This window comes from Serratia sp. LSHTC3 (genome assembly GCF_057197125.1).
Genome location: NZ_JBXUNP010000010.1, coordinates 1 through 57,671, shown reverse-complemented (window position 1 = coordinate 57,671; position 57,671 = coordinate 1). Strand labels below are relative to the sequence as shown.

Sequence of the window (57,671 nt, the reverse complement as noted above, 5' to 3'; positions counted from 1 at the left end):
AACCGACTGGAACAGCGCGGTCGGCACCGTCCAGCCGAACCAGCGCCGGTCGACGAAGTGATCGATAAACAGGCTGATGGAGCTGCCGCCCTGCTGGGCAAAAGCCCAGAACAGCGTGCCCAGCAGCATCAGTACGATGATCTGCCACAGCCCCCGCCGCTGGCCGGCGTCCGCACGCAGCATAATGCGCGCCACCAGCGCCACCGCCGCCACGCACACCAACCCGAGCAAATAGCCGGCCCAGTCGCGTTCAAACAGCAGCGTGAAGAACAACGGCGACGCCAGCAACGCCGCCAGCAGCCATCCCCAGTGCGGCAGGCCCAGGCTTCTGGCGCGCATCAGCGGGGCATTCACGCCGCGGGTGTGGCGGAAATGGCGTCCGCCCAGCAGAAAAATCACCAGGCCGGCGAACATGCCGATCCCGGCCAACGCAAAGCCGACGTGCCAGCCATAGCGCTCGGCCGCCAACCCACAGGCGATCGGTGCCAAAATGGAACCGACGTTGCCGGCGGCGTACAGCAGCGAGAAGCCCCCTTCGCGGCGCGAGTCCTGCGCCGGGTAAAGCTCGCCCAGCAGGCAGCTGATATTGGATTTGAACAGGCCGTAACCGCAGATGATGATCGCCAGCGCCAGATAGAGCGACTGGGCGGAGACCGCGCTCAGGCCGAGCACGATATGCCCCAGGGTCATCAGCGCCGCGCCGGCGATCACCGCGACGCGGTTGCCCAGCAGGCGGTCGGCGAGCCAGCCGCCCAAAATAGGAGTGACGTAAACTAACGAAGCGTAAGCGCTGTAGAGATCGATGGCGTGGCTGTCGGTATAGCCGAGTTGGTGGGTCAGATAGAGGATCAGTAACGCACGCATGCCGTAAAAGCTGAAATATTCCCAAATTTGTATCGCTACGACATAGTAGATTGCGCGCGGCTGTGAGGGTGTTTTCATGGTGGTCTCCCATCAGTCGGTGAACGACAAAGGGGAAGCGCGAGCGCCTCCCCTGTTTTTGGCTGCGGTTATTTCGCCTTCAGCACTTTCACCCGATAACGTCCGTCCGCCTGACGGTAGGCGCCGTGAATGTCGGTTTCAAAGCCCGGATAATGCGCGCCGATTTCGCACAGCATCTGCAGGAACTCCAGCACCGGCCGGCTCTCTTCGGTCAGCATCTCGCCCGGCATCACCAGCGGCACGCCCGGCGGGTATGGGAGGATCATGTTGGCGTTGACCTTACCGACCATCTCTTCCAGATAGACCTCTTCCACTTCGCCGTGCAGCTCTTTCTGGAACGCCTGATACGGGTTCATCACCATGGTTGGTAGCACTTCGAATGCGCGGTACATCAGGTCCGGCAGGTTGTGTTGCTCCACCAGGCGGTGAATGTTCTGCGCCAGATCCTGAATGCGCATGTTTTCATAGAAATCAGGCGCTTCCTGATACAGCGAAGGCAGCATGTTTTTCACCCGCAGGTTCAGGTCGAACGAACGTTTGAAGTCGGTCATCGCGCGCAGCAGGCTGAGCGCCTTGGTTTTATCGATGCCGATGCTGAACAGGAACAGCAGGTTGTACGGTCCGGTTTTCTCGACGATGATGCCGCGCTCGTCGAGGTATTTCGCCACGATGCTGGCCGGGATGCCGAACGGCTGCATCTCGCCTTCCTTGCTCATCCCCGGCGTCAGAATGGTGACCTTGATTGGATCCAGATACATGTGTTCATTGTCGATGTTCTTGAAACCGTGCCAGGCGCTGTCGGAGCGCAGCGGCCAGCATTCCGGCTCATCGATATGCTCCGGCTGCCAGACGTCGAAGAACCAGCCGTCGGACTCGACTTTCAGGCGTTTGATCTCTTTACGGAACTTGATCGCGCGTTCGATAGAACCGTGGATCAGGCGCTTGCCGGCGTTGCCTTTCATCATCGCCGCAGCGGTTTCGGTCGAGGCCACAATGCCGTAGTGCGGCGAAGTGGTGGTGTGCATCATGTAGGCTTCGTTGAAGGTCTCTTCGTTGATGTCGCCCTTCACGTGGATCATCGACGCCTGCGAGAAGGCCGCCAGCAGTTTGTGGGTGGACTGGGTTTCATAGATCACCTTGCCCTCCACGCGGCCGCCGCTCATGCCACACTTGCCTTTATAGATCGGGTGGAAATTGGTGTAAGGCACCCAGGCGGAATCGAAGTGGATAGACTTCACGTCCAGGGTGTTCTTGATAAAGTCGGTGTTGTACAGCAGGCCATCATAGGTGGAGTTGGTGATCACCGCGTGCACCGGCCAGGTGGCGTTCGGGGTATCCTTCACGCGTTTGGCGATGGTGGCGCGCTGGAACTCGCTCTGCGGAATACCGCCGAGGATGCCGTAAGCGTTGCGGGTCGGGCGGAAATAGATCGGCGTGATGTCGCTCATCATCATCAGGTGAGTCAGCGACTTGTGGCAGTTACGGTCAATCAGCACCGTGCTGCCCGCCGGCGCCGAATACATGCCGACGATCTTGTTGGCAGTGGAAGTGCCGTTGGTGACCATGTAGCTGCGTTCGGCGTTGAACACGCGAGAAATATACTCTTCCGCCTCTTTGTGCGGGCCGGAGTGATCCAGCAGCGATCCCAGTTCAGACACCGAAATCGAGATATCCGACTTCATGGTGTTCGGGCCGAAGAAATCGTAGAACAGGCTGCCGACCGGGCTTTTCTGGAACGCGGTGCCGCCCATGTGGCCCGGCGTACAGAAGGTGTATTTGCCTTCGCGCACGTATTTGAACAGCGCCTTGGTCAGCGGTGGCAGGATGGTGTCGATATATTCGTCGGTATTCTGTTTGATCTTGGCGGCGATGTCGGTTGCCGCGCCGAGCGCATACTCGAAGAAGCGCACCTGCATGCGCAGATCGTTCAGGCTGACGTCCAGCGTCGAATAGGTGTTGGCGAAGGCGTACAGCGGCATGTACTCGTTCAGCTGGCTGATCTCTTCGCACAGCTCCAGGTTGTATTTGTCCCAGTCGAAGATCACCCCGCACAAGCGGGCGTTGTTCTCGATCAGTTTCAGCAGGTCTTCGCGATCGTTAGGGTAAACGATGCGGAAATCCAGACTTTCCAGCGCCTGATGCAGTTCACGGATAGGCTCTTCTTTAAAGTAGACACCCATGTGATTCATGATGGCGATAACGTTCATATGCATTTCTCCTGGCAAAGCAAGCCCCTTCCCGTCGCGGCTGACAGGTCGGAAAGAAAGGGGCTGGGTAAATTCAGTCGGTCAGCGGACGCGAATCAGTGCGCTTTGGCCGTGGTGTTTTCATCGACCGCCGCTGCGCTGGCAGCCTGGCGGGTATTCATTTTCCGGGCGTAGAACATCAGGATAATCAGGCTGATGATAAAGGTGCCGGACAGTTCGAAAGAGTTGGCGCCCATCAGCGCGATGAAGCAGAAGCCGCAGCCGCACACGGAAGCGATCAGGCTCAGCAGGTTGCGCACGTTGACCCCTTCAAAGCGGATCAGGTCTACGCAGGAGTAGAAGTAAGGCAGCATGGTCAGCAGCACCGCGATACCGGTCAGCTCGCCGAACAGGTCGGACGCTTTGCCGCCGGCGGAGCTCATCAGGGTGATCAGCACCATCAGCGCGGTCATTTTGCAACCGGCCAGCAGCAGGCCTTTCTTCGGAATGCCGTTTTTATCCAGCTCGCCGTACACTTTCGGGAAGTTGCCGTCGTTGGCGGCGCGCACCCCGGCCTGGCCGACCAGCATCATCCACGAACCGAGCGAGGTCAGGCAGGCGAAGGCGGTGAAGGCGGAAACCATCGGTGCGGCCCAGTTGCCCATAATCGCCGAGGCGCTGATGGCGAACGGCGCGCCGCTGGCGGCCATTTCAGACGCCGGGAACATGCCGCTGATCACCTGGGTGGCGGCGATGTAGATGATGCCCGCCAGACCGGTGCCGAGCATGGTCGCCAGCGGTACGGTGCGTTTCGGGTTTTTCACCATGCCGGTGCTGACCGCCGCGGATTCCACGCCGATGAACGCCCACAGGCACAGCAGGATACTTTTGATGACCGCATGGCTGTCGGTGGTGCCGGAGGTATTCCAGTTAGCCTGGTAGGTGGCGGCGTCAAACCAGTGCCAGCCGAGGGTGGCGGTCACGATCACCGGGATCAGCACCAGCACCAGGCCCAGGGTGGTCAAACGGCTGACCCAGGTTCCGCCCAGCATGTTAACGAAGGTGAAGACCCACACGATGGCGATACAGGCGATGCCGGCGGGCACCGGGTTGTTCAGCGCCGGGAAGAAGGTGGAGAGATAAGAAACGGCGGTAATGCCGATGGCCAGGTTACCGATCCAGTTGGCATGGTAATAAAGCACGCCGGTCTGGAAACCGAAAGCCGGGGAAATTTCACCGGCGTAGGCGATAGGGCCGCCCTGCTGTGGGTTTTTGGTGGCGAGGCGGGCATACACATAAGCCAGCGACATCGCCCCGATAATCGAGATCACCCATCCCCAAATGGCGATGGATCCGAGACTCGCCAGGTTGGCGGGCAATAAGGCAATCCCGCTCCCCATCATATTACCGGCGACCACGCCGGTGCAGGCAATAAGCCCTATTTTCTTGGGTGAAGCCATGGTCAGTTTCTCCTGATTTACGTTTCTTATAAGCCACGCCCATAAATAAAAGATTTTAATGAGCCGGCTTGATAGTCAGGATGCTAACCATCGGGGGGAATAAAGTCCTAAAGATAAAGTGAGATTACGCTCATGATCATACAAATGATAACCTGAGGTTTTTTATTAACACATCAAGATAAAAAGACAGGCTAAAGAAAAGATAAACATCATTTAAAAACAAAAAGATGACAAGGTTAATAACGCATAACAAATGGCAAAAAAGAGATAATATCGCGCAGCAAAATAATACATTCATGCAACATGACTTCACCAATAAATAACGCCGCCATGATCCCCGAAGAATAAGAGCGGCGTGATATTGGGTTAATTATTGGCGCTGATAGTTATTTAAATAAGGCACGACGTTGGTCAATGACGTCTGGAATACGCCATTGGTGATCCAATGCAAGGTATCCTCACCGGGGCGAAGATTGAAGGCGGTAATATAAGAGTCGGCCGCCAAATGATTCTGCCCCTGCATTTCATACACCTTGCCCAGCAGCACATAATTCAGCCACGACATTTGCAATTCAATCCCCAGATCGATCGCCCGGTGCGCCTCGTCAATGCGCCCCTGCGTCAAGGCATCTACCGCCAGAACCTGCTGCATAATCGGCGTGTTCTTCAATTCGGGGATCGTCGCCAGATGGCTGATATCGGCGCGCAGTTGCCCCAAGGCCGGGCTGTCGAACGGTTGATAAGAATTGCGCAGCAGATCCACCAACGCTTTTTCAGCCAGCAGATAGCGGAAGTTCGGCGCGCTGTTAATCAGCTCGCTCAGCTGGGCGCTGGCGCGGGTCAACGAATCGGCGTCACCGCGGATCAGCAACTGATGCGCCTGGTAGAAACGCTGCAGCAACGGCCCGTTGTCCGGCAGCAACTGCGCCAGACGCTGCTCCAGCTGTGGCGGCCAAGGCTGCTTCAGCGCCGCGGACAGGCTGGCGAGGAAGTCGGTCTGGATCTTCAGCTGGTTATCGGCGGTGATGAAGTAACGCTTGTCCAACATGATCGAACTGTCGGCGTTATCCACCAGCCGCACGGAGAGGAAACACTGCTGGGCGCGGTAGTGGCGCTGATTGACGAACTCGATATACAGCGACTTGCCCGAGTTGCTGGGGCCGGAATAGTTGTAGTTGGTCTGGTCGTGCACCAGGAAGGTCGAGTAAGTGTTCAACGAATCGGTAATCAGCTCGCTGACGCCCACCACATAAGAGAGCTGCGGCATCCAGTTGCTGCAGCTCTCGCCGCCCTGAATGCGGATATCGATATCGCGCGGGTTGAGCAGCACCGGCATGGTCGATACCGGCACGCGCTGCGACAACGTGGCGATGCCGACAAACGCCACGCAGACGCTTAGCGCACTCAGAAACGCCAGCCACACCCAGAACGTCGAGCGGCGATAAAAATGTGGCTTCTTCTCGCCGGGCGCGGCAGCCGGCACGCTTGCCCGGCGCGGCGGCACATAGGGCGTATCCTCTTCATCATCGCTGCCGTCTTCCGGCTCATGCATGATCACCGCGATCTGCGGCGCCGGTGCAATCGCGGGTTGTGTCTCCCCCTCTTCACACCAGATCACCGACGTCGCCAGCTTATACCCGCGCTTGGGCACGGTGATAATGTATTCCGGGCTATCGCTGTCGCCGTCTTTCAGGTACTTGCGCAGCTCTGAAATACATTGGGTCACCACGTGGTTGGTGACAATATTGCGCTTCCAGACGTTGTCGATCAGCTCGTCGCGGCTCAGCACCACGTCGGGGTGCCGGGCGAAATAGCACAGCATGTCGATCAGGCGCGGTTCCAGCGTTTTCTGGCGACCATCGCGGCTGATGGTGTTGTCGGCAGGAGTAACCAGCCACTCCCCGACGCGAAAAGCAGGCTCTTGCATGGCGGAAATAACTCTGTAGGCATGTAGGGCAAGGGCGCGATCATAGCATAACCGCCCCCGGCTGTGGCCGCCGGGAGGCGATTAAGCCGTTAACTCTCGTATAATTCTAACGGTAAACCATCGGGATCGCTGAAAAAGGTAAAGCGGGATTGGGTGTAGGGATCGACACGCACCGGTTCGCAGGCAACGCCGGCCGCCTGCAGATGAGCGATAGCCTGATCGATGTCGTCGACGCTGAACGCCAGATGGCGCAGGCCGCAGGCCTCCGGGCGGCTGACGCGAGCCGGCGGCGAGGGGAAAGAAAACAGCTCGATGGTGTATTGCCCGTTGAGCGCCAGATCCGCTTTCCAGGAGCCGCGCTCCTCACGGTAGACTTCGCTCAGCAGGGTAAACCCGAGAATGTCGCAGTAAAAACGCTTGCTGGCGGCGTAGTCCGCGCCAATGATCGCGATGTGGTGCACCTGACGTAATGCCAGCATAGAAACCCTCTCCTGTTCATTCTGATGGGGCACGGTATCCGGCGGCGGCGATGCCGTCAATGAAAAAGCCCGGCTTATCTTGCCAAACCGCCGGGCGCGTTATGGCCTTATGGCTGCGGGGCTTTCAGCACCTTCACCAGATAGCACCCGTCTTCCGTCAGTTTGGCGCCGTGGATATCGGTTTCAAAACCGGGATAGCGCTCACCGATCGAGCATAGCATCAGCAGGAAATCGAGCACCGCCCGGCTCTCTTCGGTGATCATTTCCCCCGGCATCACCAACGGCACGCCCGGCGGATAAGGCAGGATCATATTGGCCGCCACCTTGCCCACCAGCTGATCCAGCTCGCAGGTTTCGACATTGCCGCGCACCTGCTCCTGGAACATCTGGTGCGGCGTCAGCTTCATTTCCGGCAGCACGTCGAACGCCCGCTGCATCAGGCCTGGCAGATCGTGTTGGCGGATCAGGCGATGAATGCCGGCGGCCAGATCCTGGATGCGCATATGGCGATAGAAATCCGGATCTTCGGCGTACAGATCCGGCAGCATGTTCTTCACCCGCAGGTTGAGATCGTAGGCGCGCTTGAAGTCGGTCAGGCCGCGCAGCAGGCTCATCGCCTTGGTTTTATCGATGCCGATGCTGAACAGGAACAGCAGGTTGTACGGCCCGGTCTTCTCCACCACGATGCCGCGTTCGTCGAGATACTTCGCCACCAGCGCCGCCGGGATCCCCTCTTCCTCCAGCGCGCTCAGCTCATTCATGCCCGGCGTCAGGATCGTCACCTTGATCGGATCGAGGTACATATGATCGCGATCGGTCTGGCCGAAACCGTGCCAGTTATCGTCCGGATCCAGCGGCCAGCACTGCGCCTCATCGATCTCTTCCGGCTGCCAGATATCGAAGAACCAGCTGTCGCTTTCCTCGCGCAGCCGCTGCACTTCACGGCGAAAATGCAGCGCGCGTTCCACCGAACGGTTGATCAAACGGCGCCCCGGGTTGCCGCGCAGCATGGCGGCGGCGGTCTCCATCGACGCCACGATGCCGTAGTGCGGCGAAGTGGTGGTGTGCATCATGTAGGCTTCGTTGAAGGTGCTCTCATCGTAGTCACCCTTGATATGAATCATCGAGGCCTGCGAGAAGGCGGCCAGCAGCTTGTGGGTGGATTGGGTTTCGTAGAAAACCTTGCCGGGCACCCGCTCGCCGCTCATGCCGCTCTTGCCGTCGTAAATCGGATGGAAGTTGGTGTAAGGCACCCAGGCGGAGTCGAAGTGGATCGACGGCACCTCCAGCGTCTGCTTAATGTAGTCGGTGTTGTACAACAGGCCGTCATAGGTGGAGTTGGTGATCACCGCATGCACCGGCCAGGTGGCGTTCGGCGTCGCCTGCACCCGGGCGGCGATGCTCTCACGCGTGAATTCGCGCTGCGGGATCCCGCCGAGGATGCCGTAGGCGTTGCGCAGCGGGCGCAGATAGATCGGCACGATATCGCTCATCATCAGCAGGTGGCACAGCGATTTGTGGCAGTTGCGGTCGATCAGTACCGTGCTGCCCGCCGGCGCCGAATACATGCCGACGATCTTGTTGGCGGTGGAGGTGCCGTTGGTGACCAGATAGCTCTGCTCGGCGTTGAAGGTGCGCGCGATATACTCTTCGGCCTCCAGGTGCGGCCCGGTATGATCCAGCAGCGAACCGAGCTCGGTAACCGAAATCGAGATGTCGGCCTTCAGGGTATTGGCGCCGAAGAAGTCATAGAACAGGCAGCCCACCGGGCTTTTTTGAAACGCAGTGCCGGCCATGTGGCCCGGCGTGCAGAAAGTGTACTTGCCTTCGCGCACATAGTTGAACAGCGCCTTGGTCAGCGGCGGCGTGATGGTGTCGATATATTCCGCGGTGTACTGCTGGATGCGCTGCGCGATGTCGTCCGCCGCGTTCAGGCCGTACTCGAAGAAATAGAGCACCATGCGCATTTCATGCAGGCTGACGTCGAAGGTGGAGTGGGTATTGATAAAGGCGTACAGCGGCAGGTATTCGTTCAGCTCGTTGATCTCGCTGCACAGCTCCAGGCTGTAGTCGTCCCAGTCGAAGATCACCCCGCAGATGCGGGCGTTGGCTTCGATCAGCTTCAGCAGATCACCGCTGTTTTTGGGGTACACCAGCTGGAATCCCATGGCGGCCAGCGCAGCGTGGAGCTCGCGAATCGGCTCATCTTTGTAGTAGACGCCCGTCGGGCCCATGATGGCGATGATATTCATCGGCAGCTCCTGTCAGTTAACGGCCAAGTCTCTATAACACCACGAAAATCCGGCGGTGTGTAGCCAAAAAAAAACCGCCCGGAGGCGGTTTCTTGCAGCGAAGCACAGAACTCAGCAGTAGCCGTAGTTCATCAGACGCTGGTAACGGCGGTTGAGCAACTCTTCGTCGTTCAGACCATCCAGATCTTTCAGATCGGCCAGCAGCTGCGCTTTTAGCGCGGCGGCCATCGCCGGCACGTCGCGGTGCGCGGAACCCAGCGGCTCCGGGATCACCGAGTCGATCAGCTTCAGCTCTTTCAGACGCGGTGCGGTGATGCCCATCGCTTCTGCGGCCAGCGGGGCCTTATCGGCGCTCTTCCACAGGATGGAAGCACAGCCTTCCGGCGAAATCACCGAGTAGGTGCTGTACTGCAGCATGTTCACCTTGTCGCCCACGCCGATCGCCAGCGCGCCGCCGGAGCCGCCTTCGCCGATGACGGTGCAGATGACCGGCACGTTCAGACGCGACATCTCACGCAGGTTGCGCGCGATAGCTTCCGACTGGCCGCGTTCTTCCGCGCCCACGCCCGGATAAGCGCCCGGGGTATCAATAAAGGTGATGATCGGCATCTTGAAGCGTGCGGCCATTTCCATCAGGCGCAGCGCCTTGCGGTAGCCTTCCGGCGCCGGCATGCCGAAGTTGCGGCGGATCTTCTCTTTGGTTTCACGGCCTTTCTGATGCCCGATGATCATCACCGGGCGGCCATCCAGGCGCGCAATGCCACCGACGATCGCTTTGTCGTCAGCGTAAGCGCGATCGCCCGCCAACTCTTCGAAGTCGGTAAAGATGTGTTTGATATAATCCAGGGTATAAGGACGGCGCGGGTGGCGTGCCAATTGGGCAATCTGCCAGGCCCCAAGATCGGCAAAAATCTTGCGCGTCAGCTCAACGCTCTTTTCACGCAGGCGCTGAACCTCTTCGTCCAGATTAATATCTAATTTTTCGTCTTGACGGCTGACTGCAGTCAGCGAGTCAATTTTCGCTTCCAGCTCTGCAATCGGCTGTTCAAAATCAAGAAAATTCAGACTCATAGCATTCCTATTTTAGTCAAATTCCAAGTCCACCTGCTCATTGCCTACCAACGTCCGCAAGTCGATCAACAAGCGGTCGGTGGGCGTCACGCGCCAGGTTGCGCCAAAACGCAGCTTGGCTCGCGCATCTTCCCGTTGATAGTAGAGATGCACTGGAATCGTCCCCGATCGATGGGGTTCCAACGACTGACGGAGACGGTTCAAAAGCTGGTCATCAATTTGCCTGTCAGTCAGCGAGATAGCAAGCCCGCGAGCGTATTTTTCCCGGGCTTCACTGATGTCCATTACCTCGCGGGCCATCATTTTAAGCCCGCCGCTAAAGTCATCAAAGCTGACCTGTCCACTGGCGATAAGGATACGGTCTTTTTCCAACAAATGCTGGTATTTTTCTAACGCTTCGGTGAATAACATCACTTCCAGACGGCCCGAACGGTCATCCAGCGTGCAGATGCCGATGCGGTTGCCGCGCTTGGTCACCATCACCCGCGCGGCGACCACCAACCCGACGGCGGTAGTCATTTTGCCCCGATCCGTCGGGTGCATGTCTTTCAAACGCTGGCCACCGGCGTAACGTTCGATCTCCTTCAGGTACTGGGTGATCGGGTGGCCGGTCAGGTACAGCCCCAGCGTCTCCCGTTCACCGTCCAGCACCACCTGCTCCGGCCAGGGCGCGATATTGGCGTAGGATTGCTCTACCTGCTCCGGCGCTTCCGCCAGCACGCCAAACATATCCACCTGGCCGATAGCTTCGGCTTTCGCATGCTGATCCGCCGCTTTCAACGCGTCGCCGAGCGAATTCATCAGCGCGGCGCGGTGCGGCCCAAGGCGATCGAACGCCCCGGACATGATCAGTTTTTCCAGAATGCGGCGGTTCAGTTTCTTGATGTCGGAGCGCGCGCAGAGATCGAACAGGTCTTTGAAGTAACCTTGTTCGCCGCTGTTGCGCGCCTCGATAATCGCCTCGATTGGCCCTTCCCCTACGCCCTTGATGGCGCCGATGCCGTACACGATCTCGCCGTCGTCGTTGACGTGGAAGTGATACAGGCCGCTGTTGATGTCCGGCGGCAGGATCTTCAGCCCCATGCGCCAGCATTCGTCCACCAGCCCCACCACTTTGTCGGTGTTGTCCATATCGGCGGTCATCACCGCCGCCATAAACTCGGCCGGGTAGTGGGCCTTCAGCCACAGCGTCTGGTACGACACCAGCGCATAGGCGGCGGAGTGCGATTTGTTGAAGCCATAACCGGCGAATTTCTCCACCAGGTCGAAGATTTTCACCGACAGTTCGCCGTCGATGCCGCGCGCTTTGGCGCCGTCTTCAAAGCCGCCGCGCTGCTTGGCCATTTCGACCGGGTTCTTTTTACCCATCGCACGGCGCAGCATGTCCGCGCCGCCCAGCGTGTAGCCGGCCAGCACCTGGGCAATCTGCATCACCTGTTCCTGATACAGGATGATGCCGTAGGTCGGCTCCAGCACCGGCTTGAGCGACTCGTGCTGCCACTGAATGTCCGGGTAGGAGATCTCTTCACGGCCGTGTTTGCGGTCGATGAAGTTATCCACCATGCCCGACTGCAGCGGCCCCGGACGGAACAGCGCCACCAGTGCGATCATGTCTTCGAAGCAGTCGGGCTTCAGACGTTTGATCAAATCTTTCATGCCGCGCGATTCAAGCTGGAACACCGCCGTGGTTTCCGAGCGCTGCAGCATGTCGAAACTTTTCTTGTCGTCGAGCGGGATGGCGGCGATGTCGATCGGTTCCAGCCCGGTCTTGGCGCGCCGGGCGTTGATCATCTCCAGCGCCCAGTCGATGATGGTCAGGGTGCGCAGACCGAGGAAGTCGAACTTCACCAGCCCGGCGTATTCCACGTCGTTCTTGTCGAACTGTGTCACCGGGTGGTTCCCTTCGGCATCGCAGTACAGCGGCGCGAAGTCGGTGATCTTGGTCGGCGCGATCACCACGCCCCCGGCGTGTTTACCGGCGTTGCGCGTTACCCCTTCCAGCTTGCGCGCCATGTCGATCAGCGCCTTGACCTCTTCGTCGGCCTCGTAAATTTCCGGCAGCTGCGGTTCGGCGGCGAAGGCTTTCTCCAGCGTCATGCCCGGATCCGGCGGCACCAGCTTGGAGATGCGATCGACGAAGCCGTACGGGTGCCCCAGCACGCGGCCCACGTCGCGGATAACCGCTTTCGCCGCCATGGTGCCGAAGGTGATGATCTGCGATACCGCTTCGCGGCCGTACATCTCCGCCACGTGCTCGATCACCTGGTCACGCTTCTCCATGCAGAAGTCGACGTCAAAGTCGGGCATTGAGACACGTTCCGGGTTCAGGAAGCGTTCGAACAGCAGATCGAACTCCAGCGGATCGAGGTCGGTGATTTTCAACGCATAGGCCACCAGCGAACCGGCGCCGGAGCCGCGCCCCGGGCCCACCGGCACGTTGTTGTCCTTCGACCACTGGATAAACTCCATCACGATCAGGAAGTAGCCGGGGAAGCCCATCTGGTTGATCACCTTCAGCTCTACGTCCAGACGCTCGTCATATTCCGGGCGGCGCTGCGCGCGCACTTCAGGATCGGGGAACAGGAACTCCAGACGCTCTTCCAGCCCCTCTTTCGATTTGAGCACCAGGAAGTCCTCGGTGCTCATATCGCCGGTCGGGAACTGCGGCAGGAAGTATTCGCCGAGGCGAATGGTGACGTTGCAGCGCTTGGCGATTTCGACGCTGTTCAGCAGCGCTTCCGGGATGTCGGCGAACAGTTCGCACATCTCGTCTTCGCTGCGCATGTACTGTTGCGGGCTGTAGTTGCGCGGCCGCTTAGGGTCGTCCAGCGTAAAGCCGTCGTGAATGGCGACGCGAATCTCATGAGCGTCGAAGTCATCTTCCACCAGGAAGCGCACGTCGTTGGTGGCCACCACCGGCAAGCCGCGCTCAGTGGCCAGCGCCACCGCCGCATGCAGGTAGTTCTCTTCGTCCTGACGGCCGGTGCGGATCAGTTCCAGATAGTAACAGTCCGGGAAATGCTGCTGGTAGAAATCCAGACACTGATCCACCTGCGCCTGGTTGCCGCGCAGCAGAAACTTGCCGACGTCGCCCTGACGCGCACCGGAGAGCAGGATCAGCCCTTCGCGATGTTCAATCAGCCAGTCGCGATCGATAGTCGGGCCGGCGGCGCCGTAGCCGCGCTGATAGGCGCGAGAAATCAGCAGCGTCAGGTTCTGGTAGCCTTCGTTGTTGCTGGCCAGCACCGTCAACTGAGCCAGTTCATCGCCCAGCTCTTCGCTTTGCACATGGAAATCCGCGCCGATGATCGGTTTGATCCCGGCGCCGTGCGCGCTGCCGTAGAATTTCACCAGCCCGCACAGGTTGGTGAAATCGGTGATTGCCAGTGCAGGCATGGCTAACGCGGCGGCTCTTTTCACCAGCGGCGCCGTCTTGGCCAATCCATCAATCATGGAGTAGTCACTGTGGACGCGCAGGTGAATAAAACGAGGTTCGGCCATCTCCAGATACCTGATTGAAGGGGCTCAGCAGGCTGAGCCCGGGTTAATGCTATCGTCGAGCCGGTCAGGCTCGCAGACTACAGCGCCAGCGCTCTTTTCACCGGCGCGAAACTGCGGCGATGATGCTCGGTGGCGCCCAGCGCGGCCAGCCGCTCCAGGTGGAAGGCGGTCGGGTAGCCTTTATGCTGCGCGAAACCGTAGTCCGGGTACTCGCTGTCCAGCTCGGCCATTTCGCGATCGCGCGTGACCTTCGCCAGAATGGACGCCGCGCTGATCTCCGCCACGCGGCTGTCGCCCTTCACCACCGCCTGCGAACGCATCGGCAAGCTCGGGCAACGGTTACCGTCGATTAAAACCATGTCCGGCGCGATATGCAACCCGGCCACCGCGCGCTGCATCGCCAACATGGTGGCGTGCAAAATGTTCAGTTGGTCGATTTCCGCCGGTTCGGCGCGCCCCAGGCTCCAGGAGAGCGCCTTGGCGACGATTTCGTCATACAGCGCCAGGCGGCGTTTTTCACTGAGTTTCTTGGAGTCCGCCAGACCGACGATCGGCTGCGCCGGATCGAGGATCACGGCGGCGGTGACCACCGCGCCGACCAACGGGCCGCGGCCCACTTCGTCCACACCGGCAATCAGCGTGGCAGCGGGATAGATAAAGGGTTCAATCATGCTTTCGCCAGCTCCAACACAGCCTGAGCGGCCTGTTCGTCCGCACCGCAACGGATGCTTTGGTGCAAGGTAAGGAAAGTCTGTTTCAGCGCGTCGGTTTCCGGGCTCTCTTCCAGCAGCGGCATCACGGCGGCGGCCAGTTTGTCCGGCACGCAGTCATGCTGCAACAGCTCGGTGACGATCTCGCGCCCCGCCAGCAGATTCGGCAGCGAAACGTAAGGCGTTTTTACCAGCTTCTGCGCCAACCAGAAAGTGAACGGCTTCATGCGATAGCCCACCACCATCGGGCACTTGGCCAGCATGCACTCCAGCGCCGCCGTACCGGATGCCAGCAGCGCCGCGTCGCTGGCGATCATCGCTTCGCGCCCCTGCCCGTTCAGCAGGTGTACGGTCAAATCCGGTGCAACCTCGGCCTTGATGCGCTCAAACTGCTCGCGCCGTTTGGCGTTGACCAGCGGCACCACCACTTCCAGCTCGGGATAACGGGTGCGCAGCAGCTGCGCGGTTTTGAGGAAATCGGCGCTCAGCATCTCGACTTCGGCGCCGCGGCTGCCCGGCAGCAAGGCCAGACAGCGCGCCTGCGGAGCGATGCCAAGCTGAGCGCGCGCCGCCAGCCGGTCGGGCTGCAACGGCATGGCGTCCGCCATAGTGTGGCCAATAAACCGGCAGGGGACGTTGAAACGATCGTAAAACGCTTTTTCGAAAGGGAGAAAGGCCAGCACCAAATCGGTGGCTTTGCCTATTTTGAAAACGCGCTTTTGTCGCCAGGCCCACACGGAAGGGCTGACGTAGTGGATGGTGCGAATGCCGCGCTGCTTGAGGCGGCCTTCCAGCGTGATGTTGAAGTCCGGCGCGTCGATGCCGACAAACACGTCCGGCCGCAGCTCACCGAAGCGGCGGGTAAGATCCTTGCGGATCTTCAACAGGCGTGGCAAACGCTCGAGCACTTCCACCACGCCCATGACCGCCAGCTCTTCCATTTCGTACCAGGCTTCGCAGCCTTCGGCCTGCATCAGCGGGCCGGCGACGCCTACGAAACGCGCGCCGGGGATCTGCGCCTTGAGCGCACGGATCAAGCCGGCGCCGAGAATGTCACCGGAGGTTTCTCCGGCGACCAGTCCGATAGTCAATGGACGATTCGACATAACTCAGCGAATGATGCCACGGGTGGAACGGGTGAAGAAATCGAGGTATTGCTGCACCACCGGCTGTTCTTTGGCCAGGGCTTCGATTTCCGCTTTCGCTTCATCCAGCGTTTTCTCGCTGCGATACAGGATTTTGTAGGCGTTGCGGATTGCCTGCATTTCATCCTTGTCAAAACCGCGGCGCTTCAGGCCGACCGCGTTGACGCCGAACGGCGTAGCGTGGTTGCCCTGAGCGATGACGAAAGGAGGCACGTCCTGAGCGACACCGGAACAACCGCCTACCATCACATGCGCGCCGATAATGCAGAACTGGTGGATCGCCGTCATGCCGCCGATGATGGCGTGATCGTCGATTTCCACATGCCCCGCCAGCGTGGCGTTGTTGGCCAGCACGCAAGCATTGCCGACCACGCAATCGTGGGCGACGTGCACGTTGACCATCAGCAGGTTGTCGTTGCCCACTTTAGTCAGGCCGGTACCCTGCGCGGTGCCGCGATGAATGGTCACGCTTTCGCGGATGCGGTTGCGATCGCCCACTTCAACGCGCGTCGGTTCGCCCGCGTATTTCAGATCCTGATTCACTTCGCCGATAGAGGCGAACTGATAAATCTGATTATCGCAGCCAATCTTGGTAATGCCGTTCACCACCACGTGGGATTTCAGCACCGTGCCGGCGCCGATTTCCACCTGGGAGCCGACGTAGCAGAAAGGGCCGATATGCACGTTGGCGCCGATCACGGCGCCTTCTTCGACTATCGCGCTAGGATGGATAAAGGCGGTTTGGTCAATCACGGATTAAGCCTCCCGGCTGCGGGCACACATCATGGTTGCTTCGCAGACAATTTTACCGTCAACGGTCGCCACGCCTTTGAAGCGAGTCAGACCGCGGCGAGTTTTCTCGAAGGTGACTTCCATGACCATCTGATCGCCTGGCACCACAGGGCGCTTGAAACGTGCTTCGTCGATACCGGCGAAGTAATACAGCTCGCCCGGCTCCAGTTTGCCGACGCTTTTAAACGCCAGAATACCGGTGGCCTGCGCCATGGCTTCCAGGATCAATACGCCTGGGAAAATCGGTTTGCCAGGGAAATGGCCCTGGAAAAACGGTTCATTCACCGATACGTTCTTCACCGCACGCAGATATTTGTGCTCTTCAAACTCGAGGACGCGGTCGACCAGCAAGAACGGGTAACGGTGAGGAAGCAGATCCAAAATTTCTGCAATATCCAGAGTATGAGTGTCAGTAGTCAAAATACTCTTCCTGTCTCTAAAAACTGATGGCATCAACAACACGGCCTGCGCTGACCCCAAAAGGAGATCATCATGCAGGCCGCAAATTAACATCTCTTTGCGCTTTTGGTCTCACGACCAACGCGTTTCGTTTTGTACCCGCCAGGGCGGGCGGCAATGATTAGTCTTTTCCGACTTTACGTTCGACAGCTTTCAAGCGTTTGCTGATCTCATCGATATTCATCACCAACGCAGCGGTTTTACGCCAAACCTTGTTAGGCTGCAACGGAATGCCCGAAGAGTATACCCCAGGTTCGGTGATTGGTCGCATAACCATTCCCATTCCGGTAACAACAACCTTGTCGGCAATCTCCATGTGACCGTTGATCACGCTGGCACCGCCGATCTGGCAGTAGCGGCCGATTTTCAGGCTGCCGGCCATGATCACACCGCCGGCGACGGCGGTATTGTCGCCAATCACGACGTTATGTGCAATCTGACATTGGTTGTCGATGATAACACCATTCCCGATTTGGGTGTTATCCAAAGCGCCGCGGTCAATGGTGGTGCAAGCGCCGATTTCGACGCGATCGCCGATAATCACCGTGCCCAACTGAGGGATTTTGATCCACTCGCCGCGCTCGTTCGCATAGCCGAAACCGTCCGCGCCAATCACGGTGCCGGACTGGATCAGGCAGCGCTGGCCGATTTCAACCGCATGATAAATTGTGACATTCGCCCACAGACGCGTTCCCGCGCCGATGCGTGCGTGTTTGCCGATGAAGCAGCCCGGACCGATAACCACGTTATCGCCAAGCACCGCACCCGACTCAATCACCGCGTTTGCCCCAATGGCGACGTTCTGCCCCAGCTGCGCTTCAGGCGAGATCACCGCGCTTGGCGCGATATCCTGCGCCGGTGCCGGCGTAGTGTCCATCAGTTGCGCCATGCGCGCGTAGGTCAGATAAGGGTTTTTAACCACCAGCGCCGCAGCACGGCAGTGTGGTAAATCCGCTTCGGTAAGCACCACGGCGCTTGCCTGGCAGGAAGACAGCTGCTCTTGATAGCGGCTGTTTGACAAAAACGTGATTTGGCCAGGCTGTGCCGAATGCATAGAAGCAATGCCGGTGATGACGAGATCGCCATCACCGTGCAATTGTGCATCCAACTGCTGCGCTAAATCAGCCAGTCGAATTGAAAGCATGTGTTATTTAACCTGTTTCAGCACGTCAGCAGTGATATCTTTGGAAGAGTCTGCATAGGCAACGGCGTTGGCGTCGATCACCACGTCATAACCGCCTTTGCTGGCGACAGATTTCACCGCGTCCTGAATACGGCTCAGGATCTTGTTACGTTCTTCCATCTGGCGACGGCGGTTGTCCTGCTCGAAAGCCTGGGCTTTCTGAGAGAACTGCTCGCGTTGCGCCATCACGTCTTTTTCCAACTTGCTGCGGTCGCTGGCTTTCATGGTAGCGCCGTCACGCTGCAGACGTTGCATTTTGGTCTGCAGGCTACGTTCCATGTTCTGGAGTTCGCTTGCACGGCCTTTAAACTCGTTTTCCAGCTGTTTAGCGACCGCTTCGCGGGCCGGCAGCTGTTGGAAAATGCTGGAGACGTTAACGACAGCGATCTTATCTGCTGCCTGAACGCCAGCTGAAGCAGCCATTGCTAAACCGAGGCCTGCGGCACACAACCACTTTTTCACTATAAACTCCTTACCATCACCCATTTGTGTCATATGACACTGAAGTACACAATTTGCCAGACTTGTCCCACCAAACAATGAGAATCATCTCCCTCTGCCGGCGGGCGCCTGGCCATTGCGATTCTTAATAACTGTTATGCCCAGAGGCGAGACCCGTTACCAGGTCTTACCGATGTTAAACTGGAACTGTTCGGACTTGTCGCCTTCGTATTTCTTGATCGGGTTGGCGTAAGAGAACACCAATGGCCCCAATGGCGACATCCACTGCAGCGCGATACCGGCGGAAGAACGAATATTGCTGGCCTTGCTGTAGTCCGGCACGCCGTACATCAGCGTTTCGTCGGTATTCTTCCACTTGGTATCCCACACGGTACCGGCATCGATGAACAGCGAGGTCCGCACCGAGTTGGCGTATTTCTCGCTGATGAACGGCGTCGGGGTGATCAGCTCCAGGCTGGCGACCGCCATGGCGTTACCGCCCACCGCGTCATCCGAGCTACAGATGCTCTGACGCGAGGTCGTGCTGCCGGCGTTGAACTGACACTGGTACGAGTTGGAGTTGTAGTACACCGCCTTCGGACCAATGGTGTTGGACTGGAAGCCGCGCACGGTGCTCGAACCACCGGCGTAGAAGTTCTCGTAGAACGGCATTTCCTTGCCGCCCAACCCATCCGCGTAACCCAGACGGCCACGGCCCAACAGCACCCAGGTGCGATCGTCGTTGATCGGCACGTACTGTACGCTGTCCAGCGTCACCTTGTAGTATTCGTTGTCCGAGCCCGGAATGGTGACCTTACCGTTCAACGTGGTGCGGTTACCCGAGGTCGGGAAGTAGCCGCGGTCCAGGTTGTTGTAGGTCCAGCCCAGGTTCAGCGTAAAGTCGTCGGTCGAGTAGCTGGCGCGGTCGGTTTTGTTCGCATCCACGCCCATCGAGTCGAGGTAACGCCACATGGCGATCTGCGGCTGCATGTTCGACAGGCCGTTGTGGACGTAGCCCAGGCCGGTACGCAACGAGTTGTTTTCGTTGATCGGGAAGCCCAGCGTGCCGTCGATACCGTAACTCTTGTTGGTATAGTCCGACAGATCCGCGTCATCCGCCTTAAAGTCGTTGTAGAAGATGCGGCCGCCCAGGCTCACACCGTCAACGGTGAAGTACGGGTTGGTGACCGACAGTTCGGTATAGGTCTGATAGTCGTTCTTGGTGCCGCTGATGCCGACCGAGTACCCGGTACCCAACCAGTTATCCTGCTGCACGCCCGCCTGGAAGCTGACGCCGCTCTCGGTGCCGTAACCGACGCCGAAGTTGAAGGTACCGGTGTTGCGTTCTTTCACCTTGTAGGTCACATCGACCTGATCGGCGGTGCCCGGCACGCGCTGGGTTTCCACGTCAACCGTTTCGAAGTAGCCCAGACGGTTCAGACGCTCTTTGCCCTGCTCGACCTGCTCGTTGCCGAGCCAGGCGCCTTCCATCTGGCGCATTTCGCGACGCAGTACGGAATCCTTGCTGGTGTCGTTGCCTTCGAACTTGATGCGACGCACGTAGAAGCGGTTGCCCGCGTCAACGTTGACGTGCAGTTTGACGGTTTTATCCGCGTCGTTGATCTCAGGCTGAGTGCCGACGCGCGGGTAGGCGTAACCATAACGGCCCAACATCGTTTTGATGTTGTCTTCCATTTTGGTCACCTTGCTGCCGTTGTACAGCTCGCCTGGCTCGATTTTGGTGATCTGAGCGACTTCCGCCGAGTGGCCGGCCAGATTGCCGTTCACGACAACATCGGAAAGCTTGTACTGCTCGCCTTCGGTGATGTTGATGGTGATGTAGATGCCTTTTTTATCCGGCGTCAGGCTCACCTGGGTAGAATCGATGTTGAAGCGGGCATAGCCGCGATCCAGATAGAAGCTGCGCAGGGTTTCGAGATCGCCCGCCAGTTTTTGCTTCTGGTATTTGCGATCGCCGACCAGGTTCCACCATGGCACTTCGTCACGCAGTTGGAAGCGTGAGATCAGTTCGTCGTTGGTGAAGGCATGGTTGCCGACGATGTTGATTTGTTGAATCTTGGCGGAGACCCCTTCCGTGAACACCAGCTTCAGGTCGACACGGTTGCGCGGCAACGGCGTGACTACGGCTTTCACCGAGGCGCTGTATTTACCGACGCTGTAGTAGAAGTCTTCCAGCCCTTTTTCAATGCTGGAGATCGTGGTGCGGTCGAGCGCCTCGCCCACCCGGACGCCGGAGGCTTCCAGGTTCTGCTTGAGCATGTCATCCTTCACCGACTTGTTGCCGGAGAAAGTGATGCTGGCGATGGTAGGACGTTCCTTCACCTGCACGATCAAGGTATTACCATCGCGCAGCACGCGCACGTCCTCGAAGTTGCCGGTGGCAAACAAGGCACGGATGGTATTACTGATGTCATCGTCAGTGACGGTATCGCCGACGCGAACCGGCATGTTGAGTAACGCCGCACCGACGGCGACTCGCTGCAGGCCTTCGAAATGAATGTCTTTCACTACGAACCCGTCTGCACCGTATACGGTGGCGCTGCCAAACAGCAGCGACGCTATGAGCAACTTTTTCATCGCCATCGTTGTTATGCGTTCTTCCTAACCTATCCCCGCCCCTAGAGGCGGGAAAAATCATTGAAAAGTGCAAGACCCATCAACAACACCAGCACGATCGAACCTATGCGGTAGCTGTAGTCCTGTACTCGCTCGGAAACCGGCCCCCCCTTCAGCTTTTCTATCGCCAGGAAGAGGAGATGCCCACCATCTAACACCGGTAATGGGAACAGGTTGATGATACCCAGGTTGACGCTAATCAACGCCAGGAACATCAGATAATACACGAACCCGACTCCGGCTGACGCCCCAGCTCCCTGTGCAATCGAGATCGGGCCACTCAGGTTGTTCAGCTTTACATCACCGGTTATTAATTTGCCCAGCATGTTGACCGTCAGCCGCATCAGCTGCCAGGTCTTGTCGCCGGCCTGATACAGCGCCGGGAACGGTCCATACTGGCGAATCGTTTTATACTCGTCCGGCAGCGGCAGCACTTTTGGAATGATGCCTGCAAACCCCACCGATTTGTCTTTTCCCACCGGCTTTGTATCCGGTATCAGCGTCAAAGACAAGGGGGCGCCGTTTCTTTCAATCTCCAAAGCCAGCGGTTGCCCCGGGCCATCGTGGATACGCTTCACCAGCGTCTGCCAACGACCCAACGGCTGACCATCGACTTTAACGATCCTGTCCCCCGCTTGTAAACCCGCCTTTTGCGCCGCCGAGTTAGGCTGCACTTCCGCCAACACGGATTCGATCTGCGGGCCGCGCGGCATAATGCCCAGCGCGACAACGGGATCCTGCTTGTCCGGTTCAAAGTTCCACTGGCGCAAGTCCAGGGTTTTGGTCACCACCTGCGAAGAGCCGAACGGCGCTACGCCGACTTCGGTTTGCGCATCGCCAATCTTCGCCACCAGCGCCAGACGAACTGACTCCCAATCAGGCGTTTCGATGCCGTCAACCGACTTTAGTTCCATGCCAGACGAAATTTCGGCCTTGGCGGCGATGGATTGCGGCGCGATTTCGCCGATCACCGGGCGGAAACTCGGCACGCCGATGATGAACACCAACCAATAGGCAAGGATAGCAAACAGGAAGTTGGCGATGGGGCCGGCGCTGATGATGGCCGCGCGCTGCCAGACGGTTTTGTTGTTGAAGGCCTGATGGCGCATTTCCGGCGCCACCGACTCCACGCGCTCGTCCAGCATCTTCACGTAGCCACCGAGCGGAATCAAAGCGATGACGTACTCGGTGCCCTGGCGATCGGTGCGGCGCCACAGCGCCCGGCCGAAGCCGATGGAGAAGCGTTCAACGCGCACGCCGCAACGACGGGCAACCCAAAAGTGTCCGAACTCGTGCACGGTAATCAAAATACCGAGCGCAATCAGAAACGCCACCAGGTTCCAAAGCACGCTGACCATCATCCCTCACTTTCCGTCATTGACGGATTAAAACACCAACAGCATCAGGCAGGCAAACACCGGCACCGCCGCGGTCAGGCTGTCGATACGGTCCAGTATGCCGCCGTGGCCGGGAATCAAATGACCGCTGTCCTTGATGCCCGCTTCGCGTTTGAACATGCTTTCGGTCAAATCGCCCAGCACCGAAGCCAGCGCGGCGATCACCGAACAGGCCAACAGCGTGGTCGGCACCACGTTCAGCGGCGCGTAGCGGCCGAACAGCCAGGAAATGACCGCCGATGTCAGCAGCCCGCCGATCAACCCTTCCCAGGTTTTACCCGGCGAGACCTTCGGCGCCAGCTTATGCTTGCCGAACAGCTTGCCGAACATATAGGCGCCGGAATCCGCGCCCCACACCAGCAGCATCACGTACAGCAGCCACCAGGCGCCGGTAAACGGGTTTTGCTCATAGCCGAACTGGCGCAGCGCCAGCATGCCCCAAAAAAACGGCACGATGGTCAGCAGGCCGAACAGCAGGCGCAGCGGGCGCGAATTGCGCCAGATGGCGGCCGAGCCGGGGTAAAACAGCACCAGCAGCAGCGCCGCCAGCCACCAGGCCAGCGACAGCCACAGCGAGCCGCTTACCTGCGGCACGGATTGATGGTAGGCGGGAACGCTGAGCATCATCAGCGCCAGCAGAAAACCGCACAGTATCGCCAGCCAGATGCGCTGCGAACGGGAGGTAAAACCGGCCAGTTGGCCCCACTCCCAGGCTGCTAACATGCACACGACGAGCGTTACCAGAGCAAAGGCCAGCGGCGGCAACAGGAACAGCGCCGCGATAACGATCGGGATTAAAATCAGAGCAGTTATGAGGCGATACTTCAGCAAAAGTTCTCCCTAGGACGCATCGGCGCCGATAGGTGTTGTTCCCCCGAAGCGGCGCTCACGTTGTGCAAATGCATTCAGCGCACCTTCAAAGACAAGTTCATCGAAATCAGGCCAGAGCACATCAGTAAAGTAAAGTTCAGCATAGGCGATTTGCCACAGCAGGAAGTTACTGATGCGATGCTCGCCACCGGTGCGGATAACCAGATCCACCGGCGCCAGGTCGCTCATGCAAACCCGTTCGCTCAATAATTCCTCGCTGATCTGATCCGGGTGCAACCCCCCGCCCCGAACCTGCTCGGCCAGTTCCCTTACTCCCTGAATGATATCCCAACGGCCGCCGTAGTTGGCAGCGATATTGAGCGTCAGGCCATCGTTATTTTCCGTCAGTGCTTCAGAGCGGCGGATCCGCTCCTGCAAACGCGCGCTGAACCGGCTAATATCGCCGATCACCCGCAGCCTGACGTTATGTTTATGCAGGCTTTTTACTTCACTATCCAAAGCGCGGACAAAAAGCTCCATCAGGGCAGAAACTTCCTGCACCGGACGGTTCCAGTTTTCGCTGCTGAAGGCATAAAGCGTGAGTGCATCTAAATGGTGGCTGGCGGCAAAACTGACCGCGCGGCGAACCGATTTCACCCCTGCTTTATGACCGAAGACACGTAACTTGCCCTGACGTTTGGCCCAGCGTCCGTTACCGTCCATGATAATGGCGACATGGCGCGGCCCCGGGGAAGATGGATTAGCCTCTTGTTGGTTTGCGGACGACATAACTCGTACTTATTTCCTCAATAGAAATATAACTGCCTTTCCGGAACATCAGACCCTTACGCGCAAAAAAAGCCGTGTGCCCGACACGGCTTTCAGCCTGCCCACGCGATACCCGACGCAGCCGGGTCGCCATTGGCGCACAAGGCGCCAATCGAGCCATAATTCAACGGTATAACCGCTGACAGGTGGCGCAGACTATACCACCTCAGCGGGGCATGAACAAACGGCCCCGCGGCGGCACGCGCGAATTACGAGCAAAATCGGATAATCACCGTGATCGGCCGCACAACGTGCGAACGCGTTCCTCGGCGGCGGCGCGCGCCTGGCGGTCAATGTCTAAGACCGCTTCGATGCTGGTCGGTTCCTGCAGCGCGAGACGCTCCACCACCTGGCGATTGACCGCCGCAATGTCGGTAAAGCGAATCTGCTGCTGCAAAAATGCCGCCACGGCGATTTCATTGGCCGCGTTCAGCGCGGTGGTCGCCGCCTGGCCGGCCTCGAACGCTTCGATCGCCAAATACAGGCAAGGATAACGTTCGCGTTCCGGTTCAGCGAAGGTCAGCGAACCGATGCGGCAGAAGTCCAGCGCTTCCACGCCGGAGTTCACGCGCTGCGGATACGCCATCGCATGGGCGATCGGCGTGCGCATATCCGGCGTCCCCAACTGCGCCAGCACGCTGCCGTCGGCATAGCGCACCATCGAGTGAATCACCGACTGCGGGTGCAGGATCACTTCCATTTGCTCGGCCGAGGCGTTAAACAGCCAGCGGGCCTCAATGTATTCCAGACCTTTGTTCATCATGGTGGCGGAGTCCACCGAGATCTTGCGGCCCATCGACCAGTTCGGGTGGGCGCAGGCTTGATCCGGCGTCATCGCGGCGAACTGTTCCAGCGGCGTGGTGCGGAACGGGCCGCCGGAGCCGGTAAGTACGATGCGCGAAACACCATGACTGTCCAGTGAAGAGTATCCCAACTGGCGCTGAATACTCTCAGGCAAACTCTGAAAAATCGCGTTGTGCTCGCTGTCGAGCGGCAGCAGTTGCGCCTGGCTTTGCCGCACCGCGTCCATAAACAGGCGGCCGCAGGTGACCAGCGACTCTTTGTTGGCCAGCAGCACCTGCTTACCTGCGCGGATCGCCGCCAGCGTCGGCAACAGCCCCGCAGCGCCAACGATGGCCGCCGTCACTTGATCGACGTCGTCCAAAGCCGCCAGTTCGCAGGCCGCTTGCTCCCCGGCCAATACCTCGGTAGCGACGCCGTTTTCCGCCAGAATGGCGCGCAGCTCGCGGGCGGCGCTTTCATCCGCCATCGCGGCGAAGGCGGGCCGGAATTCGATGCATTGCTGCGCCATAACCGCGACGTTGCGGCCGGCCACCAACGCTTTGATCGCAAAACGCTCGGGATTCGCCCTGACCACGGCCAGGGTGCTGGTCCCTACCGAGCCGGTCGAGCCAAGAATGGTCAGTTGCTTCATGAGTTCACTCTGAATAACTGTCTGATGAGATCGGAGGTGCTCCAGTGTGGAACCTTGGACAGCGCTTGTCCATGATCTTTCAGTACGATGAAACGGGATCTGCGCCACAAAAAACAAAGCGCCGCCCAGGCGACGCTTTTTTTCTGCGCGATGCTGATTAGAAATCCATCAGCTCTTTTTCTTTCTCCGCCAACGCGGCGTCGACCAGCTTGATGTAAGCGTCGGTCATTTTCTGAATCTCGTCTTGTGAACGACGTTCTTCGTCTTCGCTGATCTCTTTGTCTTTCAGCAGCGCCTTGACCTTGTCGTTGGCGTCGCGACGCACGTTACGCACCGCTACGCGGCCCTGCTCGGCTTCACCGCGTACGATCTTGATCAGATCCTTACGGCGTTCTTCGGTCAGCGGAGGCAGCGGAACGCGAATGTCAGAACCGGCGGAAGACGGGTTAAGGCCCAAATCGGAGCTCATGATCGCTTTCTCAACGGCCTGGCTCAGGCTGCGGTCGAACACGTTGATTTTCAGCGTGCGGGAGTCTTCCACGGTCACGTTGGCCAGCTGACGCAGCGGGGTAGCGGCGCCGTAGTATTCCACCATGATGCCGTCCAGAATGCTTGGCGAAGCGCGGCCGGTGCGGATCTTGCTGATTTGGTTTTTGAATGCTTCTACGCTTTTTTCCATGCGTGAATCAGCATCTTTTCTGATTTCATTAGTCACGTTGCAAACCCTTGGAAGCTGGTTACTTGGCAGGCGATACTCAAGTATAGCCCGTAATCGTACTCGGAGAGCGCGCGGCGCCTGGCGTCACGCGCTCCGAAAAGGGGTGTGAACAGCCTTATTTGCTGATCAGCGTACCTTCGTTCTCACCCATCACCACGCGGCGCAGCGCGCCAGGCTTGTTCATGTTGAACACGCGGATCGGCAGACCGTGATCGCGAGCCAGCGTAAACGCCGCCAGATCCATCACTTTCAGCTCGCGCTCCAGCACGTCCTGATAGGTTAATTGTTCATACAGCGTCGCATCCGGGTTTTTCACCGGATCGGCGGAGTAGACGCCATCCACTTTGGTGGCTTTCAGCACCACGTCCGCTTCGATCTCAATGCCGCGCAGGCAAGCAGCGGAATCGGTGGTGAAGAACGGGTTGCCGGTACCGGCGGAGAAGATCACCACGCGGTTGTTGCGCAGCAGGCTGATCGCCTCTGCCCAGCTGTAATTGTCACACACGCCGTTCAGCGGGATCGCCGACATCAGGCGGGCGTTCACATAGGCACGGTGCAGTGCATCACGCATAGCCAGGCCGTTCATCACGGTAGCCAGCATTCCCATGTGGTCGCCCACTACGCGGTTCATGCCGGCTTGCGCCAGGCCCGCGCCGCGGAACAGGTTCCCGCCGCCAATAACTACACCGACCTGAATTCCCAGTTCGACCAGCTCTTTCACTTCCTGAGCCATGCGATCCAAAACGCTGGCGTCGATACCAAAACCTTCTGCACCTTGCAGGGCTTCGCCACTCAGTTTAAGCAGAATACGCTGATATACGGGTTTTGCATTGGTTGCCATGGTGTTCTGTCCTAAGAAGCAGTATTAGTATTGGGGATTTCAGCCGATGAAACGCGCCTGAGGTGAGTATCACGCTGCAGGGCTTGCCACCGGTGTAATTCTGGCTGGATAGTATGGAACCGCCAGACGGCGGTTCCATCGACAGTCATTAAGACTGTTTGCTCATCGCGGCAACTTCAGCAGCGAAGTCGGTTTCGACTTTCTCGATGCCTTCGCCCACTTCGAAGCGAATGAAGTTGGTCACGTCAGCGTTGTGCTCTTTCAGCACCTGAGCAACGGATTTGCTCGGATCCATAACGAAAGGCTGACCGGTCAGAGAAACTTCGCCGGTGAATTTCTTCATGCGGCCTTCAACCATTTTCTCTGCGATTTCTTTCGGCTTGCCGGACTGCATGGCGATGTCCAGCTGAACCTGGTACTCTTTTTCTACCACTTCAGCAGACACGTCTTCTGGCTTCACGAATTCTGGCTTGCTCGCCGCAACGTGCATTGCGATTTGCTTAACCAGCTCTTCGTCAGCGCCTTTAGCCGCAACCAGAACGCCGATACGCGCGCCGTGCAGGTAGCTGCCCAGCACTTCGCCTTCCAGGGAAGCAACGCGACGAATGTTGATGTTTTCGCCGATTTTTGCCACCAGCGCTACGCGCTCTTCTTCGAACTGTGCTTTCAGCACGTCAACGTCAGTGATTTTGCCAGCCATAGCGGCATCCAGCACTTTGTCGGCGAACGCCTGGAAACCGGCGTCTTTTGCTACGAAGTCAGTCTGGCAGTTAACTTCCAGAATGATGCCGTAGTTGCCTTCGATCTTGGTTTTGATCACGCCGTCAGCAGCCACGTTGCCTGCTTTTTTAGCGGCTTTGATCGCACCGGACTTACGCATGTTTTCGATTGCCAGTTCGATGTCGCCGTTGGATTCAACCAGCGCCTTCTTGCAATCCATCATGCCAGCGCCGGTACGCTCGCGCAGTTCTTTTACCAGGGCAGCGGTAATATCAGCCATTTCTTTTTCCTCGGTTATCTCGCGTGGAGACAGTTCTCATTCAGATAAGCAAAGGGGGCCTTAACAGGCCCCCCTAACCAACATATGTCAATACCTGGTTAATAAGGGCTCAGTGACGAGCTTGCCTTATTATTCAGCTTCTACGAAGCCTTCTTCCGCCTGAACGGCCAGATCTTGAGAACGACCTTCACGCACAGCGGCAGCAACAGCAGTCAGGTACAGGTTTACTGCACGGATTGCGTCGTCGTTACCAGGGATGATGAAGTCAACGCCGTCTGGGTTGGAGTTGGTATCAACGATAGAGAATACCGGGATACCCAGGTTGTTGGCTTCTTTGATCGCGATGTGCTCGTGATCGGCATCGATAACGAACAGTGCGTCTGGCAGACCGCCCATATCTTTGATACCGCCCAGGGAGTTTTCCAGCTTGGCCAGTTCACGAGTGCGCATCAGCGCTTCTTTCTTGGTCAGCTTGTCCAGGGTGCCGTCTTGAGACTGGATTTCCAGATCTTTCAAACGCTTGATGGACTGACGAACGGTTTTCCAGTTAGTCAGCATACCGCCCAACCAGCGGTGGTTCACGAAGAACTGGTCACAGCTGTTCGCAGCGTCTTTTACCGCTTCGCTTGCTGCGCGCTTGGTACCAACGAACAGGATCTTGCCTTTACGGGAAGAGATCTTGGTCAGTTCAGCCAGAGCGGCGTTGAACATTGGTACGGTCTGCTCCAGGTTGATGATGTGAACCTTGTTACGAGCGCCGAAGATGAAAGGCTTCATTTTCGGATTCCAGTAACGGGTCTGGTGACCAAAGTGAACACCAGCCTTGAGCATGTCGCGCATGGAAACAGTTGCCATGATTAAACCTCTATAGATTAATTGGGGTTATGCCTCCACGTATCCCATAACGCCGACCCTGGCGGCGACAAGTCACCTCAGGGCACCCCGGCGGATGTGCCGATACGTGTGTGTTATTTACACAAAATGAGTGCAGTTAAAGTATTTTCGGCCGATTCCCGCCAGGTCACAAGAACCAAGTCGCGGATCGCCGGCGCGCTTTATACCATAAACCCGCCGCTGACACCAACTTTTGTTGCGTTTCGCCGGGCGTCAGGAAATGAAATTTGGCAGCCCCCGGCCGTGCTGATACCATAAGTCACTGCTTCTTATTGTCGACGATAACGACACCTGCGGACGAATTTCATGGCAATCTCAATTAAAACACCTGATGACATCCAAAAAATGCGCGTGGCCGGCCGCCTGGCCGCCGAAGTGCTGGAGATCATCGAGCCGCACGTCAAACCTGGCGTGACCACCGGCGAACTGGACCGTATCTGTCACGAGTACATCACCAACGAGCAGCAGGCCATCTCCGCCTGCCTCGGCTACCACGGCTTCCCGAAATCCGTGTGCATCTCGGTGAACGAAGTGGTGTGCCACGGCATCCCGAGCGACGACAAAACGCTGAAAGACGGCGACATCGTCAACATCGACGTGACCGTGATTAAAGACGGTTTCCACGGCGACACCTCGAAGATGTTCATCGTCGGCAAACCGACCATTCTGGGCGAGCGCCTGTGCCGCGTCACTCAGGAAAGCCTGTATCTGGCGCTGAAGATGGTCAAACCGGGCATCCGTCTGCGCACCCTGGGCAAGGCCATCCAGCAATTCGTCGAGGCCGAGAAATTCTCCGTGGTGCGCGAGTACTGCGGCCACGGCATCGGCGAAGTGTTCCATGAAGAGCCGCAGGTGCTGCACTATGACGCGGACGACGGCGGCGTGGTGCTGCAGGCGGGCATGGCCTTCACCATCGAACCGATGGTCAACGCCGGCGACTACCGCATCCGCACCATGAAAGACGGCTGGACGGTAAAAACCAAAGATCGCAGCTTGTCGGCGCAGTATGAGCATACTATTGTGGTCACTGATAACGGCTGCGAGATAATGACGTTGCGCAAGGATGACACCATCCCCAACATCATTACGCACGAGATGTAAGCACTGCGGCGCACGCCGCGTGCAGAATGTCACCAGGCCGGCTTATGCCGGCCTTTTTTATGGGCTGCGCACTATGTCTGACAATCTCCTTCAACCGGCCGTGCCGATGCCGCCCGCCTCTCCCAGCGTCTACGGCGACGACGAGCTCACCTGCTCGCTGCTGAAACAGCGGCTGGAGCAGTTCCAGCTGTGGCTGGCGGCGGCGTTCAACGCCGGATCCAGCGCCGAAAGCCTGGTGGCGGCGCGCAGCGACTTCATCGATCGCCTGCTGCGCCGGCTGTGGACGTTCTACGGCTTTGAAGATATCCCGGAAACCGCGCTGGTGGCGGTCGGCGGCTACGGCCGCGGCGAGCTGCATCCGCTGTCGGATATCGACGTGCTGGTGCTCAGCCAGCGCCGGCTGACGGAGCAACAGTCGCAGCGGGTCGGCGAATTCATCACCCTGCTGTGGGATCTCAAACTGGAAGTGGGCCACAGCGTGCGCACCCTGGAAGAGTGTCTGCTGGAAGGGCTGGCGGATCTGACCGTGGCCACCAACCTGATCGAATCGCGCATGATCTGCGGCGACGTTGCGCTGTTCCTGCAGATGCAAAAACATATCTTCAGCGACGGCTTTTGGCCTTCGCCGCAGTTCTTCCACGCCAAGATCAGCGAGCAACAGGAGCGTCATCAGCGCTACCACGGCACCAGCTATAACCTGGAACCGGATATCAAAAGCAGCCCCGGTGGCCTGCGTGACATCCACACGCTGCTGTGGGTGGCGCGTCGCCACTTCGGCGCCACCTCGCTGGACGAAATGGTCGGCTTCGGTTTCCTCACCCAGGCCGAGCGCAACGAGCTGAACGAATGCCAGAGCTTCCTGTGGCGCATCCGTTTCGCGCTGCATCTGGTGCTGCCGCGTTACGACAACCGTCTGTTGTTCGATCGTCAGCTCAGCGTCGCGCAGCTGCTGCGCTATGAAGGCGAAGGCAACGAGCCGGTCGAGCGCATGATGAAAGACTTCTACCGCATGACGCGGCGCGTCAGCGAGCTGAACCACATGCTGCTGCAGCTGTTCGACGAAGCCATCCTGGCGCTGGACGCCACCGAAAAGCCGCGCCCGCTGAACGACGATTTCCAGCTGCGCGGCGATCTGATCGATCTGCGCGATGAAACGCTGTTCATCCGCGAGCCGCAAGCCATCATGCGCATGTTCTACCTGATGGTGCGCAACCGCGAGATCAAAGGCATTTACTCCACCACCGTGCGCCAGCTGCGCCACGCGCGCCGCCACCTGAAACAGCCGCTGTGCACCATCCCGGAAGCGCGCGATCTGTTTATGGCCATCCTGCGCCACCCCGGCGCGGTGTCGCGCGCGCTGGTGCCGATGCACCGTCACAGCGTGCTGTGGGCCTATATGCCGCAGTGGGGCAAGATCGTCGGGCAGATGCAGTTCGATCTGTTCCACGCCTATACCGTCGACGAACACACTATCCGCGTGCTGCAGAAGCTGGAGAGCTTCGCCGAGCCTGAAACCCGGCCGCGCCATCCGCTGTGCGTGGAGCTGTACCCGCGCCTGCCACACCCGGAACTGCTGCTGCTGGCGGCCTTGTTCCACGATATCGCCAAAGGGCGCGGCGGCGATCACTCGATCCTCGGCGCGGAAGACGTGGTGGAGTTCGCCGAACTGCACGGCCTCAACTCGCGAGAAACCCAGCTGGTGGCCTGGCTGGTGCGCTGCCACCTGCTGATGTCGGTCACCGCGCAGCGCCGCGATATCCAGGACCCGACGGTGATCCAGCAGTTCAGCAGCGAAGTGCAGAGCGAAACCCGCCTGCGCTATCTGGTGTGCCTGACGGTGGCGGATATCTGCGCCACCAACGAAACCCTGTGGAACAGCTGGAAACAGAGCCTGTTGCGCGAGCTGTATTTCGCCACCGAAAAACAGCTGCGCCGCGGCATGCAAAACAGCCCTGACCTGCGCGAACGGGTGCGCCACCATCGCCTGCAGGCGCTGGCGCTGCTGCGCATGGACAACATCGACGAAGAGGCGCTGCACCGCATCTGGAGCCGCTGCCGCGCCGATTACTTCCTGCGCCACTCGCCGAATCAGCTGGCCTGGCACGCCCGCCACCTGCTGGCCCACGACTCCACCCAGCCGCTGGTGCTGGTCAGCCGCCAGGCGACGCGCGGCGGCACCGAGATCTTCATCTGGAGCCCGGATCGCCCTTACCTGTTCGCCGCCGTCGCCGGAGAGATGGATCGCCGCAACCTGAGCGTGCACGACGCGCAGATCTTCACCAACCGCGACGGTATGGCGATGGACACCTTTATCGTGCTGGAGCCGGACGGCAGCCCGCTGGCGCAGGATCGCCACGCGGCGATCCGCCAGGCGCTGCTGCAGGCCATCACCCAGCGGGAGTACCAGCCGCCGCGCGTACGCCGGCCGTCATCCAAGCTGCGCCACTTCAGCGTGCCGACCGAGGTCACCTTCCTGCCGACCCACACCGATCGCCGCAGCTACCTGGAGCTGACCGCGCTCGATCAACCCGGCCTGCTGGCGCGGGTGGGCGAAGTGTTCGCCGATCTGGGGCTGTCGCTGCACGGCGCGCGCATTTCCACCATTGGCGAGCGGGTCGAGGATTTGTTCATCCTGGCCGACGGCGAGCGGCGCGCGCTCGACCAAGAAACGCGCAGAAAGTTGGAGCAACGGTTGACAGAGGCCCTCACCCCAAACGATAAAATGTGATACAAGTAACTTTTTACCGACAACATCAGGAAAGAGAACAGCATGCAGCAATTACAGAACGTTATTGAAAGCGCCTTCGAACGCCGTGCGGACATCACCCCGGCGAACGTAGACACCGTAACGCGCGAAGCGGTAAACCAGGTGATCGGCCTGCTGGACAGCGGCGCCCTGCGCGTCGCCGAGAAGATCGACGGTCAATGGGTCACCCATCAGTGGCTGAAGAAAGCCGTGCTGCTCTCTTTCCGCATCAACGACAATAAGGTGATGGACGGCGCGGAAACCCGCTACTACGACAAAGTGCCGATGAAATTCGCCGACTACGACGAAGCGCGCTTCCAGAAGGAAGGCTTCCGCGTCGTGCCGCCGGCCACCGTGCGCCAGGGCGCGTTCATCGCTCGCAACACCGTGCTGATGCCGTCTTACGTTAACATCGGCGCCTACGTCGACGAAGGCACCATGGTCGACACCTGGGCCACCGTCGGCTCTTGCGCGCAGATCGGCAAAAACGTTCACCTGTCCGGCGGCGTCGGCATCGGCGGCGTGCTGGAGCCGCTGCAGGCCAACCCGACCATCATCGAAGACAACTGCTTCATCGGCGCGCGTTCCGAAGTGGTGGAAGGCGTGATCGTGGAAGAAGGCTCGGTGATTTCGATGGGCGTATACCTCGGCCAGAGCACCCGCATCTATGATCGCGAAACCGGCGAAATCCATTACGGCCGCGTGCCGGCGGGTTCGGTGGTGGTTTCCGGCAACCTGCCGTCGAAAGACGGTTCTTACAGCCTGTACTGCGCGGTGATCGTCAAGAAGGTCGACGCCAAAACGCGCGGTAAAGTCGGCATTAATGAGTTATTACGCACTATCGACTAAATTGAAATAGCGGGTGATTCACCCGCTATTTTTTTGTCTGCGTTTCGCTGGCAGTCACAGTCGCAGATCTCGCTTTCCGCCATAATCGCAGTCGTGGAATATAACGATCACATCTAAAGAGGGCGCAGTATGTACGATAACTTGAAGAGTTTGGGCATCAATCAACCGGAAGACGTCGATCGCTATAGCCTGCGTCAAGAGGCCAACAACGACATCCTCAAGATCTATTTCCGCAAGGACAAGGGCGAGTTCTTCGCCAAGAGCGTGAAATTCAAGTACCCGCGCCAGCGTAAAACCGTGGTGGCGGACAACGCCGGCCAGGGCTACAAGGAAATTCACGAGATCAACCCGAACCTGCGTTATGTAATCGACGAGCTGGATCAGCTGTGCCAGCGCGATCAGGTGGAAGTGGATCTGAAGCGTAAAATCCTCGACGACCTGCGCCATCTCGAAGGCGTGGTGTCGCACAAGATTGCCGAGATCGAAGCCGATCTGGAAAAACTCACCCGCGGCAAATAATGCGGATCGGTTGACCCGCATCATCGCCAAGGCGCCCTTTTGCGGCGCCTTTTTACTTTACGATTGCAGCAGCGTGCCCCACTGCTCGACCCACGGGCAGGCGGCCACTTCCGGCTCCGGCTGTTCCATCGCATCGATCTCCAGCACTTCGCCAACGCGGGTGGCGCCCTGCTCCTGCAGCAGCGCGTCGAACGCGCGCCCGGCGCCGCAGAAGTGGTCATAGCTGCTGTCGCCCAGGGCGATCAGCCCATAGCGCAGCTCCGGCTGATAGCCAACCTGATCGCGGATAGCGTGGAACAGCGGCGCGATGCTGTCCGGCAGATCGCCCTGCCCGGTGGTGGAGGTGATCACCAGCGCGTAGTGCTGACGATAATACTGCCAGGCCTCCAGCGTGCCCTCTTCGAACAGTTTGACCTCATGGCCCTGCTCGCTGAGGATGTTTTGCGCCTCTTCCGCCACCAGCAGCGAATTGCCGTAGACCGTTCCCACGAAGATACCAACCTGAGCCATGGCTCCTACTCCCTTCATTACCTTTAAAAATTGTCAGCTATCCTGACCGTTAGCCGCGCTAAACTCAACCCCGGCAAGTTCAGGGAATAGCCCCGCCCAGCCGAACTGCGCCATCACCCCTTGCCAGGCGTCGTCCCAGCGCGCCGTCACCTGCAGCGGTTCGCCGGTCACCGGGTGCGTCAGCTGCAGATGGCTGGCGTGCAGCATCAGGCGCGGGCAGCCGAAATGCTGCGCCATCCCGCGGTTCTGCCGCAGATCGCCATGCTTGCTGTCGCCGATGATCGGATGGCGAAGATGCGCCATATGGCGCCGCAGCTGATGTTTGCGGCCGGTTTCCGGCTGCAGTTCCACCAGGCTGTAACGCGCGCTGTCGTAGCGGCCGACGGCAACCGGCATCTCCACCTGCGCCAACGGCCGGTAGTGCGTCACCGCCGGCTGCGGCCCCTTGTCGGCATCGGCATGTTTATCGGCGATTTTGTCCAGTTCCGCCGTCAGCGGGTAGTCGAGGGTCGCCCCCTCCTGCACGTAACCCCGCACCACCGCATGGTAGGTTTTCTGCACCTGATGTTGTTCGAACTGCTGCGACAGCAGGCGCGCCACCTCGCTGGAGAGCGCCATCAGCAGCACGCCGGAGGTCGGACGATCGAGACGGTGTACGGTAAAAACGTGCTTCCCGAGCTGATCGCGCACCGTCTGCATCATAAAACGGGTTTCATGACGGTCCAGCCAACTGCGGTGCACCAACCAGCCAGACGGTTTGTTCACCGCCACCAGGTGTTCATCCTGATACAAAATCTCAATCACATCGCGTTCCCAGGTCAATAGCCGTTTCGGGCGCGAGTATAACAGGCATGACACGCAACGCTAGTTCACCCATTCGATGGTCACCAGCCGCGTATCGGCACGGCCACGATCGTCCACCGCCCGAATGCGGTAGCGCCCGTTGTTGATCGGCCGCCAGTCGATCGGCTTTTTGCTGGCGCTGCTGCCGAGATAGATATCGTCGACGAACCAGTACACCGTCTTGCTGTCGGCGTCCGTCACCGCGCTGAAGGCGATTTTATCCCGCCCCTGCTGCGACTGACGCAGGGTATAGGTGGTGTTTTTCAGCGGTGAAGTGATGCGCGGCGCGCTGCCGCCGACGGCGATGCCGTTGTCCTTACAGCGATTGATCGGCGGCGCCCGCTTCGGCAACCCGGCCTGAGCGAACACATTGGCCAGATCGGAAGGCCAGAACTCAAAGATTTCGGTGCGGGTCTGCGCCGCATCATACGGCGGGCAAACGACCTCACCGCTGTGAATATCCAGCACCACCGGCCGGTAAACGCTGTCGACCTTGATCGGCGACTTGCCGGGAATGAACCAGGTCTTGCCCTTTTGCTGGCACCACGGCGTCGGCAGATCGCCGCTGGCGAGACAAATGTCCACCCGCCGCAGCCGTTGGGGGAACGGGTGTTTCGGTTCCCGCAGGCCGGGATAGCTGGCGTTGACGCTGTCGATGATGTTGAAGAACAGCGGCGCGGCGGCTTCGGCGCCGACCAACGCATTGTTGCCTCGCCCATCGAAGTTGCCTTCCCACACCACCAGCACATAAGGGCCGAAAATCCCGACGCTCCAGGCGTCGCGAAACCCCCAGGAGGTGCCGGTCTTCCAGTACACCGGCAGCGACGAAGAACGCTGCGCCAGCGTATCGCCCGGCCGCCGGTGCTGGCGCAGCATATCCAGCGTGATGAAACTGGCCTCCTCGCTCAGCAGCCGTACCGGCGTCGATTCGGCCTGGTTCAGCTGCATGCGCAGCGGCCGCAGCTCGCCGCGATTCGCCAGCAGCGCATACAGCTTCGCCAATTCCTGCGCCGTTACCTCGCCGCCGCCCAGCACCAGCGACAGCCCGTAGTGGCTCTCGTTGGCCATATTGGCGACGCCGGTCAGGCGCAAGAACTGATAAAAGGTTGGCTGACGCAGCTGCGAGGCGACATAGACCGCCGGGATGTTACGGCTGAAATTCAGCGCGTCGGTGGCGGTCACCGGGCCGAGAAAGCGCCGGTCGAAATTTTCCGGCGCATAGGCCCCAAACGACGAAGGCACGTCTTTCAGAATGGTCATCGGATGCAGCACGCCCTGCTCCATGCCCAGCGCGTAGATGAACGGCTTCAGCGTCGATCCCGGCGAGCGTTTGGCGTTGGTGCCGTTCACCTGCCCCTGAATAGGGCGATTGTAATAGTCCGCCGATCCCACCAGCGCGCGCACCCCCATATCGCGGCTGTCCACCAGCAGCACCGCGGCGTTCTGAATGCCGCGGCTGCGGTTGCGGGCGATAAAGGCGTTGACCTGCCGTTCGACCAGCCGCTGCAACCCGGCGTCCAGCGTCGTGTCGACGCGGGTATCGCGCTGCACCAATTGCTGCGTCTGCAGGCGCAGCTGTTCGATAAAGTGCGGCGCAATATAGGGCACTTGTTCAGTCTGCCGCAGCGCCAACGGCAGGCGGAACAGCGTTTGCTGGCTGGCGTCGGTGGGGTAAACCTGTTGCCAGCGCAGGAACAGACGGTTGCGCGCCTGCGTCAATGCGGCGCCGAGCACGCCGGTTTTCGGCTCCAGACGGTAGCTGGGTGACTGCGGCAACACCGCCAGCGTCAGCGCCTCCGGCAGAGTCAACTCCCGCGGCGACTTAGCGAAATAGATCAGGCTGGCGGCGCCGATGCTTTCAATGTTGCGGCCGTAGGGCGCGTAATTCAGATAGGCTTCCAGGATATCGCGCTTGGAGTAGCTCAGTTCCAGCTGCACCGCACGCAGCACCTGCAGCAGCTTGCCGCCCGGCGTACGGGTATTGAGATGCCAGCGCATGCGCGCCAGCTGCATGCTGATGGTCGAACCGCCCTGCATTTTGCCGCCGGCGACATAGCTGCGCCAGAAACCGCGCATCAGGCTGACGGGGTTAAAGCCGGGGTTATAGTAGAACCAGCGATCTTCGTGCAGCAGCAATCCGCGCACCGCCAGCGGCGACACTTGCTCCAGCGGGGTCCACAGCCGGTAGCGATCGTCGTTGGCCAGCGTAATGCGCAGCAGCGCGCCGTGCCTGTCGTAATAAACGGAAGACTGCGGCAGCCCCTGCCACAGGGGCGGATGCGGCCACAGCCGAATTGCGGTCAACAGCAGCGCCAGTAAAAACACCGCCATCAAGCCGTTTTGCAGCACGCGCCCGGTCAGGATCTTCATACGTTCTCAGCATTCCGGCGCCAGACGCTGGCCTGGCGCCGGATACGGCCTAGTCGTTGCCCGCCGGCACCACCACCAGCTTGCCGCCGCCGGCCGACATGGCCTGCACTTCACGGTCGTACATGGCTTCGCCGTAGGCCGGTGGAACAATAAAGCTGCCGGTATTGGTGGCTTTGATTTGATAAACGAACTCCTGCACCTCAGTGCCGGCGCTGCCGTAGATGATCACCCGATCTTCGCGGATATCGCTGTAGTCCGGCGCCCAGGTGGAGCCAGATGCGGCCAGCGGCGACTGCCAGCCGCCATGCTCGTCGCTCTCCTCGCCTGCGTCGGCCGGCTCCGGCGGCGTCTGCTGCACCACTTCGAACCCGCCCGGCAGCAGATCGACGATCGCCAGGTTGCTCTGCCCCTCTTTCGAGTTGGCGCGCACCTTCAGATGGACGTTGATCTTCTGCCCCAGCGTCACCTGCGTCACCGGCTTGCCCTGTTCGTCGGTGTAATCGCGGACGATCTCAATCCCGCGCGACAGCGCTTTTTGCGGCGCATTCAGATCGTAACCGGCCTGCGTCACCACATACCAGGCCGGCGCGCTGCCGCCGTTGGTGAAGCGCACGGCGGTAGCGTCGGCGTTAAATTGCCCCTGAACGAACAGCCCCTGCAGCTCGCTGATGCGCTGCGGGTCGCCGCCGCTTTTGCCCACCTGCACGATGCCTAACGCGTCCGCATTGGCGGATTGCGCCGCCACCTGGGCCGAATAGCTTTCCAGCGCCAGGATGCTCATTGCAGAGGAGTAGGTGGTGTAACGCTCTTCTTTCAGTGCCTTGACCATATTCTCCAGCACCTGCGGCGGGATCGACGCCACCTTCTCAGGGAAGTGACGGGTAATCAGATACAGCCGCGTCGCATCCTGCACCAGCGGATCGAAATAGTTCTGCGTCCACCAGGCGCTGTCATAGGCTTTGCTCAGTTGCTGCCAGCTCGGTTGCAACAGCGCGGCGGCTTCGTCGTCCATCTTCAACAGGCGATAGGAAGAGGCCAGATAGAGTGCGCTCAGATCGGTTTTCCAGCCTTCGCCATAGCGTTTTTGCAGCGTATCCTGCACCGCCGCCAGCGAGTTGGTGGTCACTTCGCCCTGCAGCGTCAGCAGGTAAACCGCCCAGCTGCGCAGGCGCAGCAGATACAGATCGTCGAATCCGCTGGCCGCCAGCTCGCGCAACGCGCCGTTGGCTTCATCCAGCATGCCTTCCGGCAGGGCGTAGCCCGCCGCTTTGGCTTCGAGCAGATACTGCACCACATAAGGCGTGACGAAAGGATCGGCATCCGGCGACGAACGCCAGGCGCCGATCGCCCCGCTGTCATTCTGACGGGCGCGCAGCACGCCCAGCAGATTGCGCAGCTGCTTGCTGACTTCCGCCTGGCTCAGGCTGCTTTTCATCTCCGGATGACGGCTCTGCAGCATCAGCGGAATGGAGCGGCTGACGATCTGCTCGGAACAGTAATACGGGTAATCCGCCAGGTATTGCGCCAGCCCGCTGGTCAGCACCAGCGGCGAATTCGACACCGCCGCCCGGCGCTGCGCGAAGGCGTCAAACATCTGGCGCAGGCCGTCGACGTTCTGGCTGCCGCCGCTCATGCGCCCCATCACCGACTGGGTGCGGTACGGCGCCGCCGGCCGTACCGAGGTGCTGACGGTGCGGCGGCTGGCCTGGTCGCCGTAACGGGCGTCGAACACCAGCGGCGCATCACCCAGCACGGCTTTGGCGCGCAGGCGGAAGGTGATAACGCCTTCACGTTTTTCCGCCAGCGTCAGGCTTTGCGTCGCGTTGCCCACCACCTCCAACTGCGGCGGCGGCGTCAGCAGGACGTTGATGGCCACCGACTGGCCGTTCAGCCCTTCGAGGTTGTTGCTGACACCCACGCTGACGTCGAACTCGTCGCCCGGCGCCACCATCGCCGGCACATTCGGCGTCATGATGAAGCTGTCGCGCACCGTGGCGGCGGTTTGCGCCTTGCCGATTTTCTCCGGCGTCACCGAAATCGCCATGACGCGGATCTTGCCGTTGAAGTAATCCGGCACCGGATAGACGAACTGTTTCTCGCCGCTGACCTCGGTAATGCCGGACCAATAGGCCACCGGCTTATCGCGCTTGCGCTTGAACGGGTTGAGGTTGAGATCCAGCCCTTCGCCCGCATCGCCGCCCGGCGCCGCGGTCAGCGCCATCAGCTTGCTGAATTCCGGCAGGATCAGATCGAGGATCTGCGAGCTGCTCACGTTGAGTTCGCGCTTGCTGAAGAAGAACTCCAGCGGATCCTTCAGACGGTAACGCGCCACCTGCAGAATGCCCTCATCGACGGCGAACAGCGCCACCTGCTGCGGCGCATCGGTCTTGACCGTCATCGTCAGGTTTTCACCCGGCTTGATGACCTCCGGCGCCGTCACCTCGAGGCTGTTTTGGCGCGCCTTGGTGCTGATCTTGAACGGCATCACGCCGTAGCTCAGCGGGCTCATGAAGATCTCGCTGGAGTTGATGTCGCGCACGAACTGCACGTTGATGTAGCCGTTGCCCTCCATGCCGGCCGGCACGCGGATCGTCTGCACCGAGCTGGTGGTGTCGGTGTGGAACCACTGCCAGGCGTAAACCTTGTCCTTTTCAATGGTGATCAAGCCGCTACCGGTATAAGGCGCGTTGATCGCCACCTCGATCTCCTCGCCCGGCTGGTATTCCGCCTGGTTGAGTTTCAGCTTCAGTTCGGCATTGCGATCCAGCGAACGGCTCAGGTTGGCGTTGCCGGCCACGCTGTAGGCGACGCGATTGAGCGTCTTGCCCTGCGCATCTTCAATCACCAGCACGAAGTCGCCCGGCTTATCGGTCGCCAGCCGCAGATCCGCGCCCTGCTCGCTCAGCGCCAGCGGCTGTTCCGACAGCTGCACTTCCTTCATCTTCGACTGATATTTGTAAACGCCCGAATCCTGTTTGGTCAGCACCGAAATGTATTTCTGCTCGATCAACACCTGCTTCAGGTTCGGCATGGCGATCTGTTTCAAGGCCGGATCGATGGCGATCACGTTCAGATGCCGCTCCGCGTCGCGATTGATGTAGCCCAGATCGCCGTCCGCCTTCACGCCGATCAGGTAATCGTAAGGGGAAACCAGCGTACGGGCGGTAGCCGCCACCGAGCGCCCGCCGCCGGCAACGAACGCCTCCGACAGCAATTGCAGCTGATAGGTGGCGTCGGCGTAGGATTTCAGATCGAGCGGAATATCGGCCGCGCCATGCTCATCGGTGGTGCGATCTTCCAGCTCGGTCTCGAACCCGTCGCTGTTTTGTCGGTTTTCATAGAACGCATAATCCGGGAAGCGATCGAAGCTCGGATACATCGGCCGCAGCGTCAGCCTGGAGGTCACGCGGCGATCTTGCGCCGGGGTGCCGAACAGGTTCTGCACATCGATGCTGGCCTTCAGCTCGGACGGTTTTACCCAGCCTTGCTGGCGGTCCGGCGTCAACGCCAGCTTCACTTTCAGCTGATCCGGTTCGAACTCCTTCACATTGACTGCGGTATGGCCGAGCAGCGTGGAGGTATCGTTATTTTTGCCGATCAGATACAGATAGACGTTCCACTCGCCGGTAGGCGAATTTTCATCGGTGGTATAGCTCAGCTCGTTGAAACCGCTGGCGCCCAGCGTCAGCGGCACGGTGGACATCAGCTTATCGCGCGGATCGCGGATTTCGGCGCGCACCGGCACGCCGGCCAGGCCAACGCCCCAGTCGGCGGCGCGGGTGATCAGGCCGATGTTAAAGGTATCCCCCGGCCGATAAACGCCGCGATCGGAGAACAGGTAGCTGCTGAGCGTGCGCGGATCGGTCGGCGTTTGTTCACCGGCAACGTCGAAGCGCGAGAAATCCAGCCCGCGATCGTTATAGCTGCCGGTCGGCAGGAAGGAGACATCCCCTTCTTTCTCCACCAGGAACATCACCGGCTGGCGCTCGTTGGTGTACACATCCAGCGCCGGGAAACGCACGTGCCCATCGGCGCCGGTGGTTTGGCTGAGCAGCGTCACGCCGTTTTTGGCCACCACCGACACGGTGGCGCCGCTGACCGGCGCGCCGCTTTGGATCGACTGCACAAAGACGTCGCGCGTCTTGTCCTGCGAGCTCTTGGCGACGATGCCCAGATCGGTCACCACCACAAAGCGCGAATCGCCGACGTCGGGCTGTTCTTCCACTTCGCTCTCATCCTGTTCCTGATCCTGCTCGGCACCCGCCTCTTCCGCCGCCGGTTTTCGATTCGGCTGCCATTCAGACAGCGTCAGCAGGAACACCCCGCGATGGGAACTGGCGTTGGTGGAGAGATAGCGGGAAAGATCGATGCCCTGATAGTTCACGTCCCCCGGCCGCTCGTTGTTGAGCGCCGTCTGGTATTTGAAATGCTCGGTGAAATACTCGTCGTTGAGCCGGTTGAATTCCGTGGAGGAGTATTCCCGGCTTTTGAAGGAGACGATATGCTGCAGCTGGCTCGGGATCACCCGCTTGATGTCCAGCCGCAGGCCCGCCACGTTGCGCGCCGCCACGCTGATCTGCTTGTCGCCGTTGACCGACAGCAGCGAGCCCTGCGACATGAACTGCAGCGATTTCGGGAACTCCGGCACTTCGACCACGCGGTAAACCTTCTTCGGCATTTTGTAACCGCCGGCGGAAACCAGCTGGTTATCGATCTCGAGCAGCACAAAGCGGTGCGCCGGGGCGTCGAAACGGAAGCTGAACTGCGGTTGGTAGGCCTCTTCCGCCTCGTTAAGCGTCAACGGCAGCGGCGTCGCCTGCGCCAGCACGTTTTTACCGACGCTGTCGATCGTCCATTGATAGAAATCGTCGGCATCGTTGGCGGTCTCGGCATCGCTCGGATCGTGCTGCGGCAGCAGCCAGGCTTTCGCGGCCCGCGCCAGCTCTTTATCCTTCACCGCATCGCTGAAACCGACCACCAGGGCACGCTGCCCTTGGCCGCCGTCGGTATCCACGACCTGGGCGCTGGCGTCGCTCAGCGCCAGGCTGTACAGCGTCGGTACTTTGACCCAGTTGCTTTTCGCCTCTTCGACCGTATTGCCGGCCGCCGTCGATTTAACGCCCTTGCCGACGGTCAGATGCACTGCCCCGCCCTGATCCAGCGCCTGCAGCGGCTCGGAATGCACCCAGGCGTTCAGTTTTTTCTCGTCATAGACCAGAGAGAAATTCAGCTTTTTCTCGGAGGTGGCGCTGCCTTCTTTCAATCCCAGCGAAATCTGTTTTTCAAAGCTGCCGACGTCAACCGGCGCGTTGAACTGCAAATTGAAGATCGCGCTGCGTTTTTGCGCATTTTGCGGATCGCGGTAATACTCGGCCTGCCCCAGGCGGTAATCGAACGCGGGCACGGTGAAGGCATAACGGGTTTTGACTAGCTTGACCTGCGGCGCCAGCAAGGTGGCGGGTTCAAGGGTCACCTCATATTTCGCGCCCATCGGCAGCGGCTTTTTCGCCGTGAACACCAGTGTCGACTCATTGCTCCATGCCCACTGCCCTTCCGCCGACGGTTTCAGAGTGATGCCGGCGCTCACGGTTTTGCCCGCCGCGGTTATCGGCGCAGCCGAGCCGCTGAAGGTCAGGCTCACCGTTTGCGGCGCCTGCCGGGCGGCGGCGTAGTCTATCGGCTCGGGGTTGGACAACTCGGCGTTGATCTCCTGAACCACCATCGGCGCCGGTTCAATCGGTTGGGGCCGGTTTTGCCACCAGTGCCAACCGTAAAATGCGCCGCCCGCAACGCCTGCCAGCAGCAGCAGGCTCAGACCGACCGCTTTCGGGTGTTTCTCCACGCCGCTTTCCAGCCGCAAAAAACCGCGCGGCAGCGCAGCCCACCAGGCCGGCGCACGCCAGCTGAGGTTGCCGACCAGCGGTCTCAGCAACCGCCCCAACAGCGACAACGCCCCGCCCAGCAGGCGACAAACGCCCTTAACCAGGGTAAAAGGCAAACGCAGGATAAACCTTAATAAATCCATTATTGCAGCACCTCATCATCCTAATGCAGCTCCCGGTCAACCGCCGCGGTTAAACCGAGCCGAAAGACGCCGTCGGCTCTCCTGCCCGGCATCCGCGCGAGTACTCTACACTGCCGGGCGGCAAAAATCTGCGCGCCGCCGGCGCATTACGGCTCTTTATTCAACATCAAATCCAGCTGTTGCAGCAGCACCAGCAGCGGCAGACTGCTCGGTTCACGATCTTTCAACGCCTCTTCGAAATAAGGCGTGATGGCGAAGCGCGTCGGCAACGGCGCCTCGGCGTCCAACAACGCATACATGCGCGGCAAGAACACCCACTGCAGCCAGGCTTCGGCCGACATGCTGTCGATGCAGAACGGCTCGGTGCTGGAGAAAGCCTCATGCTCAGGGGGCGCGGCCTGCCACAGCGCCAGATCGCGCATGGATTGTTCAATCGCCTGCAAACTGCGGCGCACCTGGTTATGTATACTCATCTGCATTCCCGATCTCTTTTCATCATGGTATTCAGCGCTCTGGCTGAAAGGCGGCAAAGCATAGCATTTTTATAGCCCAAATTCGGCGCGCCTGAGACAGCTCGCCGTTTTTATCTGGTGACGTTCGCCGTCGCGCGGCACAATAGGCCCACCGAATTCACCACACAGATAAAGATTCATGTCCGTAATAACAGAGAAAAAAAACCACGCGACGCCCGGTAAGGCCATGTTGGCCTCGGTCACCGGTTATGCCATGGACGGGTTTGACCTGCTGATCCTCGGCTTTATGCTGCCGGCCATCAGCATCGAATTGGGATTATCCTCATCGGCCGCCGGTTCGCTGGTCACCTGGACGCTGATCGGCGCGGTGCTGGGCGGCGTGATCTTTGGCCACCTCAGCGATCGTTTCGGCCGCATCCGGGTACTCACGATCACCATCCTGATGTTTTCCCTGTTCACCGGCCTGTGCGCCGTGGCGCAAGGCTATTGGGATCTGCTGGCCTATCGCACCCTGGCGGGCATCGGGCTGGGTGGCGAGTTCGGCATCGGCATGGCGCTGATCGCCGAAGCCTGGCCGGCGGAGAAGCGCAACCGCGCTTCGGCTTACGTCGGCATGGGCTGGCAGTTGGGGGTGCTGGCGGCCGCTTTCCTGACGCCGCTGCTGCTGGAACACATCGGCTGGCGCGGCATGTTCCTGGTCGGCCTGCTGCCGGCGCTGGCGTCATTCCTGATCCGCCGCACGCTGGGCGAACCGGAGGAATTCGTGCGGCAGAAAGACGCCGGGCAGCCGCTTTCCTTCCTGCAGCGGTTGCGCCTGCTGTTTAAGGATCGCGCCACCGGCAAGGCCAGCATCGGCATCTTCATTCTCTGTTCGGTGCAGAACTTCGGTTACTACGGGCTGATGATCTGGATGCCGACTTACCTGGCGAAAAACTTTGGTTTCTCGCTCACCAAGTCCGGCCTGTGGACAGCGGTGACGGTCGTGGGCATGACGTTCGGCATCTGGCTGTTTGGGGTGCTGGCCGACCGCTTCGCCCGCTGGAAGATTTTCGTGCTGTATCAGGTCGGCGCGGTGGTGATGGTGATCGGCTACGCCCAGTTGAGCGACCCGATGCTGATGTTGTTCGCCGGCGCCGTGATGGGCATGTTCGTTAACGGCATGATAGGCGGCTACGGCGCGTTGATTTCCGATACTTACCCGGTACAGGCGCGCGCCACCGCGCAAAACATCTTGTTCAATCTCGGGCGCGGCGTCGGCGGCCTGGGGCCATTGGTGATCGGCGCGCTGGTGACGCAGGTGTCGTTCACCGCCGCTATCAGCCTGCTGGCGGCGATTTACCTGCTGGATATCTACGCCACGCTGTTCCTGCTGCCGAAAAAACAGGGCGCAGGCGATACGCTGGGCGCGATTGGTTAACGCTGGCGATGGATTAAGCAGAGAAGCACGCACGGCGGGATAGAACAAAAAGTTGGGGGCACTGCGTTAACAGTGCCCCCGGTTCGTTTTATAGCCATCCCGCTACACAGCGTGCTCCCTGCTCAATCCTTGAAAACTTTTCCTGCGGCCATCCTGACCAAGTGGTCCTTGCATCATCCTGCAGCATCGTCCTGACGCGGTTCCTCAGCCTTCCTGACCCGCCGACAGTCCTGTGCCGGCTCTCAATCTCCGTCCTGGAGGTGTCCCTGGCTTCTATCCTGAAACATCCTGGGCATCTCCTGACGCCATCCTTCGCTCTTGCCTGAGCGCATCCCTTTCTTCGTCCTGAAGCTGCATCATCCTGATGCTTTCCTGCTCCGCCGGTTCCGTTCCGGTAACGATAAGATCGCTTAAATTCCCCGGAATCACAAGGGTTTGGGAGGCGTCTCACACTAAATTAAGCCTAAGAGTTATCCTAAAGAAATTCTAACCAATTGATCTGGATAACAATAATCTCATAGTCTGGAAAAAGGTGGGAAAAATTAAGAGCGATCTCTCACACCCTGTGTGAGAGATCTCTTACACGGGCGACGGCGAATCCGCCGCGCTTCAGTCCAGCACCGGGCGCAGCGCATCGAGGAAATTCCCCAGCGTCGCCGCCAACAAGGTGCGCTTATCGCTGCCGAATTGTTCCAGCACCACGTTGCCGCTAACGTTGCACAGCGACACCATCGTCATCTCGGATTCGGTGGTCGCCAGGAACAGCGTTGGCGACAGTTTGAGACGTTTTTGCGTCACCAGATGACCGATCAGGTTCTCCTGCAGGCGGATAAAATCCTCCTCGCTCCAGACCTGCAGCAGGCTCAGGCGATGCTCCCCAAATTGCGCGCTCATGTCGCCCGCGTATTGCTGCGTGTAAAAACGGTGCGCATCCGGCTGCAAACGCAGCTCCAGCGCGGCTTCTACCCTCTCCAGCGTCGCCGCCGGCTCGAAAGGCTGCGGCAACCACAGCACCTCGTCCTCGCGATTCTCCACGATGCAGGGCGACGGCACGCCGTACAATGCCTGGCTGGCCGGCGCGTGGCCGCGCGCTTGCTGCCACAACTCGACATAGCGTTGAGTGAATTCACGCAGAGCGTGCGATACATCATGGTCCATATTCTTTCTCGCATACGTTAAACTGACGGCCATTGTACCTATCTCTGAGCGAGGTGACAGCAGATGTCCTCCTATCAAGACCACCAGGCCCTGTCAGGGCTGACGCTGGGCAAACCCACCGCCTACCGCGATCGCTACGACGCCACGTTGCTGCAGGCGGTGCCGCGCAGCATGAACCGCGAGCCGCTGGGGCTGTATCCCGACAACCTGCCCTTCCACGGCGCGGACATCTGGACGCTGTACGAACTCTCCTGGCTGAACGCCAACGGGCTGCCGCAGGTGGCGGTCGGCGAGATCAGCCTCAACGCCGACAGCCTGAACCTGATCGAATCGAAAAGCTTCAAACTGTATCTCAACAGCTTCAACCAAACCCCGTTCGCCGATTGGGAAACGGTGCGCAGCACCCTGCAGCGCGATCTGTCTGCCTGTGCCCAGGGCGAGGTAAGCGTCACCCTGTTCAGCGTCGAGCAGCTGGAAGGCACGCCGATCGCCCGTCTGGCCGGCGACTGCATCGACCAGCAGGATATCCGCATCGACAATTATGAGTTCAACGCCGACTGCCTGCTGAACGCCGCCGGTGAAGAGGTGGTGGAAGAGCAATTGGTCAGCCACCTGCTGAAGTCCAACTGCCTGATCACCCATCAACCGGACTGGGGCTCGGTGCAGATAAGCTACCGCGGCGGCAAGATCGATCGCGAAGCGCTGCTGCGCTACCTGGTCTCCTTCCGCCACCACAACGAATTCCACGAGCAGTGCGTCGAGCGCATCTTCAACGATCTGATGCGCTACTGCCGGCCGCAAAGCCTGACGGTTTACGCCCGCTACACCCGCCGCGGCGGGCTGGACATCAACCCGTGGCGCAGCAACGTCGTATTCGCTCCCGCGCACGGCCGCCTGGCGCGCCAATAAGTGCGAAACATTGCTCAACAACTGAGCTAACGAGCGGTTTATGTTGGTAAAAGCCCAGGGACGGCGGTAAGGTTAAAACGAGGCTGCGGCCGGGCAGAGCGCCCGCTGCGCCGCAGCACGCCAACCATAACGAGATGCTGTTTTGCTGCGTATGGATTACTACCGCCCCGCACCGGGTGCAAAGGAGTTACCTTGATTACACACATCAGCCCGCTTGGCTCTATGGATTTATTGTCGCAGCTGGAAGTAGACATGCTGAAGCGCACCGCCAGCAGCGACCTGTACCGCCTGTTCCGCAACTGTTCGCTGGCCGTGTTGAACTCCGGCAGCCAAACCGACAACAGCAAACAGCTGCTGTCGCGCTATGAAACCTTCGACATCAACGTGCTGCGCCGCGAGCGCGGGGTGAAGCTGGAGCTGGTCAACCCGCCGGAAGAGGCGTTCGTCGACGGCCGCATCATCCGTTCGCTGCAGGCCAACCTGTTCGCCGTGCTGCGCGACATCCTGTTCGTGCACGGCCAAATCGCCAGCGCCGGCCGTTTCCAGCACCTGAACCTGGAAAACTCGGCCCACATCACCAACCTGGTATTTTCGATCCTGCGCAATGCGCGCACGCTGCATCTGGATGAAGATCCCAACATGGTGGTGTGCTGGGGCGGGCACTCGATCAACGAGAACGAATATCTGTACGCGCGCAAGGTCGGCAGCCAGCTGGGCCTGCGCGAGCTCAACATCTGCACCGGCTGCGGGCCGGGCGCCATGGAAGCGCCGATGAAAGGTGCGGCGGTCGGCCACGCGCAGCAGCGTTACCGCAACAGCCGCTTTATCGGCATGACCGAGCCTTCGATCATCGCCGCCGAGCCGCCTAACCCGCTAGTGAACGAGCTGGTGATCATGCCGGACATCGAAAAACGCCTGGAAGCCTTCGTGCGCATCGCGCATGGCATCATTATCTTCCCGGGCGGCGTCGGCACCGCCGAAGAGCTGCTGTACCTGTTGGGTATCCTGATGAACCCGGAGAACAGTGAACAGGTGCTGCCGCTGATCCTGACCGGGCCGAAAGAGAGCGCCGACTACTTCCGCGTGCTGGACGAGTTCATCATGAACACGCTGGGCGACGAAGCGCGCCGCCATTACACCATCATCATCGACGATCCGGCGGAAGTGGCGCGGCAGATGAAAAAAGCCATGCCGCTGGTGAAGGAAAACCGCCGCAACACCGGCGACGCCTACAGCTTTAACTGGTCGATCCGCATCGCGCCGGATCTGCAACTGCCGTTCGAGCCGACCCACGAAAACATGGCTAACCTCAACCTGTATCCGAACCAGCCGCCGGAGCAATTGGCCGCCGCGCTGCGCCGCGCCTTCTCCGGCATCGTCGCTGGCAACGTGAAGGAAAACGGCATCCACGCCATTGAGCAGTTCGGCCCGTACAAGCTGCACGGCGAACCGCAAATGATGAAGCAGATGGATAGCCTGCTGCAGGGCTTTGTCGCCCAGCACCGCATGAAGCTGCCGGGCAGCGCCTATGTGCCCTGCTACGAAATCGTCGCCTGACCCTCAATCCCGGGCGGCGTAACGGCCGCCCTGTTTTTTCTGACCTTACCGCCCATGATGATACACCTACTGATTGTCGACGCCCTGAACCTCATCCGCCGCATTCACGCCGTGCAGGGCTCCCCTTGCGTCAACGCCTGCCGCCACGCGCTGCAGCAGTTGCTCCAGCACAGCCGCCCGACCCACGCGGTGGCGGTATTCGACGAGGACGACCGCAGCGACAGCTGGCGCCACCAAATTCTGCCGGACTACAAGGCCGGGCGCTCGCCGATGCCGGAAAACCTGCAGCAGGAGATGCCGCAGCTGCGCGAGGCCTTCGCCGAGTTGGGCGTCGCCAGCTGGCATTCGCCCGGCAATGAGGCGGACGATCTGGCGGCCACGCTGGCGGCGAAGGTCGCCGGCGGTGGCCACCAGGTGACCATCGTCTCCACCGACAAAGGCTATTGCCAACTGCTGGCGCCGAACGTACAAATTCGCGATTACTTCCAGAAACGCTGGCTGGATATGCCTTTCGTGCAACAGGAGTTTGGCGTGCAGCCGCAGCAGCTGCCGGACTACTGGGGGTTGGCGGGGATCGGCAGCAGCAAGATCCCCGGCGTGGCCGGCATCGGACCGAAAACCGCCGTGCTGCTGCTGCAGCAGTCGGGCAGTCTGGACGGGCTTTATCAGCACCTGGAGCAGGTGCCGGAAAAATGGCGCAGTAAGCTGGAGCAGCACCGCGAGCTGGCCTACGTCAGCAAACAAGTCGCCACGCTGCGCACCGATCTGTCGCTGGACGGCAACCTGCAGCAGCTGCGCCTGCCGATACAATAAGGGCGCTGCAAGCAGCGCCCTTCATCAAGGCTTCACGCGGTTAATCGCGCTCGTCGCGGCGGCCCGGCACCGCCGACCACATGCGGCGCACGTGTACGGTGATCTCTTCACGATCGTGATACAGCTGCTTGGCGTGCACTTCAGCGCTGATGCCGGCGGCGCTCAACGCTTCGCGGATGTTCATCAGGTTTTGCGACACTTCCTCATAGCGCTTTTTCATCGGCAGTTTGAGGTTAAAGATCGCTTCGCGGCACCAGCCTTTCACCAGCCACTGAATCATCAGGCTGGTCACCTTCGCCGGTTTTTCCACCATGTCGCACACCAACCAATAGATCTTGCTGCTGTTCGGCTCGAACTTGAAGCCGTCGGCGCGGTGATGCATTACCTGGCCGGTTTCCATCAGGCTCGGCGCCATCGGGCCGTTATCCACCGAATGCACCATCATGCTGCGTTTCACCAGCTGATAGGTCCAGCCGCCCGGGCAGGCCCCCAGATCGACTGCGTGCATGCCGCTGGCCAGGCGCTCGTCCCACTCGTCGGCGGGGATGAACACGTGGAACGCTTCTTCCAGCTTCAGCGTCGAGCGGCTCGGCGCATCGGCCGGGAAACGCAGACGCGGAATGCCCATATAGAACGGTGAGTTGTTGTTGCTGTAGGAATAACCGACGTAGCAGCAGCCCGGCGCGATGAAAAATACATGCACCACCGGGCGAGTCGGGTTCTCGCGCGCCATCAGCACCTTCTGCTCGCGCATCGCGGCGCGCAGCGGCACCGTCAGCTTGCGGCAGAACTTCATCAGCTCTTTGCTTTCGTTGGTGTCCGGCACTTCCACCCGCAGCTCGCCGCCGCGATCGACCACGCCGATCAACATGCCGACGATCGGCGATACCCGATCTTCCGGCGGCAGATCGCGCAGCAACTCCCCCACCACGATCATCTGGCGGGCGAAAATCAGTTCGCGGAACGGAATTTCCCGCGCCAAACGGTCGGCATCGTCCGGCTGATAGCATTCGAACAACACGTAACCGCTGTGCTCTTTTACCCGCGCAAAGCCGTAAATCTCCAGCTGGGCGGCTTTATCGGTGATCTCCGCCGCACACTCTTTTTCGAAGCCGGGGCGGCAGTACAACACAATCTTATTCATGGCGCTCGGCCTTTTTCCTCAGACGCAAAGCGCCAATCAACATCAATATCCAGCCGATCAAGAAGCACACGCCGCCAACCGGCGTGATATATACCCAGACCTTCAGGTGCGACAGCGCCAGGCAATAGAGGCTGCCGCTGAACAACACGGTGCCGAACGCCAACAGCGCTCCGCTCCAGTAAAACCACAGGCTCACGCGGCGCTGCATCGCGATCGCCAGCGCCAGGATAGCCAGGGTGTGGAACCCCTGATACTCCAGCCCGGTGCGGATCCAGGCCATTTCGTTGGCGCCCAGCGTGCCGCTTAACACATGCGCGCCGAATGCGCCCAGCGCGACAAATACAAAGCCGCTGATAGCGGCGAAAACCAGCATGGAACGGCTGCTCATCGTGATCTATCCCATTAAAAATCACCGGCCGCGGCAAGGCGGCGGCCGGCCTTATTGTTCGTAGCGGAAGCGGAACTTCTCTTGTTCGCTGGCGGCGCGCGCCAGGATCCACTGCCGGAAGGCGGCTATTTTACCCAGTTCTGCCTGGCTGTCATGACATACCAGATAAAAAGCATTTTTACTGACCAACACATCGTTGAACGGGCACACCAGACGACCGGCTTCAATCTCGGTTTGCGCCATCACGTTGTTCACCAGCGCCACGCCCTGGCCGTGCACCGCCGCCTGCACCACCATGGCGCTGTGGCTGAAGATCGGCCCCTGCTGCACATTGATGTGTTGCAACCCCAGCTGGCGCGTATAGGCCAGCCAGTCACGGCGTGAAACGTCATGCAGCAACGTATGATAAGCCAGATCGTCTGCGGTTTTCAGCGGATGATCGCCGGTCAGCAGGCTCGGCGAACAAACCGGCAGCAGATATTCCGCATACAGGCGCTCGGCGCGCAGCCCCGGCCAATTGCCGCGGCCATAGAAAATCGCCACATCGACGTCGTCCGCCAGCTTGTCTTCTTCGCGGTCCACCGCCTGGATGCGCACGTCGATGCCCGGATAAGCTGAGTTAAAGCCGGACAGGCGCGGCACCAGCCACTGAATGGCGAAGCTCGGCGGCAGACTGACGGTCAATGCCCCCTTGGCGCTGCGCGCCTGCAGCTTGCGCGTCGCCTCGTTGATCGAAGAGAAGATCTCCTTGATATCGAGGTAGTAACTTTGCCCCTCTTCGGTCAGCAGCAGCGAGCGGTTGCGCCGACGAAACAGCTTCAGCCCGAGGAAGTCCTCCAGCGACTTGATCTGGTGGCTCACCGCGGCCTGGGTCACGAACAGCTCTTCCGCCGCCTTGGTGAAACTCAGGTGGCGAGCGGCCGCATCGAACACGCGCAGCGCATTGAGGGGAGGTAAGCGTTTAGACATTAAATTAGCTACTTTTGTGTAACATTAATCCGAATGATTCGGCGCCGAAAATCGGGCGGCTTTGCGTGGCAAGCCATCGGTAAACGCTAACGGCGTATTGCCATTAGTTTTTTTTATCCGAGCCATTATAATTTGTCCGTTGAGGATGCGCCAGCAAATACCTATAGTGGCGGCACTTCCCGGGCCGGAACGAAAAGGGAGTGGGTGTCGAGGACGCCGATGAACTTTTGGCTTGTGGTTGTGATGTTGTGTTTGCAAATTGTCCGGCGATTCCGGACATGGTAGCTAGGCTACTGTTTTTTCACTTCCTGTACATTTACCCTGTCTGTCCATAGTGATTTTATGCAGCACCGCAAAACTTGCGGTGCTTTTTTTTGCCTGACGGTTACTGGTTGCTTTCAACCATCTCTTTCACATCGGCGCGGTTGATCTGTTGCTCGACGCCGTTGGCGTCTTTATAGCTGATCATGCCGGTATCGTTATCCACTTTAGGCTTACCGTCAGCGACAATGGTGCGTCCGTCATTGGTATGCATCACGTAGTTGCTGGAACAGGCGGCCAGGGTGAACGTAAGCATCAGGGCAGAGATAACTGCGGCTGTTTTCTTCATTGAGGACTCCTTTGTAGTTTTAAATGCTGATAAATACCTTTTATGTGTATAGATGCGATTAATAAGCGCACGTTTAATAGCATAACAAACCTTCCCAATTTTGCCAGGCGATAAGTCCTAATCGGCGCGAACGCTTGTCTCCGGCGGCAAAATAGGACAGGATCACCCATCGACTCAAGCCAGTGACAATCAGGGTATGACGCCTTTTAACCCCAGCCTTTTTCGCCAACAGTTTCCCGCGCTCGCGCAGGACGGCATCTATCTGGACAGCGCCGCCACCGCGTTGAAACCGCAGGCGGTGATCGACGCCACGCAGCAGTTTTATCGCGACGACGCCGCCACCGTGCACCGCAGCCAGCATCGGGCGGCGCAGGATCTGACCGCCCGTTTCGAGCAGGCGCGCGGCCAGGTCGCGCAACTGATCCATGCGCCGTCGGCCGACGACATCGTCTGGACGCGCGGCACCACCGAGGCGATCAACCTGGTGGCACAGAGCTACCTGCGCCCGCGTCTGCAGCCAGATGATGAAATTCTGGTGAGCGAAGCGGAACACCACGCCAACCTGATCCCCTGGCTGATGGTGGCGGAGCAAACCGGCGCGCGGGTGGTGAAACTGCCGATCGGCGCCGATCGGTTGCCGGACCTGGCGCAGCTGCCCGCCCTGCTCAATGACAAAACCCGCCTGTTGGCGCTGGGGCAAATGTCCAACGTCACCGGCGGCTGCCCGGATCTGGCGCCGGCTATCGCGCTGGCCCATGCCGCCGGCGCGCGCGTGATGATCGACGGCGCCCAGGGCGTGGTGCACGGCCCGGCCGACGTACAGCGGCTCGACATCGATTTTTACGCCTTCTCCGGCCACAAGCTGTATGGCCCGACCGGCATCGGCGCGCTGTACGGCAAAGCCGAGCTGCTGGCGCAGATGGCGCCGTGGCAAGGAGGGGGAAAGATGCTGATCCAGGCGTCGTTCGACGGCTTTACCCCGCAAAAGCCGCCGCACTGCTTCGAGGCCGGCACGCCAAACATCGCCGGCGTGCTGGGATTGGCCGCTGCGCTCACCTGGCTCAGCGAACAGGATATGGCGGCGGCGGAGCGCTACAGCCGCGAGCTGGCGGACCGGGCGGAACAGCGGTTGGCGCAGCTGCCGGGCTTTCGCAGCTTCCGCAGTTCCGGTTCCAGCCTGCTGGCGTTCGATATCGCCGGCGTACACCACAGCGACATCATCACGCTGCTGGCCGAGCAAGGCATTGCGCTGCGCGCCGGCCAGCACTGCGCGCAGCCACTGATGGCGGCGTTAGGCGTCAGCGGCACGTTGCGCGCGTCGTTCGCTCCCTACAATACTCAACAGGACGTCGATACGCTGGTCAGCGCGTTGACTCACGCCCTCGATCTGCTGGCCGACTGACTTGACTCCCGGAGACGCTATGCTCGCCCCTCATCCTTTTGGCCGAGAGATCACCGCCGACGCGTTGATCGCCACCTTCAGCGCGCTGAAACAGTGGGAAGACCGCTACCGCCAGCTGATTATGCTCGCAAAACGGCTACCGCCGCTGCCGGAAGCCTTGCGCAGTGAAGAAATGGCATTGAGCGGTTGTGAAAACCGCGTCTGGCTGGGGCACCAGTTGCTGGAAGACGGCACGCTGCACTTCTATGGCGACAGCGAAGGCCGCATCGTGCGCGGCCTGCTGGCGGTGCTGCTGACCGAAGTGGAAGGGAAAACGCCGCAACAGATCGCCGCATTGGATCCGCTGGCGTTGTTCGACCGCCTGGCATTGCGCGCGCAGCTGAGCGCCACCCGCGCCAGCGGCCTGGCGGCGCTGGCCGCCGCCGTAAAGGCGATCGCCGCCCGTTACGCCTGACGCGCCGCCTTCGCCACCATCTTTTTCAGCGCGTGCGACACGGCGACGAAGCCGAAGGTGGCGGTAACCATGGTCGCCGCGCCGAAACCTGCGCTGCAATCCATTCTTTTCGGCCCTTCCGCCGTGCTGCGCGAAGCGCATACCGAGCCGTCCGGCTGCGGATAAACCAGCGGCTCGCTGGAGAAGACGCAGTCGATGCCCAGCTTGCCCTTGCCGTTTTTCACCACGTTGAAATCGTGCTTCAGCCGCTCGCGCAGTTTGGCGGCCAGCGGATCCTGAATGGTCTTCGCCAGATCGGCCACTTCGATTTTAGTCGGGTCTATTTGCCCGCCGGCGCCGCCGGTAGTCACCACCGGGATCTTGAAACGGCGGCAGTAGGACAGCAGCGCCGCCTTCGGCCGCACGCTGTCGATCGCGTCGATGACGTAGCTGAAGTTATGGTCCAGCAGCTCGGCGACGTTGTCCGGAGTGATGAAATCATCGATGCAGGTCACCCGGCATTCCGGGTTAATCGCCAGGATACGCTCCGCCATCACCTCGGTTTTGGATTGCCCGACATGCTGACGCAATGCGTGGATTTGGCGATTGGTATTGGTGACGCAGACATCATCCATGTCGATCAGGGTGATGGCGCCGATGCCGGTGCGCGCCAGCGCCTCAGCCGCCCAGGAACCCACGCCGCCGATGCCGATCACGCAGACGTGTGCCTGCGCGAACACCGCCAGCGCCTGCTGGCCGTACAACCGCGCCGTGCCGCCGAAACGCTGCAGATAGGCTTCCGAATAAGCTGTGCTCATAACGCTTTAATTACCTTCGTAATGCAAATGATAAGGGCCGGAAAATCCGGCCCTTGCGGGTCACTCTTTTCACGCCGTATGCGTTTAGCGGGTGGCCAGCAACGAACCGCCGCCGTTTGACTGATTGGCGCTGAACAGCTGGCCACCGCCATTGTTCTTCAGCACCCAGACGCGGCCGTAGTGGTTGTAGTACCCCGCCGAGTGGCCGGCTTCCGGCCCGATGCCCTGATACATGTCAAAATGCTGGCCCTTGATGGCGCCGCCCACGTCGAGCGCGACCATCAGACGCATCTCGTATTTTCCCGTGAATTTACCCTTGTTGTCCAGCAGCGGCACTTCGGCCAGCAGCGTGGTGCCCGCCGGGATCAGCGAACGGTCGGAAGCCACCGAGGCTTTGGCGATCAGCGGCACCGCACTGGCGCCTTTCACCGGCGCAAAAGCTTCCGGGCGGAAGAACACGAACGACGGGTTCTGCTCCAGCAGCTCACGCACCTCTGCGGCGCTGTGGGTATCCGCCCACTGACGGATCGCCTGCATCGACATGTCCGCCTTGGCCACTTCGCCGCGATCGATCAGCACCTTGCCGATGCTGCGATAGGCGTGGCCGTTCTTGCCGCCGTAGCCGAAGAACACCAGCGGCTGGCCGTTGCCGTAGTCGACATAACCGCTGCCCTGGACTTCCATCATGAAGTTGTCCATCAGCGAGTTGGTGTAAGCGATGATATAGCGATCGTCGAGCGCGCCGGAGTAGATGCCCGCGCGATCCGGCAAGCGGCCCCTGCCCTTCGGCGGCATGCGGTACAGCGGATAGCGGAACTCGCCCTGTTGGGTATAGCGCGCCTGCACCACCGGCGTATAGTAGCCGGTAAACTGCACGTTGCCGTAATTGTCGACGCCTTCCATCTGGTAAGCGCTGAGGCCGTACTGGCTCAGCATGCGCGTGTCGGCGCCGGACGCCATCCAGCTTTGCACCGCCTGATAGGTGCTGTTGTTGCGGTTAAACAGCGAAGGCGACGCGTACTTGATCTCCATCAGCTGATCCGAGTAATCCTTGGCGTTGACCGGCGAACCTTTGGCGTTGGGCTGATTGACCAGCTCCAGCGATTGATCCAGACGGCCGTCCTTATATTGCTGACCCCGATCGGTCGGCTTGGACGAACAGCCCGCCAACACCGCCACCATCAACCCGCCCAGCAGGTATTTGCCCCAACGTCCTTTCATCGCGCACACTCTCAAACTGATATGATCTACCGGCTGAACGATAACAAACGCTCATTGATAAAGGAATCGCTGCAAATAAAAAAAGCCGCACGGAGGATGGTGATGAAAAAGAAGGCAAATTGCGGGCAAATTCAGCAGAAAAACGGGTTTAGGGCAATAAAATGCAAAAAGGGTTTGCAACAAAACGCATGGAGAGTATAGTGCGCATCCATCGGACGCGGGGTGGAGCAGCCTGGTAGCTCGTCGGGCTCATAACCCGAAGGTCGTCGGTTCAAATCCGGCCCCCGC

45 protein-coding genes (1 of these 45 running past the window's edge) are annotated in these 57,671 nt (G+C 59.8%); 10 read left to right on the top strand and 35 right to left on the bottom strand.

Annotated elements, in window-relative coordinates; all coding sequences use genetic code 11:
* The 23 genes from dtpD to rpsB all read right to left on the bottom strand — a co-directional run.
* Positions 1-942, bottom strand: partial view of a dipeptide permease DtpD gene (gene dtpD / locus AC2CGI_RS23375; RefSeq protein ID WP_076741331.1) — the 5' portion only. Its footprint begins 510 nt before the window's first position; only the first 942 of its 1,452 coding nucleotides appear in the window; it begins with the start codon at positions 940-942; its stop codon lies beyond the left edge, outside the window.
* Between the two features lie 68 nt (positions 943-1,010).
* Positions 1,011-3,149 (bottom strand): lysine decarboxylase CadA, encoded by a 2,139-nt coding sequence (gene cadA, locus AC2CGI_RS23370; RefSeq protein ID WP_004931982.1) that lies wholly within the window; start codon positions 3,147-3,149, stop codon positions 1,011-1,013.
* A 95-nt stretch (positions 3,150-3,244) separates the two neighbouring features.
* Positions 3,245-4,588: a cadaverine/lysine antiporter gene (gene cadB, locus AC2CGI_RS23365; protein ID WP_004931980.1), complete on the bottom strand. Its 1,344-nt coding sequence runs from the start codon at positions 4,586-4,588 to the stop codon at positions 3,245-3,247.
* A gap of 370 nt (positions 4,589-4,958) precedes the next feature.
* Positions 4,959-6,515, bottom strand: coding sequence for a lysine decarboxylation/transport transcriptional activator CadC (cadC, locus tag AC2CGI_RS23360; protein ID WP_015378886.1), 1,557 nt, complete (start codon positions 6,513-6,515; stop codon positions 4,959-4,961).
* Between the two features lie 89 nt (positions 6,516-6,604).
* On the bottom strand, positions 6,605-6,994 hold the full coding sequence (locus tag AC2CGI_RS23355) for a VOC family protein (protein ID WP_015378887.1): 390 nt from the start codon (positions 6,992-6,994) through the stop codon (positions 6,605-6,607).
* A 107-nt stretch (positions 6,995-7,101) separates the two neighbouring features.
* Positions 7,102-9,246, bottom strand: a complete 2,145-nt coding sequence (locus AC2CGI_RS23350) for a lysine decarboxylase LdcC (RefSeq protein WP_076741330.1) — start codon at positions 9,244-9,246, stop codon at positions 7,102-7,104.
* A gap of 111 nt (positions 9,247-9,357) precedes the next feature.
* The gene (gene accA, locus AC2CGI_RS23345; protein ID WP_004931972.1) at positions 9,358-10,317 is read right to left on the bottom strand and encodes an acetyl-CoA carboxylase carboxyl transferase subunit alpha; all 960 of its coding nucleotides are present in this window, start codon (positions 10,315-10,317) and stop codon (positions 9,358-9,360) included.
* A 12-nt stretch (positions 10,318-10,329) separates the two neighbouring features.
* Entirely contained in the window at positions 10,330-13,818 is a 3,489-nt protein-coding gene (dnaE, locus tag AC2CGI_RS23340; protein ID WP_004931970.1) for a DNA polymerase III subunit alpha, read from the bottom strand.
* Between the two features lie 77 nt (positions 13,819-13,895).
* Complete coding sequence (gene rnhB / locus AC2CGI_RS23335; RefSeq protein WP_015378890.1) at positions 13,896-14,489, bottom strand: ribonuclease HII; 594 nt, start codon at positions 14,487-14,489, stop codon at positions 13,896-13,898.
* Positions 14,486-15,634, bottom strand: coding sequence for a lipid-A-disaccharide synthase (gene lpxB, locus AC2CGI_RS23330; RefSeq protein WP_015378891.1), 1,149 nt, complete (start codon positions 15,632-15,634; stop codon positions 14,486-14,488). The genes rnhB and lpxB overlap by 4 nt, the downstream gene beginning before the upstream one ends.
* 3 nt (positions 15,635-15,637) lie before the next feature.
* On the bottom strand, positions 15,638-16,426 hold the full coding sequence (lpxA, locus tag AC2CGI_RS23325) for an acyl-ACP--UDP-N-acetylglucosamine O-acyltransferase (protein ID WP_004931964.1): 789 nt from the start codon (positions 16,424-16,426) through the stop codon (positions 15,638-15,640).
* Positions 16,427-16,429: 3 nt separating this feature from the next.
* On the bottom strand, positions 16,430-16,885 hold the full coding sequence (gene fabZ, locus AC2CGI_RS23320; protein ID WP_004931962.1) for a 3-hydroxyacyl-ACP dehydratase FabZ: 456 nt from the start codon (positions 16,883-16,885) through the stop codon (positions 16,430-16,432).
* 160 nt (positions 16,886-17,045) lie between these two features.
* Positions 17,046-18,068 (bottom strand): UDP-3-O-(3-hydroxymyristoyl)glucosamine N-acyltransferase, encoded by a 1,023-nt coding sequence (gene lpxD, locus AC2CGI_RS23315; protein ID WP_004931959.1) that lies wholly within the window; start codon positions 18,066-18,068, stop codon positions 17,046-17,048.
* A 3-nt stretch (positions 18,069-18,071) separates the two neighbouring features.
* Positions 18,072-18,569: a molecular chaperone Skp gene (gene skp, locus AC2CGI_RS23310; RefSeq protein ID WP_004931958.1), complete on the bottom strand. Its 498-nt coding sequence runs from the start codon at positions 18,567-18,569 to the stop codon at positions 18,072-18,074.
* 156 nt (positions 18,570-18,725) lie between these two features.
* Positions 18,726-21,152, bottom strand: coding sequence for an outer membrane protein assembly factor BamA (gene bamA, locus AC2CGI_RS23305; protein WP_004931955.1), 2,427 nt, complete (start codon positions 21,150-21,152; stop codon positions 18,726-18,728).
* Between the two features lie 35 nt (positions 21,153-21,187).
* The gene (gene rseP, locus AC2CGI_RS23300) at positions 21,188-22,543 is read right to left on the bottom strand and encodes a sigma E protease regulator RseP (protein ID WP_004931952.1); all 1,356 of its coding nucleotides are present in this window, start codon (positions 22,541-22,543) and stop codon (positions 21,188-21,190) included.
* A gap of 27 nt (positions 22,544-22,570) precedes the next feature.
* A complete protein-coding gene (gene cdsA / locus AC2CGI_RS23295) occupies positions 22,571-23,413 on the bottom strand; it encodes a phosphatidate cytidylyltransferase (RefSeq protein WP_004931949.1) in 843 nt (280 codons plus the stop codon).
* A 9-nt stretch (positions 23,414-23,422) separates the two neighbouring features.
* Entirely contained in the window at positions 23,423-24,181 is a 759-nt protein-coding gene (gene ispU / locus AC2CGI_RS23290) for a (2E,6E)-farnesyl-diphosphate-specific ditrans,polycis-undecaprenyl-diphosphate synthase (protein ID WP_021505651.1), read from the bottom strand.
* Between the two features lie 268 nt (positions 24,182-24,449).
* A complete protein-coding gene (gene ispC / locus AC2CGI_RS23285) occupies positions 24,450-25,655 on the bottom strand; it encodes a 1-deoxy-D-xylulose-5-phosphate reductoisomerase (protein WP_015378893.1) in 1,206 nt (401 codons plus the stop codon).
* 157 nt (positions 25,656-25,812) lie between these two features.
* A complete protein-coding gene (gene frr / locus AC2CGI_RS23280) occupies positions 25,813-26,370 on the bottom strand; it encodes a ribosome recycling factor (protein ID WP_004931943.1) in 558 nt (185 codons plus the stop codon).
* A gap of 118 nt (positions 26,371-26,488) precedes the next feature.
* Positions 26,489-27,214 carry a UMP kinase gene (pyrH, locus tag AC2CGI_RS23275; RefSeq protein ID WP_004931940.1) on the bottom strand — a complete coding sequence of 242 codons (726 nt, stop codon included), beginning with the start codon at positions 27,212-27,214 and terminating at the stop codon, positions 26,489-26,491.
* 148 nt (positions 27,215-27,362) lie between these two features.
* Complete coding sequence (gene tsf / locus AC2CGI_RS23270; RefSeq protein WP_004931939.1) at positions 27,363-28,214, bottom strand: translation elongation factor Ts; 852 nt, start codon at positions 28,212-28,214, stop codon at positions 27,363-27,365.
* A 129-nt stretch (positions 28,215-28,343) separates the two neighbouring features.
* Positions 28,344-29,069: a 30S ribosomal protein S2 gene (gene rpsB / locus AC2CGI_RS23265; RefSeq protein ID WP_004931937.1), complete on the bottom strand. Its 726-nt coding sequence runs from the start codon at positions 29,067-29,069 to the stop codon at positions 28,344-28,346.
* 345 nt (positions 29,070-29,414) lie between these two features.
* Here rpsB and map point away from each other — a divergent pair, with 345 nt between their 5' ends.
* The 4 genes from map (at position 29,415) to AC2CGI_RS23245 (ending at position 34,323) form a co-directional block, all read left to right on the top strand.
* Positions 29,415-30,209 carry a type I methionyl aminopeptidase gene (map, locus tag AC2CGI_RS23260; protein WP_004931936.1) on the top strand — a complete coding sequence of 265 codons (795 nt, stop codon included), beginning with the start codon at positions 29,415-29,417 and terminating at the stop codon, positions 30,207-30,209.
* 73 nt (positions 30,210-30,282) lie between these two features.
* Positions 30,283-32,937, top strand: coding sequence for a bifunctional uridylyltransferase/uridylyl-removing protein GlnD (gene glnD / locus AC2CGI_RS23255; RefSeq protein WP_076741329.1), 2,655 nt, complete (start codon positions 30,283-30,285; stop codon positions 32,935-32,937).
* Between the two features lie 42 nt (positions 32,938-32,979).
* Positions 32,980-33,804, top strand: coding sequence for a 2,3,4,5-tetrahydropyridine-2,6-dicarboxylate N-succinyltransferase (gene dapD, locus AC2CGI_RS23250; RefSeq protein WP_004931932.1), 825 nt, complete (start codon positions 32,980-32,982; stop codon positions 33,802-33,804).
* A 129-nt stretch (positions 33,805-33,933) separates the two neighbouring features.
* Complete coding sequence (locus tag AC2CGI_RS23245) at positions 33,934-34,323, top strand: DUF3461 family protein (RefSeq protein WP_004931929.1); 390 nt, start codon at positions 33,934-33,936, stop codon at positions 34,321-34,323.
* Between the two features lie 57 nt (positions 34,324-34,380).
* On the opposite strand, the gene AC2CGI_RS23240 is transcribed toward AC2CGI_RS23245, so the two are convergent.
* From AC2CGI_RS23240 to AC2CGI_RS23220, 5 genes are all read right to left on the bottom strand, one after another.
* A complete protein-coding gene (locus AC2CGI_RS23240) occupies positions 34,381-34,833 on the bottom strand; it encodes a flavodoxin (RefSeq protein WP_076741327.1) in 453 nt (150 codons plus the stop codon).
* Positions 34,834-34,866: 33 nt separating this feature from the next.
* Positions 34,867-35,637, bottom strand: a complete 771-nt coding sequence (truC, locus tag AC2CGI_RS23235) for a tRNA pseudouridine(65) synthase TruC (RefSeq protein WP_076741333.1) — start codon at positions 35,635-35,637, stop codon at positions 34,867-34,869.
* 60 nt (positions 35,638-35,697) lie between these two features.
* Positions 35,698-38,046, bottom strand: coding sequence for a penicillin-binding protein 1C (gene pbpC, locus AC2CGI_RS23230; RefSeq protein WP_076741326.1), 2,349 nt, complete (start codon positions 38,044-38,046; stop codon positions 35,698-35,700).
* 49 nt (positions 38,047-38,095) lie between these two features.
* The gene (locus tag AC2CGI_RS23225; protein ID WP_076741325.1) at positions 38,096-44,071 is read right to left on the bottom strand and encodes an alpha-2-macroglobulin family protein; all 5,976 of its coding nucleotides are present in this window, start codon (positions 44,069-44,071) and stop codon (positions 38,096-38,098) included.
* A gap of 146 nt (positions 44,072-44,217) precedes the next feature.
* A complete protein-coding gene (locus AC2CGI_RS23220; RefSeq protein WP_028127529.1) occupies positions 44,218-44,544 on the bottom strand; it encodes a YqcC family protein in 327 nt (108 codons plus the stop codon).
* Positions 44,545-44,722: 178 nt separating this feature from the next.
* Here AC2CGI_RS23220 and AC2CGI_RS23215 point away from each other — a divergent pair, with 178 nt between their 5' ends.
* Positions 44,723-45,961 (top strand): MFS transporter, encoded by a 1,239-nt coding sequence (locus tag AC2CGI_RS23215; RefSeq protein WP_015378900.1) that lies wholly within the window; start codon positions 44,723-44,725, stop codon positions 45,959-45,961.
* 609 nt (positions 45,962-46,570) lie between these two features.
* On the opposite strand, the gene syd is transcribed toward AC2CGI_RS23215, so the two are convergent.
* Positions 46,571-47,119 carry a SecY-interacting protein gene (gene syd, locus AC2CGI_RS23210; protein ID WP_015378901.1) on the bottom strand — a complete coding sequence of 183 codons (549 nt, stop codon included), beginning with the start codon at positions 47,117-47,119 and terminating at the stop codon, positions 46,571-46,573.
* Between the two features lie 63 nt (positions 47,120-47,182).
* Here syd and queF point away from each other — a divergent pair, with 63 nt between their 5' ends.
* From queF to xni, 3 genes are all read left to right on the top strand, one after another.
* A complete protein-coding gene (gene queF / locus AC2CGI_RS23205) occupies positions 47,183-48,028 on the top strand; it encodes an NADPH-dependent 7-cyano-7-deazaguanine reductase QueF (protein WP_021505657.1) in 846 nt (281 codons plus the stop codon).
* A 192-nt stretch (positions 48,029-48,220) separates the two neighbouring features.
* Entirely contained in the window at positions 48,221-49,585 is a 1,365-nt protein-coding gene (gene ppnN, locus AC2CGI_RS23200) for a nucleotide 5'-monophosphate nucleosidase PpnN (protein ID WP_021505658.1), read from the top strand.
* 54 nt (positions 49,586-49,639) lie between these two features.
* Positions 49,640-50,398, top strand: coding sequence for a flap endonuclease Xni (gene xni, locus AC2CGI_RS23195; RefSeq protein WP_021505659.1), 759 nt, complete (start codon positions 49,640-49,642; stop codon positions 50,396-50,398).
* Positions 50,399-50,438: 40 nt separating this feature from the next.
* Here xni and rlmM read toward each other — a convergent pair whose 3' ends face one another.
* The 4 genes from rlmM to AC2CGI_RS23175 all read right to left on the bottom strand — a co-directional run bounded on the left by rlmM (position 50,439) and on the right by AC2CGI_RS23175 (position 53,509).
* Positions 50,439-51,542, bottom strand: coding sequence for a 23S rRNA (cytidine(2498)-2'-O)-methyltransferase RlmM (gene rlmM, locus AC2CGI_RS23190; protein WP_076741324.1), 1,104 nt, complete (start codon positions 51,540-51,542; stop codon positions 50,439-50,441).
* The gene (locus tag AC2CGI_RS23185) at positions 51,535-51,930 is read right to left on the bottom strand and encodes a DUF423 domain-containing protein (protein ID WP_021505660.1); all 396 of its coding nucleotides are present in this window, start codon (positions 51,928-51,930) and stop codon (positions 51,535-51,537) included. Before AC2CGI_RS23185 ends, rlmM begins: the two co-directional genes overlap by 8 nt.
* 51 nt (positions 51,931-51,981) lie before the next feature.
* Positions 51,982-52,899 (bottom strand): transcriptional regulator GcvA, encoded by a 918-nt coding sequence (locus AC2CGI_RS23180; protein ID WP_004931894.1) that lies wholly within the window; start codon positions 52,897-52,899, stop codon positions 51,982-51,984.
* Positions 52,900-53,284: 385 nt separating this feature from the next.
* Positions 53,285-53,509 (bottom strand): YgdI/YgdR family lipoprotein, encoded by a 225-nt coding sequence (locus AC2CGI_RS23175; RefSeq protein WP_004931891.1) that lies wholly within the window; start codon positions 53,507-53,509, stop codon positions 53,285-53,287.
* A 196-nt stretch (positions 53,510-53,705) separates the two neighbouring features.
* Here AC2CGI_RS23175 and csdA point away from each other — a divergent pair, with 196 nt between their 5' ends.
* Both csdA and csdE read left to right on the top strand, forming a co-directional pair.
* Positions 53,706-54,911, top strand: coding sequence for a cysteine desulfurase CsdA (csdA, locus tag AC2CGI_RS23170; protein ID WP_076741323.1), 1,206 nt, complete (start codon positions 53,706-53,708; stop codon positions 54,909-54,911).
* 19 nt (positions 54,912-54,930) lie between these two features.
* Positions 54,931-55,365, top strand: coding sequence for a cysteine desulfurase sulfur acceptor subunit CsdE (gene csdE, locus AC2CGI_RS23165; RefSeq protein ID WP_076741322.1), 435 nt, complete (start codon positions 54,931-54,933; stop codon positions 55,363-55,365).
* Here the strand turns inward: csdE and tcdA are convergent.
* Positions 55,356-56,162 carry a tRNA cyclic N6-threonylcarbamoyladenosine(37) synthase TcdA gene (gene tcdA / locus AC2CGI_RS23160; RefSeq protein ID WP_004931886.1) on the bottom strand — a complete coding sequence of 269 codons (807 nt, stop codon included), beginning with the start codon at positions 56,160-56,162 and terminating at the stop codon, positions 55,356-55,358. The two genes, csdE and tcdA, sit on opposite strands and share 10 nt — an antisense overlap.
* Before the next feature lie 84 nt (positions 56,163-56,246).
* Complete coding sequence (mltA, locus tag AC2CGI_RS23155; RefSeq protein ID WP_004931884.1) at positions 56,247-57,383, bottom strand: murein transglycosylase A; 1,137 nt, start codon at positions 57,381-57,383, stop codon at positions 56,247-56,249.
* Positions 57,384-57,671: the final 288 nt, after the last annotated feature.

What these genes read in the sequence shown, in the direction of transcription:
- AC2CGI_RS23350 (WP_076741330.1), bottom strand. Translation starts at nt 9,246, where the DNA reads ATGAATATCATCGCCATCATGGGCCCGACGGGCGTCTACTACAAAGAT.
- AC2CGI_RS23225 (WP_076741325.1), bottom strand. Translation starts at nt 44,071, where the DNA reads ATGGATTTATTAAGGTTTATCCTGCGTTTGCCTTTTACCCTGGTTAAG.
- rseP (WP_004931952.1), bottom strand. Translation starts at nt 22,543, where the DNA reads ATGGTCAGCGTGCTTTGGAACCTGGTGGCGTTTCTGATTGCGCTCGGT.
- map (WP_004931936.1), top strand. Translation starts at nt 29,415, where the DNA reads ATGGCAATCTCAATTAAAACACCTGATGACATCCAAAAAATGCGCGTG.
- pyrH (WP_004931940.1), bottom strand. Translation starts at nt 27,214, where the DNA reads ATGGCAACCAATGCAAAACCCGTATATCAGCGTATTCTGCTTAAACTG.
- dapD (WP_004931932.1), top strand. Translation starts at nt 32,980, where the DNA reads ATGCAGCAATTACAGAACGTTATTGAAAGCGCCTTCGAACGCCGTGCG.
- lpxB (WP_015378891.1), bottom strand. Translation starts at nt 15,634, where the DNA reads ATGTCGAATCGTCCATTGACTATCGGACTGGTCGCCGGAGAAACCTCC.
- tcdA (WP_004931886.1), bottom strand. Translation starts at nt 56,162, where the DNA reads ATGAGCACAGCTTATTCGGAAGCCTATCTGCAGCGTTTCGGCGGCACG.
- pbpC (WP_076741326.1), bottom strand. Translation starts at nt 38,046, where the DNA reads ATGAAGATCCTGACCGGGCGCGTGCTGCAAAACGGCTTGATGGCGGTG.
- dnaE (WP_004931970.1), bottom strand. Translation starts at nt 13,818, where the DNA reads ATGGCCGAACCTCGTTTTATTCACCTGCGCGTCCACAGTGACTACTCC.
- rlmM (WP_076741324.1), bottom strand. Translation starts at nt 51,542, where the DNA reads ATGAATAAGATTGTGTTGTACTGCCGCCCCGGCTTCGAAAAAGAGTGT.
- bamA (WP_004931955.1), bottom strand. Translation starts at nt 21,152, where the DNA reads ATGGCGATGAAAAAGTTGCTCATAGCGTCGCTGCTGTTTGGCAGCGCC.
- AC2CGI_RS23180 (WP_004931894.1), bottom strand. Translation starts at nt 52,899, where the DNA reads ATGTCTAAACGCTTACCTCCCCTCAATGCGCTGCGCGTGTTCGATGCG.
- AC2CGI_RS23245 (WP_004931929.1), top strand. Translation starts at nt 33,934, where the DNA reads ATGTACGATAACTTGAAGAGTTTGGGCATCAATCAACCGGAAGACGTC.
- accA (WP_004931972.1), bottom strand. Translation starts at nt 10,317, where the DNA reads ATGAGTCTGAATTTTCTTGATTTTGAACAGCCGATTGCAGAGCTGGAA.
- tsf (WP_004931939.1), bottom strand. Translation starts at nt 28,214, where the DNA reads ATGGCTGATATTACCGCTGCCCTGGTAAAAGAACTGCGCGAGCGTACC.
- cadC (WP_015378886.1), bottom strand. Translation starts at nt 6,515, where the DNA reads ATGCAAGAGCCTGCTTTTCGCGTCGGGGAGTGGCTGGTTACTCCTGCC.
- AC2CGI_RS23240 (WP_076741327.1), bottom strand. Translation starts at nt 34,833, where the DNA reads ATGGCTCAGGTTGGTATCTTCGTGGGAACGGTCTACGGCAATTCGCTG.
- rpsB (WP_004931937.1), bottom strand. Translation starts at nt 29,069, where the DNA reads ATGGCAACTGTTTCCATGCGCGACATGCTCAAGGCTGGTGTTCACTTT.
- syd (WP_015378901.1), bottom strand. Translation starts at nt 47,119, where the DNA reads ATGGACCATGATGTATCGCACGCTCTGCGTGAATTCACTCAACGCTAT.
- xni (WP_021505659.1), top strand. Translation starts at nt 49,640, where the DNA reads ATGATGATACACCTACTGATTGTCGACGCCCTGAACCTCATCCGCCGC.
- AC2CGI_RS23175 (WP_004931891.1), bottom strand. Translation starts at nt 53,509, where the DNA reads ATGAAGAAAACAGCCGCAGTTATCTCTGCCCTGATGCTTACGTTCACC.
- AC2CGI_RS23185 (WP_021505660.1), bottom strand. Translation starts at nt 51,930, where the DNA reads ATGAGCAGCCGTTCCATGCTGGTTTTCGCCGCTATCAGCGGCTTTGTA.
- rnhB (WP_015378890.1), bottom strand. Translation starts at nt 14,489, where the DNA reads ATGATTGAACCCTTTATCTATCCCGCTGCCACGCTGATTGCCGGTGTG.
- AC2CGI_RS23355 (WP_015378887.1), bottom strand. Translation starts at nt 6,994, where the DNA reads ATGCTGGCATTACGTCAGGTGCACCACATCGCGATCATTGGCGCGGAC.
- ispC (WP_015378893.1), bottom strand. Translation starts at nt 25,655, where the DNA reads ATGAAGCAACTGACCATTCTTGGCTCGACCGGCTCGGTAGGGACCAGC.
- csdE (WP_076741322.1), top strand. Translation starts at nt 54,931, where the DNA reads ATGCTCGCCCCTCATCCTTTTGGCCGAGAGATCACCGCCGACGCGTTG.
- cadA (WP_004931982.1), bottom strand. Translation starts at nt 3,149, where the DNA reads ATGAACGTTATCGCCATCATGAATCACATGGGTGTCTACTTTAAAGAA.
- AC2CGI_RS23215 (WP_015378900.1), top strand. Translation starts at nt 44,723, where the DNA reads ATGTCCGTAATAACAGAGAAAAAAAACCACGCGACGCCCGGTAAGGCC.
- AC2CGI_RS23220 (WP_028127529.1), bottom strand. Translation starts at nt 44,544, where the DNA reads ATGAGTATACATAACCAGGTGCGCCGCAGTTTGCAGGCGATTGAACAA.
- mltA (WP_004931884.1), bottom strand. Translation starts at nt 57,383, where the DNA reads ATGAAAGGACGTTGGGGCAAATACCTGCTGGGCGGGTTGATGGTGGCG.
- ispU (WP_021505651.1), bottom strand. Translation starts at nt 24,181, where the DNA reads ATGTCGTCCGCAAACCAACAAGAGGCTAATCCATCTTCCCCGGGGCCG.
- csdA (WP_076741323.1), top strand. Translation starts at nt 53,706, where the DNA reads ATGACGCCTTTTAACCCCAGCCTTTTTCGCCAACAGTTTCCCGCGCTC.
- glnD (WP_076741329.1), top strand. Translation starts at nt 30,283, where the DNA reads ATGTCTGACAATCTCCTTCAACCGGCCGTGCCGATGCCGCCCGCCTCT.
- lpxD (WP_004931959.1), bottom strand. Translation starts at nt 18,068, where the DNA reads ATGCTTTCAATTCGACTGGCTGATTTAGCGCAGCAGTTGGATGCACAA.
- cadB (WP_004931980.1), bottom strand. Translation starts at nt 4,588, where the DNA reads ATGGCTTCACCCAAGAAAATAGGGCTTATTGCCTGCACCGGCGTGGTC.
- queF (WP_021505657.1), top strand. Translation starts at nt 47,183, where the DNA reads ATGTCCTCCTATCAAGACCACCAGGCCCTGTCAGGGCTGACGCTGGGC.